Raw genomic sequence first — 55,496 nt, 5'->3', positions numbered from 1 at the left:
GTATCCAGCCGTTCCTGGGTGATGCGTCCATGGGCCCGGGCGCGGTAGCGGCGGACGATCCCGGTGGACGGCAGCTCCAGCGCCCGCGCGAGGCCGCCGTCGTTGGTGAGCAGCAGCAGCCCTTCGGAGTTCAGGTCGAGTCGTCCCACCGAGATCAGCCGGGGCAGTTCGGGCGGCAGGGCCTGGAACACCGTGGGCCGTCCCTGCGGGTCCTTGTGGGTCGTCACCAGCCCCACGGGCTTGTGATAGCGGAATACGCGCACCGGCTCCGGCTCGCCCACCACAGCGCCGTCCACCGTCACGATGTCGCCGGGCTCGACCTTCACCGCCGGGGTCGTCAGCACCTGGCCATTGATGGCCACGCGGCCTTCCTCGATCAGCCGCTCCACGTCACGGCGGGAGCCGACTCCCGAGCGGGCGAGCAGCTTGGCGATGCGTTCGCCGCCGCCGTCAGCGGCGGGGTCTTCGGAGGGCTGGGCTTGACCGGAGGAGGCGCGGTCGGTTCGTAGAGGATCGTGGACCATGACTGCCGCACCATGCGCATCGCGCTCGAAGCCGCGCAAGCCGCCGCCGAGGCTGGAGAGACCCCGGTGGGCGCCGCCGTTGTGGATTCCACCACCGGCGAGGTGATCGCCGTCGCCGGCAACGCCCCGATCGGCCGCCACGACCCCACAGCCCACGCCGAGGTGCTGGCCCTGCGCGCCGCAGCCGAGAAGCTGGGCAACTACCGCCTGACGGGCCTTACCCTGGTGGTCACCCTGGAGCCCTGCGCCATGTGCGCCGGCGCGATCAGCCACGCCCGGATCGGCCGCGTGGTATTCGGGGCCGAGGATCCCAAGGGCGGCGCCGTCCGGCACGGGCCCCGATTTTTCGAGCAGCCCACCTGCCATTGGCGCCCCGAGGTCACGGGGGGCGTGCTTGCGGAGGAAAGTTCGGCCATGCTCAAGGCCTTCTTCCGGGCCCGCCGGAAGGGCGCGTCGGGCAGGACCTGAGGCTGGGCGCCGGTCAGGTGAACGCCGCCAGCCGCTGCTCCAGCCGCTCGCGCACCGTCGGCCATTCGTCCGCCAGGATCGAGAAGATCACCGTGTCGCGGATGCGCCCGGTCCAGGTGATACGGTCCTGGCGCATCACGCCTTCCTCCACCGCCCCCAGTTTGTTCACTGCGGCCCGACTGCGGGCGTTAAGGGCGTCGACCCGATAAACCACCCGCCGGGCGCCGCTGGCGAAGGCCTCGCCCATCATCAGGAGCTTGGCGGCTGGATTGACCGGCCCGCCGCGGACCTCGGGCCGGTAGTAGGTGCCCCTGATCTCCAGCACGTGGTTCGATCGGTCGATGGCGTAGAAGCTGGTGAGCCCCACCACTTGGCCGTCCGCGACCACCGCATAGGGCGACATCGCCCCGCTGGCCTGATCGGTGCGCAACTTCGCCCAGGTCGGCTCGAAATGCTCGTTCGCCCAGGAATAGGGATAGAGCTCGGTCCAGATACGCTGGTCGGCGTTCACGGCCACGCGCAGCCCCTCTCGGTGCGCATCGGTCATCGGCTCCAGCCGAACAAAGCGGTTCTCAAGGGGCCGGGGCTCAAGGTTCATGAGCTCGGCCGAAACAGACGAGATGGCGGCCTGTGACATGACGCCGTCGTAGGCGGCGAACGGACCAGTCAGAAGGTCCAATCTGCGCCATTTCCTCAGTCCAGTTGGGGGCGGCCGCGCCTTTCCAGTCCGGCTGCCAAAAAATTTTCGGAGGACCGCTTGCACAGTCGCGGAGCCGACATACCTGAAGGCGTGCCCATCCTGGGCGTTTCCTCCCTATGAACTTCCCTTTGGCCGGGTCCGCGCGACCCGGCCTTTTTTTCAGTTCCGGAGAAGACCGGCCGCCTGGATCAGATAGACGCCGCCGATGCCGGTGACGATCCAGCGGGTCCAGCGCTTGAAGTCCACATCGTTCAGGCGGTCCAGGATACGGCCGCCGACGGCCGTACCGGCCATGGACAGCGGCACAGCCAGGACGAACATCGGCCAGGGCGGGAGACCAGACCCGTCCGCCCTGACAAGCAGCGGAGCCCCATAGACGAGGATCTTGGCCAGGTGAGCAAACACCTGGGTCGCGGCCTTGGTGGCCACGATGGCGTGCCGGGTGAGCGTCGTCCGGACGAAAAAGATGTCCAGCAGGGGGCCGGCCACCCCGGCGACGAGATTGAGGCCCGTGACCAGCAGGCCTGAAAGAAACGCCTGCGGCGGACGCGCCGCATCGAGACGGAGCCAGCGTCGCGGCAGCCAGGTGAGGGCCGGCACCAGACCCAGCAGCAGGAACAGCAGCGGCTTCGAGGGCGTGAAGGACAGGCCCGCCACGGTCAGGCCCGCAAGCAGGGAGGCCAGGGCGTACCATCCGACGATGTCCCAGCGAACGTGATGTCGATGCAGGACCGCCCGCCAGCCGTTGGCGACCAGTTGCAGCAGGCCGTGGGTGACGAAGGCCGCCTGCACGGGCAGAACGAGCGCGAGGCAGCCCATCAGCAGGAGGCCGCCCGCCATGCCGAAGACGCCCGAAAGCGCCGCCGTGAAAAAGGCCGCCGCGGCCACAAAGGCGCCGGCGAGCAAGGTCATGGCAGGGAGAGCTTGGCCGTCATATGACGCCGTTCGCTTACACCCAGGCCCGCTCTTCGCCAAAGAAAAAGGCCCCGGCGCGAACCGGGGCCTGATCCTTGAAGCCCTGAAGGCCTGCTAGTTGCGGAACACCGCCGACATCGAGCTGTCGTGCGGGCCTTCGCGGAACTGCTGCAGTTCGTTGCGGCCCACCACCATGTGGTGGACTTCGTCCGGGCCGTCGGCGATCCGCAGGGTCCGGGTATTGGCGTACATCCGGGCGAGCGGCGTGTGCTGCGACACGCCCAGGGCGCCGTGCATCTGGATCGCCTGGTCGATGATCTTGCAGACCCGCTCGGGGACCATGGCCTTCACCATGTGGATCCAGACCCGGGCCTCGCGGTTGCCGAGCACGTCCATGGCCTTGGCGGCCTTCAGCACCATCAGGCGCATGGCCTCGATCTCGATACGAGCGCGGCTGACGATCTCGAGGTTGCCGCCGAGCTGGATGATCGGCTTGCCGAAGGCCACCCGGCTCATGCCGCGGGTCACCATCAGGTCCAGGGCCTTCTCGGCCGAGCCGATGGCGCGCATGCAGTGGTGGATCCGGCCGGGGCCGAGGCGCAGCTGGCTGATCTCAAAGCCGCGCCCCTCGCCGAGCAGGATGTTGGAGGCCGGCACCCGGGCGTTGTTGAACCGGATGTGCATGTGGCCATGCGGGGCGTCATAGTCGCCGAACACCTGCTGGCCGCCGATGATCTCGACACCCTCGGTGGGGAGCGGCACCAGGATCTGCGACTGCTGCAGGTGCGGCGGGTCGTTCTCGCCGCCGGTGCGCACCATGGTGATCATCACCTTGCAGCGAGGGTCGCCCGCGCCGGAGATGTAGTGCTTCTCACCGTTGATGATGTACTCGTCGCCCACCCGGACTGCGCGGGTATCGATGTTCTTGGCGTCCGACGAGGCGGTGTTCAGCTCGGTCATGCAGTAGGCCGAGCGGATCTTCCCCTCGAGCAGGGGCTTCAGCCACTTTTCCTTCTGCTCCGGCGTGCCGACGCGTTCCAGCACTTCCATATTGCCGGTGTCGGGGGCGGCGCAGTTCATGATCTCCGAGGCCAGCCGGTTCTTGCCCAGCTCCACGGCGATGTAGGCGTAGTCGAGGTTCGACAGGCCCTCGCCGGTCTCGGCGTTGGGGAGGAAGAAGTTCCACAGGCCCTGGGCCTTGGCCTTGTCCTTGGCCGCTTCCAGCACTTCGAGCTGGCCGGGCGCGTAGTCCCAGATGTTCGGGCGGCCTTCGCCCAGGCGATGGAACTCCTCCGACGCCGGCTCCACCACCTCTTTGATGAACTGCTTCACCTGATTGTAGAGCGGCAGCGCCTTGTCCGACATCCGCAGGTCGTTGAGCTCGTCCTGCGGGTTCAGCACGAAGCCGGATTGCGGACGTTCGGCGGGCTTGTTCATCCTGGTCGCTCCCATCGACAGGCCGGCGTCAGCCGGCGATTGGGAGCCATAGGACCACGTTCAAACAACTGTTTCAACGCGCTTGTGGCCGACCGGTGGTCGCCGCGCCACTGGGGGAGCAGTGGCGCGGCGGACGGCCTCAGGCCGTGAGCGGCCGGGCCCGGCGCAGGGTCAGCGCCTGAAACGCCGCCACGCCCAGCGCACCGGCGGCCTGGACGTAGAGCACGGCGTGACCGGTCGGCGTGGGGTTGACCCAGCCCAGGCGGACGATCAGCACGCTTTCGAGAGCCCAGAGCCCGTTGAAGACGGCCAGAGCCCAGACGGCGGCCCGCGGCAGCTCAGACCGCAGGGCAAGCCATGCCAGGAGCGCCGCATAGGCCATCAGGAAGAGACCGACCGGGCCGGTGAACCCAGGCGACAGGCCCAAGGCTCCTGCGGCCGCGGGGCCGCCGACGGCGAAACCGGCGCCCAGGAGGCCGCAGACGGCCGCATCAAGGCCGATCACGGCGCGGAGGAAGGTCGAGCGGATGACGGTCATGGCTAGGCTCCTTGCATGCGGCCTTGCGGAAGCCGCGAACGCTGGGAGCCTCACCCGCCGGGGCGCCGCCCGTCGATTACGTCCCAGGTCAAGGTCTTCAGGCCACCCGGCGGTCCGGGCGGGAGAGCTTCGCCTCGGCCTCGCCCATGTAGTCGCGGGTGATTGGCAGGGTCCCCGAGCGCTTGGCGAGCTGCACCTGGAAGACGAAGTGGCCGCGATGGCGGAAGGCCATCTCCGAAATGCCCAGGTAGAACTCCCACATCCTGCAGAACCGCTCGTCCATCATCTGCGCCACCTCGGCCCGGTTCGCCGCGAAGCGTTCGCGCCAGGCCTTCAGGGTCTCCGCGTAGTGCAGGCGCAGGATCTCGATGTCGGTCACATAGAGGCCCGCCCGCTCGATGGCTGGCAGCACCTCGGACAGGGCGGGAATATAGCCGCCGGGGAAAATGTACTTGGCCACCCAGGCATTGGTGACGTTCGGTCCCTCGGGCCGGCCGATGGAGTGGATCAGCGCCACACCGTCGTCGGTCAGCAGCCGGGCGATCCCGTCGAAATAGGCCTGATAGTTCGGCCGGCCCACGTGCTCGAACATGCCCACTGAGACAATCCGGTCGTACGGTCCCGGCACGTCCCGGTAGTCGGTGAGCGAGAACCGGACCCGGTTCGACAGCCCCCGGGCCTGGGCGCGTTCCTGGGCCAGCGCCAGCTGCTCGGTGGACAGGGTGATCCCGTCCACCTCGGCCCCCGTCTCCTCGGCCAAGGTCATGGCCATGCCGCCCCAGCCGCACCCGATGTCCAGCACCTTCATGCCGGGTTCCAGCGCCAGCTTGGCGGCGATGTGCCGCTTCTTGGCGAGCTGGGCCTCCTCCAGCGTCATGTCAGGGCGGGCGAAGTAGGCGCACGAGTACTGCATGTCCTCGTCGAGGAAGCGCCGGTAGAGCTCGTTCGACAGGTCATAGTGGTGCGCGACGTTGCGGCGCGCGGCGCGTCGGTGATTGGCCTCCCGCCGCCGGTCGCGCAGCCACCGTTTCAATGGCCCGCGCTTCTTGTGCGCCTTGTATTTGGCATTGGCGCCGATGAGGTTGATGAAGTCCGCCACATCCCCCTGCTCCAGGACGAGGCCGCCGTCCATGTAGGCCTCGCCGACGCCGAGACCGGGCTTGGCGGCGATCCGCGCCGCCCACATCGGGCTGGTGATCCGCGCCACCAGCGGCGGGCCTGAGCCGTCGCCCAGCCTCAGCGTCCTGCCGCCCGGCAGGCGCAAGGTCAGGTCGCCCTCTCGCACGGCGTTCTGCAGGAAGGATTGCAAACTCATCCGCTCACCCCACATCACAGTCACCACGGACCGTCGGCCACGGCCTCCGGCCCAGTTCTTCACATGGGTTGCATCGGCGGGTCTCGCATCCCTGCGGGCGCATCATCCGCTCCCGCACCGAGGCTGTCTTGACTCCCGATAGGCGTTTCCCTACCTCCCCCAGCGGACGTTAGCACTCGATAGGGCAGACTGCTAACAGCAGGCCCTGGGGCGGCTTCCGTCACCAAATTTCAACCCACCGTCTCGAACGGAGAAAGAGCATCATGGCGTTTCGTCCCCTGGGAGATCGCGTCCTCGTCAAGCGCGTCGAGGAAGAAGAGAAGACCAAGGGCGGGATCATCATCCCCGACACCGCCAAGGAAAAGCCGCAGGAAGGCGAAGTGATCGCCGTCGGCCCGGGCGCTCGTGACGATAGCGGCAAGGTTGTTCCCCTGGACGTCAAGGTCGGCGATCGCATCCTGTTCGGCAAGTGGTCCGGCACCGAGGTGAAGCTCGATGGCCAGGACCTGCTCATCATGAAGGAAAGCGACATCCTGGGCGTCGTCGCCTAAGCGGCGCGGCAACCGGATCGCCCTTCTGAATCCCCTTTAGAGAGAAGAGAACCAACATGGCTGCGAAAGAAGTCTATTTCGCTTCCGACGCGCGCGATCGCATGCTGCGCGGCGTCAACATCCTCGCCAATGCGGTGAAGGTCACCCTCGGTCCCAAGGGCCGCAACGTCGTCATCGAAAAGTCCTTCGGCGCTCCGCGCTCGACCAAGGACGGCGTGTCGGTGGCCAAGGAAATCGAGCTGACCGACAAGTTCGAGAACCTGGGCGCTCAGCTCATCCGTGAAGTCGCCTCCAAGACCAACGACAAGGCCGGCGACGGCACCACCACCGCCACCGTCCTGGCTCAGGCGATCGTCGTCGAAGGCCTGAAGTCGGTCGCGGCCGGCATGAACCCGATGGACCTGAAGCGCGGCGTCGACAAGGCGGTCGCCAAGGTCATCGAGGAGATCAAGGCCAACGCCAAGAAGGTCTCGGCCAACTCCGAAATCGCGCAGGTCGGCACCATTTCGGCCAACGGCGACAAGGAAGTCGGCGAGATGATCGCCAAGGCGATGGAAAAGGTCGGCAACGAAGGCGTGATCACGGTCGAAGAGGCCAAGACCGCCGAGACCGAACTCGATGTCGTCGAAGGCATGCAGTTCGACCGCGGCTACCTCTCGCCGTACTTCATCACGAACGCCGAGAAGATGGAGGCCGAACTCGAAGAGCCGCTGATCCTGCTCTTCGAAAAGAAGCTCTCCTCGCTGCAGCCGCTGCTGCCGGTCCTGGAAGCCGTGGTCCAGTCGGGCCGTCCGCTCCTGATCATCGCTGAGGACGTCGAAGGCGAAGCCCTGGCGACCCTGGTAGTCAACAAGCTGCGCGGCGGCCTGCGCGTCGCGGCCGTGAAGGCGCCGGGCTTCGGCGATCGCCGCAAGGCCATGCTGGAAGACATCGCCATCCTGACCGGCGGTCAGCTGATCTCGGAAGACCTGGGCATCAAGCTCGAGTCGGTCACCCTCGACATGCTCGGCAAGGCCAAGAAGGTCCAGATCACCAAGGACGACACCACGATCGTCGACGGCGCGGGCGACAAGGCCGGCATCGAAGGCCGCATCGCCCAGATCAAGAAGCAGATCGAGGACACCACCTCGGATTACGACCGCGAAAAGCTGCAAGAGCGCCTGGCCAAGCTGGCCGGCGGCGTTGCGGTGATCCGCGTCGGCGGCGCCACCGAAGTCGAGGTGAAAGAGAAGAAGGACCGCGTCGACGACGCCCTGAACGCGACCCGCGCGGCCGTGGAAGAAGGCATCGTGCCGGGCGGCGGCGTCGCCCTGCTGAAGGCCTCCAAGGTCCTCGACGGCGTGAAGGGCGACAACGACGACCAGGACGCCGGCATCGCCATCGTCCGTCGCGCCCTGCAGGCTCCGATCCGTCAGATCTCGGAAAACGCTGGGGTCGAAGGCTCGATCGTGGTCGGCAAGGTCCTCGAGAACAGCTCGCCGACCTTCGGCTTCAACGCCCAGACGGAAGAGTACACCGATCTGGTGCAAGCCGGCGTCATCGACCCGGCGAAGGTCGTCCGTACGGCTCTGCAGGACGCCGCCTCGGTGGCCGGCCTGCTGATCACCACGGAAGCTGCGATCGTCGAAGCGCCGAAGAAGAACGCGCCGGCCGCTCCGGGCATGCCCGGCGGCATGGGCGACATGGACTTCTAATCCAGCGCTTCATCGCTAAGACGGAGGGCGGAGCCGCAAGGCTCCGCCCTTTTTCTTTGGCGTCCGCTAGGGAGGTCGGATGTCGTTCCGCTACGAGGCCGCCGGCGAGCTCTGGCTCTATGACGGCCCCGGCCGCTGGCATTTCATCACCCTGCCCCGGGAATTGGCCGAGGGCATACGCACCGTCGGCGGACGGCTGGCGCCGTTCGGCTCCCTGCGGGTCACGGCCGCTATCGGCGAGGTCCGCTGGAAGACCTCGCTGTTCTCGGCGAGCAAACTGGGATCGTTCCTGTTGCCGGTGAAGGCGGATGTGCGCCGGCGCGCGGGCGTCGCGGCGGGCGACGTGGTTGACTACGCCATCGAGATCGACGCCTGAATACGCGACCAGGCGAGGGCCCCTCAGCCGACGATGGCGTCCACGGCGGCGTCGTATTCTTCCTGAGCGTCGTCCACTGCGCGCTGAGCGGCCGCGCGCTCGGCATCGGTGGTCACCACATCGAGCATCTGCTTGGCCTCCTCGAGCCGCGCCTCCGCCGCCTTCCAGCGGGCGTAGCCGGGATGGTTCTCGATCGACACTGAAGCGGCCTCCTGAATCCTACCTGCGCGCCTTACCTAGGGGCGGGCGGCGCACCTGCTACTCTAAATCAGATCATTCAGGGAGGCTCGCGCCATGGCCGATTCCGCAGGGCTGAACGCTGAGGTGCTCTACGAGGTGAGCGAGCACATCGCCACCATTACGCTGAACCGGCCCGACCGGATGAACACCATCTCCGGGCTGATGCTGAACGAACTGGCCGAGCTTCTCCTCAAGGCCGACCGCGACCCGGATGTCCGAGCCATCATCCTCACCGGCGCGGGCAGCGCCTTCTGCGCCGGCCTCGACCTACGCGGCGCCAGCCAGGGCAGCCTCGGGCTCAGCGGCGCCTCGAACGCCACCAACCTCGACCTGCGCTCGACCCCGCCGACGGTGCTGTTCAACCTGGACACCCCGACCATCTGCGCCCTCAACGGCGCGGCGGCCGGCTATGGCCTCGACACCGCCCTCGGCTGCGACATCCGGCTGGCGGCCGAAGGGGCGAAGCTTGCGGTGGCGTTCACCAAACGCGGGGTGGTGCCGGAATCCGGCGGCACCTGGCTGCTGCCCCGGCTGATCGGCTGGTCGAAGGCCGCCGAACTGATCTTCACCGGTCGAACCCTGAGCGCGCAGGAGGCCGTCGACTGGGGCCTCGCCTCACGGACCGTTCCCGCCGACCAGTTGCAGGCCGAGGCCCGCCGGCTCGCCGCCGAGATCGCGTCCAACGCTCCGCTGGCGGTTCAGGCGGCCAAGCGGATGATGCGCATGGGGCTCTCGGAAGGCTTCGACGAGCACGTGCATCACGTGTTCCTGCAGCTCATGCCGCTCGTGCGCACCGAGGACTTCGGCGAGGCCGTGGCCGCCTTCATGGAGAAGCGGCCCGCCACGTTCAAAGGCCGCTAGCGCCGCTCGGTGTCGCGGGCGATCATGCTGCCCACCCAGCTGACGACCCCGGTGACGATCGCCGCCAGGACGCCGGGGACCAGGCCGTCCACGTGGAAGCCGCCCAACATCATGGCGACCAGGCCGATCATGGCCGCATTCACCACCAGCAGGAACAGGCCCAGGGTGATAATCGTCAGCGGCAGGGTCAGGACGAACACCACCGGCCGGACGAAGGCGTTGACGATGCCGAGCAGGATCGCGGCCACCACCAGCGTGCCGGTGTTGTCGATGCCGACGCCAGGGACGATCTCCGAGGCCAGCCACAGGCCGAGACCGGCGAACACGGCGCGGACGAGAAATCTGAGCATGCGGCCTCCTTGCGGCTCCGACTACAGCGCCGTTTCGTCGGCGATACAACCGCGGCTCGATCAGGCTCTTCCGCGACGGCGAAGCCTTGACCATCTGAAGGGCCCATGCGTCGTCTGATCATTTTCGCCATCGCCCTGCTCGCCGCCGCCGAGGCGGCCCCTGCTCAACCTCGTCCTGACGGCCCCGCGGGCGGCGGCCGCAGCCTGTACATCAGCCCGGCCGGAGAGCCGTTCCGCGGCGGCGACGGTCTGCGGGCCTGGTTCACAGGCGCTGACGCCGATGGCGACGGGCGCCTCACCCTCGCCGAGTTCCGCGCGGACGCGGTTCGCTTCTTCAAGGCGCTCGACAAGGACGGAGACGGCATCCTGCGCGGGCTCGAACTGCAGACCTATGAGCGGGAGATCGTCCCCGAGATCATCGGCCTGTACGGCGGCGCTCCTGAGTTCGGGGGCGGCCGCGGCCCTGGCCGTGTGGGCGCGGCGCGCTTTTCCCTGCTCAACATCCCGCAACCGGTCACCGGCGCGGACCTCGACGGCGACCGTCGGGTGAGCCTGGCTGAATTCGAACAGACCGCCGGCATTCGCTTCGACCTGCTCGACAGGACCAAGGCCGGAGTGCTCACGCTGGAGACGCTGGCGCCGCCGGACAGCCGCCGCCGACGCCGCTGAGGCAACCAGCGGCTCCCCTTCGCAACCTGAGCCTGCACTCCCATACCATGCGTTGGACCCGGGTTGCCCGAACCGCTATGGTTAACTGTCGGCGCGGCCAAGCTTGTTCGTCCGGCAGGGGCTTTGGGGGGACATAAGCGTGGCTACCACACGCTGGAAGCTTTTGGACGAGCGTCTGGACTACGTGGCCCGGACGCGATGGGAAGTGCTGGCCGTTCGCAGCGCTGCGGGCGTCATCGCGGCCCTGCTTTCGGCCGAACCGTTCGGGCCGACGTTCGCCGCGGTCTGGTTCGTCTGCTTCGCCCTGACTGAAGGCGGCGCCCGTCTGGCGTCGCGGCCCGCGCTCAAGGGCGGCAGCCTGACGCCCCCTCGGCGTATCGCCTATCTCGTGCTCATGGCGCTGGGGTGCCTCACCTGGTGCGCCCTGGCCGTGCGCGGCTGGGCCTCGGGCGAAGAGCCGCTGCGCGTCGCCGCCCTGGCGGTGCTCGTCACCGTGCTGTTCCACGCCCTGGGCTTCTCGTCCCGCGCGCCGGCCGCCTGGCTGGTCATGTGCGCTCCGGCGGCCGCGCTCTGGTTGGCGCTGCCGCTGTTCTTCGGCAACTACCAAGGCTCGAGCTTCTGGATCGCCAACTTCGGCATCCTGGTGGCCCTGATCTATGTGTTGGCGGCCGCCTGGGCCATGGCCCAGAACGCCAGGGACCTCGCCGAAGCCAAGCGTCGGGCCAAGGAGGCCAACGAGGCCAAGTCCGTGTTCCTGGGCATGGTCAGCCACGAGATTCGCACGCCCATGAACGGCGTGCTGGGCATGGCCCGGGCCCTTCAGGCCACCTCGCTCACGCCTCAGCAGCGGCAGTATGTGGACACCATCCTCCGCTCCGGAGACTCCCTGCTCGAGATCCTCAACGACGTCCTCGACCACAGCAAGATCGAGGCTGGGCGGATGGATCTCGAGATCGCGCCCTTCAACCTGCGCGAGGTGGGCCGGCAGTCGGTCGAACTCTGGACCGAGGCCGCAGCCGAGAAGGGTCTGGAGCTCGACTACGACGTCGACCCCCAGCTTCCCGCCCACGTGCTGGGCGATGAGACGCGGGTGCGCCAGATCATCCAGAACCTGCTGTCCAACGCCGTGAAGTTCACCGAAGACGGAAAGGTGAGCCTGGCGCTGCGCCGTGAGCATCGGGCCGATGGCGAGGGCGGCATCGAGATTGCGGTCGGGGACACCGGGCCCGGCATGGACGCCGACCAAGTGTCACGCCTGTTCCGGCCCTATACCCAGGCCGAGGCGTCCATCACCCGCAAGTACGGCGGTACGGGCCTTGGCCTGTCGATCTGCCGGACCCTGGCCACCATGATGGGCGGCGAAATCTCGGTCGACAGCACCCCAGGCAAGGGCTCGACCTTCCGCGTCCGGCTGCCGCTGCCCACCGCAGAAGCGACGCCCGCCCCGGTGGAGGCGCAGCTGGAGCCCCGGCTGAACTCCAGCGCCTCCCTGCACCCCCTGCGGATCCTCGTCACCGACGACAATCCGATCAACCTGGCCGTGGCCCGGGCCCTGTTGGGCTCGGCCGGCGCTTCGGTCGAGACCGCGGCCCACGGCGCGGAGGCGCTAGAGCGCGTCCAGACGGACCTCTTCGACCTGGTGCTGATGGACGTCTACATGCCGGGCATGGACGGCATCGAGGTAGTGGGCCGGATCCGCGCCGGCCTGGCCGGGCCGCAGGACATCCCGGTCATCGCTCTCACCGCCCACGCCGGCCCGGGCGAGGAGGAACGTCTTCAGTCGCTGGGCTTCAACGCCCTGCACACCAAGCCCATCCGCCCCGCCGATCTCGTGGCCACCATCAAACGCGTGATGGAAAGCCGCGGACGGAAGCTGGACGTCGCCTAAGCGGCGCTGGCGTACCCGAGATCAGAAAACAAGGGTCTGTTCACTAAATCGGGGCATCCTGGGTTGTAGTCGGCGCGCGGGGGTGAGGCGCGTCGCGACAGCATGGGAGGGACCGCCGGTCGTGGAGGGCAGCCGTCGGAAGCTATTGGATGAGCGACTGGACTTGGTGGCCCGGACCTCATGGGATGTGCTGGCCGCGCGCATCCTCGGCGGGCTCACCGCCATGGCGCTCTCGATCTACGTATTCTCCCCTACCTTCGGCGTCGTCTGGTTCCTGGCCTTCGCCATCACCGAGGGCGGCACCCGTTTCGTCTCCCGTCATGGAATGCGTGGGGGCGCGCTGACGCCTGCCGCACGGGTCGCCTATGTGTTCTGGATGCTCGCGGCGGGCCTGGCCTGGTGCGCCCTGGCGGTGCATTGCTGGATCTCGGGCGACGAGGCGCTGCGTCTGGCCGGGGTGGCGATCCTGGTCACACTGATGATCCACGCCGTGGGCTTCTCGTTCCGCACGCCCGTGGCCATGGCGGCGTTGGGCGGGCCGGCCCTGGTGCTCTGGATCCTGCTGCCTGTGGCTTTCGGCGGCTACGATCGAAGCGGCGCGATGGTCCTCGCCTTCAGCCTGGCGATCCCCATTGTCTACATGGCCGCGGCGGCCCGGGCCAACGGACAGACCGCCAACGCCCTGGCCGACGCCGAACGACGGGCGACCCAGGCCAACGAAGCCAAGACCTATTTCCTCAACATGGTGACCCACGAGCTGCGCACGCCGATGAACGGCGTGCTGGGCATGGCCCGCGCCCTGCTGCGCACACCGCTCTCGCCGCAGCAGCGGGACTATGTGGAGACCATCGTGCGCTCCGGCGACGGCCTCGTGTCCATCGTCAACGACGTGCTGGACCACGCCAAGATCGAGGCGGGCCGCATGGACATCGAGTCTGCGGCGTTCGATCTGGCCGCCCTGGCCCGCCAGTCCGTCGCCCTGTGGACCGAGACCGCCGAAGCCAAGGGCTTGGCCCTGGTCTGCGAGACCGATCCGGACCTGCCGGCCCAGGTCGTCGGCGATGAGACCCGGGTGCGGCAGATCGTGCTGAACCTGCTGTCCAACGCCCTGAAGTTCACCGAGAGCGGCAGCGTCACCCTCACAGTCCGCCGTGCTCCCGGCCCGCTCGACGGGCCCGGCGTGGAGATCCGCGTCGAGGACACCGGTCCCGGCATGACGCGCGACCAGGTGGCCCGGCTGTTCCGCCCGTTCAGCCAGGCCGATGCCTCCACGGCCCGGCGCTATGGCGGCACCGGCCTGGGACTGTCCATCTGCCGCAATCTGGCGGCCATGATGGGCGGCGACATCGTCGTGGACAGCGAGCCCGGTCGGGGTTCGACCTTCCGGGTCTGGCTGCCGCTGCCGGCGGCTCCGGACGTCAAACCGCGCCAGGTGGACATCACCGACCTCCGCCTGCCGCCCCTTCGGGTGCTGGTGGCGGACGACAATCCGATCAACCAGGCCGTCGCCCGCGCCCTGCTCGAAGCGGCGGGGGCGGCGGTGGAGATGGCCGCCAGCGGCGCCGAGGCCCTGGAGCGCCTGCGGATCGAGCCCTTCGACCTGGTGCTGATGGACCTGCACATGCCGGAGATGGACGGCATCGAGGCCGTCGGCCGCATCCGCGCAGGCGAAGCCGGCCCGCCCTCGACGCCGGTGATCGCGCTCACCGCCGACACCGCACCCGGCTCGGACATCCGCCTGAAGGCTGTGGGCTTCGACGCGGTTCAGGCCAAGCCGATCCAGCCGGCCCAGCTATTCGGCGCCATCACCCGCGTGCTGAGCGAGCGGCCCGCCCAAGCCGCCGCCTAGGCCTCCACCTTATCCAGCACCGGCACATGCGGCGCGAGCCGCCCGCCCACGCGGATGGGCTCGATGCGCTTGGCGAGGCCCGTGCGGTCGTCGGTCTCCACATAGACGCCGCAAACCGTCGCCGGCCCCTCGGCGGGCTTGTAGCGGCCGCCGGAAATCTTGGTGGTGAACCGCCGCAGCGGCTCCTCCTTCTGATTGCCGATGACGCTGTCGTAGTCGGCGCAGGCGCCGGCGTCGGTCTGGTAGGCCGTGCCGCCCGGCAGGATCTGGGCGTCGGCGGTCGGGACGTGGGTGTGGGTGCCGACCACGAGGCTCGCCCGGCCATCGCAGAAATGGCCCATGGCCATCTTCTCGGAGGTCACCTCGGCATGGATGTCGATGATCACCGCGTCGGCCACTGCCCCCAAAGGCGCGGCCTCCAGCTCGCGGTCCACCGCGGCGAAGGGATCGTCCAGCGGATCCATGTAGACCCGGCCCAGGAGGTTCACCACCAGCACCCGACGGCCATCGGGCGTGTCGAAGAGCTGGGCCCCGCGGCCCGGTGCCTGGGACAGCGGCGGATAGTTCAGCGGCCGGATCAGCCGCCGCTCGCGGACGATGTACGTCAGCGCCTCTTTCTGGTCCCAGGAGTGGTTGCCCAGGGTCAGGCAGTCGGCGCCGGCGTCGAACAGCTCGTTGGCCGTGGCCTCGGTGATGCCGAAGCCGGCAGCGGCGTTCTCGGCGTTGACCACCACGAAGTCGAGGCGGAGCTGGCGCTTCAGGCCGGGCAGGAAGGTGGCCAGGCCGTCGCGCCCGGCGCGTCCCACCACGTCTCCGAAAAAGGCGAGTCTCATCGGCTCTCTCTAGCCACCGGGACGAATTCCGTCTCGGTGAGAATGGCGTCCAGCCGCTGGTCGTGCGGCTCCATGGGGATTTCGTCCAGTTCCTGCCCGGCATAGGCGAGGCCGAGGACGAAAACCGGTTTTGCGGCGCGAAGGTTCGCGAGGGTCCGGTCGTAGTGGCCGGCGCCCTGGCCCAGGCGTCCGCCCCGGCGGTCAAAACCCAGCAGCGGGCAGATGACGAGGTCGGGCGTCAGGACCTTGCTCCCGGGCGGCGGGGCGGGGATGCCGAAGGCATCCGGCGCCAGGGGGCGGCGATGATCCCAGCGGCGGAACTCAAGGGCCTCGTCGCGGCTCTTCGCGACCGGCAACGCCGGCTCCGCCCCGAGATCGGCCAGGCGACGCAGGAGCGGCAGGGGATCGATCTCGGAGCCGCAGGCCACATAGCCCGCAACGCTGGCGAACGGCGGCAGGCGGTCCACCGGCAGCCGTTCGGCCGCGAGGCGCGCCGCGTCGGGGCGCTCGGCCGCCAGCCGTCGGCGCACGCTTCGGAGGCGCTTGCGCAGGGCCGTCTTGTCCAAGTCCAGGCTCACCCGGCCCTTATAGGGGAAAACGGGGTGGCGGCGCCGCGTGAACCGTGAAGGACTGTTTCATCCCCTCGACCTGGTAGACCAGGTGGGCGCCGTATACCCAAGGCCACGGCCAAGGGCAGGGACAGCTCCCTTCGAGTGAATTAAGGTCGCTGGGATATGTCGCCTTCGACGCGAGCCGCAGCAGGACCCGCCGGACGCCCAAGGTAGTGTGCGCCACGCCCGCTCTCAAGCGCGGCCAAACGCCTTCGATGACGGATCGCCCTTCAACTGGCCCCTCGGGAGTTCTAAGTCTCGACCGTGACCGCCGAAGCCCTCGCCCCCGCACCCCCGGCCGCCGCCCAGCCCGCCGCCCCCCGCGCCCCGTCCCTGGCCCGCCTGGCCAACGACCTGACGCGCGACCTGATGCGGCCGAACCCGCGCATCTACTGGGCCGACCTCGTGGCCACCGCGGCCGTGACCTACCTCAGCCTCTGGACGGCGGCGACCGCCAAGGGCGCCTGGGCCCTGGCCGCGGCCGCGCTCTGCGTCCTTGCCCTCTATCGCGGCGTGAGCTTCATCCACGAACTCACCCACCAGCGGCGTGACGAGCTGCCCGGCTTCCACCTCGGCTGGAACCTGCTGATCGGCGTGCCGTTCCTGACGCCGTCGCTGCTGTACGAAGGCGTGCACATGCTGCACCACGCCAAGGACCGCTACGGCACGATCCGCGATCCAGAATACATGCCCCTGGCCCGGCTGCCGCTGAGCCGCCTGGCTGCCTTCATCTTCATCGCCCTGCTCGCGCCGGTGGGCGTGATCCTGCGCTTCGCGGTCCTGGCCCCCGTCTCGTTCCTGATCCCGCCCCTGCGCCGGTGGGTGATCGCCAAGACCTCGGCCATGACCATCAATCCCGCCTTCGGCCGCGAGGACTTCGACCGGGCCGCCAAGGCCCCGTGGCTGGCCCAGGAGATCGGCTGCTGGCTGTGGAGCTGGACGGTGATCGGCCTGACCGTGGCGGGGATCCTCCCGCTCCGCGCCGTGCTGATCGCCGTGGCCATCTATGCGGTCTTCGCCTTCGTGAACCAGCTGCGGACGGCGGTGGCCCACTACTGGGATAACGCGGGCGAGATCATGAGCTTCGAGGGTCAGTTCCTCGACAGCGTCAATGTGCCGCCGCCGGCCCTGCTGCCGTTCCTCTGGGCGCCGGTGGGCCTGCGATACCACGGCCTGCACCACCTGCTGCCGCGGATGCCCTACCACAACCTCGGCAAGGCCCACGCCCGGCTCGTGGCCCACGTTCCCGCCGACCACGTCTATCGCCAGGTCGAGCAGCCGGAGCTGATCCCGGCCTTGGCGCGGCTGATGGCCAAGGCCCGGGGCCGCTAGCGGCGGGTCCTAGGCCGCCTCGTCGGTGACCAGCTTCTCGATCCGCTTGGCCGCGGCCTCCAGGGCCGCCACCGCCTTGCTTTCGACGCGGGCGCGCTCGGCCTGAAGCTTGCTGACCTCCATCTGCAGGGCGGCCAGACGGCTCTTGGCGTCGGCCAACTCGTCGGCCAGCAGCAGGGCGCCCATGAGGAACAGGCGGGTGTCCCCCAGCTGACCCATGTCGGCGGACACGTGGCGGACCTGACGGTCGAACATCCGGGCCAGCTCCTGGAGGTGCTGTTCCTGCCCGTCCTCGCAGCCGACCGCATAGGGGCGGCCGTTCACCTCGACGTTGATCTGGGCCATGCCTACTGCTCCGCCGGCGCCTGCCCGTGCAGGGCGGCGCGGATTTCCTGAATCGCCTTGCCGAGCGCCTCGGACGCCTGGGCGCCGGCCTCCTCGAGCTCGCGCTCGCGGGCCTTGGCCCGATCGAGCTCGGCGGCGAGCCGATCCCGGTCGAGGTCGAACAGCCCGCCGGCCTCGGCATTGGCCAGGCGCAGCTTCTCGGCCAGCCGCTGCTCAAGCTGCTGGACCGCGCGTTCAAGTCGCTTCGCCGCCAGATCGAGGGTGCTCTCGCCCGGGTTCATGCATGACTCCCCAAAGGCTTATGGACCTTTTCTAAAGCGCGTTGCATCGCTTGGGAATTGGCCGGTTTCTTGACCCTCGGCCCCCTGCGTGCGAGGGGGCGCCGCACCCCGCCGTTAACGACTCGCGAAAGATCTCGATGCCCGCGCCGACGAAGCTCATGGCCGACGCCATCCGCGTCCTCTCGATGGACGCCGTGGAACAGGCCAATTCCGGACACCCTGGCATGCCCATGGGCATGGCCGACGTGGCGACCGTGCTGTGGACGCGCTTCCTGAAGTACGACGCCTCCCGGCCCGACTGGGCCGACCGCGACCGCTTCGTGCTGTCGGCGGGCCACGGCTCGATGCTGCTGTACAGCCTGCTGCACCTGTCGGGCGTGAAGGCGGTCACCCTCGACAGCCTGAAGAACTTCCGCCAGCTCGGCTCGAACACCCCGGGCCACCCGGAGTTCGGCCACACCCCCGGCGTCGAGACCACCACCGGCCCGCTGGGCCAGGGCCTGGCCACCGCCGTCGGCATGGCCATCGCCGAGCGGCATCTCGCCGCACGCTTCGGCGAGGACCTGGTGGACCACCGCACCTGGGTCCTGGCCGGCGACGGCTGCCTGATGGAGGGCGTCAGCCACGAGGCCATCAGCCTCGCCGGCCGGCTGAAGCTCGCCAAGCTGACCGTGCTGTGGGACGACAACGACATCACCATCGACGGCCATGTGGGCATTTCGGACGCCACCGACCAGCTCGCCCGCTTCAAGGCCGCCGGCTGGGCGACCAAGCGCATCGACGGCCATGACGAGGGCCAGATCCGCCGCGCCCTGGCCTGGGCGATCAAGCAGGACCGCCCGACGCTGATCGCCTGCAAGACCATCATCGGCAAGGGTTCGCCCACCTTCCAGGGCACCCACGACGTCCACGGCAAGGCCCTGGGCAAGGACGAAGTGGTGAAGACCCGGGAGAACCTCGGCTGGCCGCACGAGCCCTTCGTGATCCCGGACGAGGCCCTGAAGCCCTGGCGCGCGGCCGGCCGCCGCGGGGCCAAGCACCGCAAGGCCTGGGAGGCGCGCCTGGCCGCCTCGTCGCTGCGCGGCGACTTCGAGCGGGCCATGGCTGGCGAACTGCCGAAGACCGCCTTTGCGGCCCTGGACCAGTTCATCGCCGACGCCGAGGCCAAGGCCCCGGCCGCCGCCACCCGCCAGCATTCGGGCGCGGTGCTGGAGAAGATCTTCGGCGAGATCCCCGAACTGGTGGGCGGCTCGGCCGACCTGACCGGTTCGAACAACACCTTCGTCAAGGGCTCCGAGATCCTCGACGGGCCGGGCTACGGCGGGCGCTATGTGAACTACGGCGTGCGCGAGTTCGGCATGGCCGCGGCCATGAACGGCATGGCGCTGCACGGCGGGGTCATCCCCTATGGCGGCACCTTCCTGGTGTTCACCGACTATTCGCGGCCGGCGATCCGCCTGGCGGCGCTGATGGGCGTGCGGGTGATCCATGTGGGCACCCATGATTCCATCGGCCTCGGCGAGGACGGCCCGACCCACCAGCCGGTGGAGCACCTGGCTTCCCTGCGGGCGATGCCGAACCTCAACGTCTTCCGTCCGGCCGACGCGGTGGAGACCGCCGAGTGCTGGAAGCTGGCCCTGGACGCGAAGTCGACGCCCTCGGTCCTGGCCCTGTCGCGGCAGAGGACCCCGGCGGTGCGCACCCAGCCCATCGGCGAGAACCTGTCGGCCCGGGGCGCCTACCAGCTGGCCGCGGCCAGCCTGCCGGCGCAGGTGACGATCTTCGCCAGCGGCACCGAGGTGGCCATCGCCCTGGAAGCCCGCAAGCTGCTGGAGGCCGAGGGCGTCGGCGCCCGGGTGGTGTCCGTGCCGAGCTTCGAGCTCTTCGAGGCCCAGCCGGCCGACTACCAGGAGACCCTGATCGGGGAGTCCGAGGTGAAGGTCGCCGTGGAAGCCGGCGTGCGCCAGGGCTGGGACCGCTTCATCGGCTCGGACGGCGTGTTCGTGGGCATGAACAGCTTCGGCGCCAGCGCCCCCGACAAGGTCCTCTACCAGCACTTCGGCATCACGCCGGAGGCGGTGGCCGCCGCCGCCAAGGCCAAGCTGGGCTAGGGTCCGATGCGCCTCGGCACGCCGCTCTCGCCCACCGCCGTGCGGGTCATGCTGCTGGGCTCGGGCGAGCTCGGCAAGGAGGTGGTGATCGAGCTGCAGCGGCTCGGCTGCGAGGTGATCGCCGTCGACCGCTACGCCGACGCCCCGGCCATGCAGGTCGCCCACCGCAGCCACGTCATCGCCATGACCGAGGCGGCGGCCCTGCGGGCCCTGGTGGAGGCCGAGCGGCCGCACCTGATCGTGCCGGAGATCGAGGCCATCGCCACCGACGAGCTGGTGCGCATCGAGGCGGAGGGGCTGGCCACGGTCATCCCCACCGCCCGGGCCGCCCAGCTGACCATGAACCGGGAAGGCATCCGCCGGCTGGCGGCCGAGGAGCTGGGCCTGCCCACCAGCGCCTACGCCTTCGCCTCGTCCGAGGCCGAGCTGGCCAGGGCCGCCGCCGAGGTGACCGGCTTCCCCTGCTTCGTGAAGCCGGTGATGAGCTCGTCGGGCAAGGGCCAGTCCTATGTGGAGAGCCCCGACCAGATCGCCGCCGCCTGGCGCTACGCCCTGGAGGGCGGCCGGGTGGAGCAGCCCCGGGTGATCGTCGAGGGCCGGGTGGAGTTCGACTTCGAGATCACCCAGCTCACCGTCCGCAGCCTGAAGGACGGCGAGGTCGAGACCAGCTTCTGCGCCCCGATCGGCCACCGGCAGGTGAAGGGCGACTATGTGGAGAGCTGGCAGCCCCAGGCCATGAGCCCCACGGCCCTGACCCGGGCCCGGGAGATCGCCGGCAAGGTCACCGAAGCCCTGGGCGGGCTCGGCATCTTCGGCGTCGAGCTGTTCGTGAAGCGCGACCAGGTCTGGTTCTCGGAAGTCTCGCCCCGGCCGCACGACACCGGCCTCGTCACCCTGGCCACCCAGGCGTTCAGCGAATTCGCCCTGCACGCCCGGGCCATCCTGGGCCTGCCCACGGACGTGACCCTGCGCGAGCCGGGCGCCAGCGCGGTGATCTATGGCGGCATGGAAGCCACGGGCATCGCCTTCGAGGGCGTGGCCGAGGCCCTGGCCGTCCCGGGCGCGGACCTGCGCCTGTTCGGCAAGCCCGAGGCCTTCGAGCGCCGGCGCATGGGCGTGGCCCTCGCCCGGGGCGCCGACGTGGACGAGGCGCGCAGCAGGGCGCAGGACGCGGCCGCCAAGGTGAGGCCGGTCCGGGGCCGAGGCCCCGCGGGCCAGCCCTGAAAGCCAAATGGATTGGGACGCCCCTCGGGGCGGGGATCGCGGCGCGCCGGCTCAGGCGCTGCTGTGGAAGCCGCGCGCCTCGCCCGGGCGGGGCGGCGGGGCCAGGGCCCGGACGTCGCCGTCGGGGGTGATCTCGTAGCCCGCGGCGCGGACCACCCGGGCCACCTGGTCGGCGAGCGGCTCGGTCAGGAAGGTGTCGGACAGGGCCTCGCCCTCGACGAGCTCGAACACGTGGCCCTCGAGCTCCTCGTCCTCCTCCTCGTCCAGGCGTTCGGCTTCGCGCCACAGCAGGCCATAGACGCCGGCGTGCAGCTGCTGCTTGCGGCGGGAAACCCGATCCTGCTGGCGGCTGGCCTGGGCGGCCGCCTCCTCGCGCGCATCGCGCCGGGCGTCCCGGCGAAGCCGCAGGCGCAGGGCGTAGGTCAGGCGCAGGGACCGGGTGGTGCGCTCCAGGGCCTTGGCCAGATCGGCGACCTCGGCGGCGTCGTCCGAGGCCTGGGCCATCTGGTGAAGCTTGTCGGCGAGCGCGAGCTGCAGCCGGGCGACATGGGCGAGCCCAGCCTCCATCTCCTGCACCACGTCATCGTCGCTCGACATGAACAAAAAGAGAACATCAGTCGACCGGAAAGTCAAGCAGAACCGCCGGGCGAGGCCTTCCCTCGCGCCTTGAGGGGACGGCGAAAGCGAGAGGACGGGGGCCAGGCGCAATCCATTGTCGCCATTCGTGTTCCCGGAGGGGTTGACTTCACCGCCCCCCGCTTCAAGAACCCCGGCACACAATTCCCCGCAGGAGGTCTCCGCACATGCCCGTTCGCGTCGCCATCAACGGTTTCGGTCGCATCGGCCGCCTGGTCCTGCGTTCGATCATCGAACATGCGCGGACGGACATCGAGGTCGTGGCCATCAACGACCTGGGCCCGGTCGAGACCAACGCCCACCTGCTGCGCTACGACAGCGTCCACGGCCGCTTCCCGGCCCCGGTGACCGTCGACGGCGACACGATCAACGTCGGCCGCGGCCCGATCAAGGTGACCGCCATCCGCAACCCGGCCGAGCTGCCGCACAAGGACCTGGGCGTGGACATCGCCCTGGAGTGCACCGGCCTGTTCACCAGCCGTGAGAAGGCCGCCGCCCACCTGGAAGCCGGCGCCAAGCGCGTGATCATCTCGGCCCCCGGCGACGGCGTCGACAAGACCATCGTCTACGGCGTCAACCACGAGACGCTGACCAAGGACGACCTGATCATCTCCAACGCCTCGTGCACCACCAACTGCCTGGCGCCGGTGGCCAAGGTCCTGCAGGAGCTGTGCGGCATCGAGCGCGGCTACATGACCACCATCCACTCGTACACGGGCGACCAGCCGACGCTGGACACCATGCACAAGGACCTCTACCGCGCCCGCGCCGCGGCCATGTCGATGATCCCGACCTCGACCGGCGCGGCCAAGGCCCTGGGCCTGGTGATCCCGGAACTGACCGGCAAGCTGGACGGCTCGTCGATCCGCGTGCCGACCCCGAACGTGTCGGTGGTCGACCTGAAGTTCGTCCCCGGCAAGAAGGTCACCAAGGAAGAGATCAACGCCGCCCTGGAAGCGGCTGCGGCCTCGGGCCCGCTGCGCGGCGTCCTGGCGGTGACCAACGACCCGCTGGTGTCGACCGACTTCAACCACGTGGCGGCCTCGTCGACCGTGGCCCTGCCGCAGACCCAGGTGATCGACGGCGGCCTCGGCCGCGTCCTGTCCTGGTACGACAACGAATGGGGCTTCTCGACCCGGATGAGCGACACCGCCGTCGCCCTGGGCAAGCTGATCTAGGCGAGCGCCTCGGCTGCGCCCGCCCTCGCCGTCATCCCGGCCGGAGCGCAGCGGAAAGCCGGGACCCAAGCCGGGGCTTAGGGAGGCCGCCCAAGCGGGGCGCCCCTTTAAGTCCCGGACCGGCCGCCGGCCGTCCGGGATGACGCAGTGTAGGACTCCGCGGGTGAGCCAGACCTTCAAGACCCTCGACGACGCCGACCTCTCGGGCAAGCGCGCCCTGGTGCGCGTGGACTTCAACGTGCCGATGGCCGACGGCCGGGTCAGTGACGACACCCGGCTGCGCGCCGCCCTGCCGACCATCGAGAAGCTGCGCGCCGGCGGCGCCAAGGTGGTGCTGCTGGCCCACTTCGACCGGCCCAAGGGCAAGCGCGTCCCCGAGATGAGCCTGAAGCCGGTGGTGGAGCCCCTGGCGGCCCTGATCGGCGCCCCCGTGGCCTTCGCCGACGACTGCATCGGCGAGGCCGCCAAGGCCGTGGTGGACGCCCTGCAGCCGGGCGGCGTCGCCCTGCTGGAGAACGTCCGCTACCACGCCGGCGAGGAAAAGAACGATCCCGAGTTCGCCGCGGCCCTGGCCGCCAACGGCGACCTCTATGTGAACGACGCCTTCTCGGCCGCCCACCGGGCGCACGCCTCGACCGAAGGCCTCGCCCGCCGTCTGCCCGCCTATGCCGGCGAGCAGATGCGCAAGGAGCTCGAGGCCGTGGACGCGGCCCTGGGCAATCCGCAGCGGCCGGTGATGGGCATCGTCGGCGGCGCCAAGGTCTCCACCAAGCTCGACCTGCTGAACAACCTAGTGGGCAAGCTGGACCACCTGGCCATCGGCGGCGGCATGGCCAACACCTTCCTCTTCGCCCAGGGCGTCGAGATCGGCGGCTCGCTGTGCGAGAAGGACATGGCCGACACCGCCCGGGAGATCCTGGCCAAGGCCGAAGCCGCGGGCTGCAAGGTGATCCTGCCGGCCGACGTGGTGGTGGCGACCGAGCTCGCCCCCGGCGTGGCCACCCGCACCATCGACCTGGCCGACGGCGCCGTGGGCGCGGACGAGAAGATCTTCGACGTCGGGCCCAAGACCCTGGCCACGGTGAAGGCCGTGCTGGCCGAGTGCCGCACCCTGATCTGGAACGGCCCGTTCGGCGTCTTCGAGGTGCAACCCTTCGATCTGGCGACCGTTCAGGCCGCGCAGGAAGCCGCCGCGCTGGCCAAGGCCGGCAAGCTGGTGGCGGTCGCCGGCGGGGGTGATACGGTTGCGGCCCTGAATACCGCGCGTGCGACCGGCGACTTCACGTTCGTCTCCACGGCCGGCGGCGCGTTTCTGGAATGGATGGAAGGCAAGGAGCTGCCCGGAGTGGCGGCCCTGCAATCTTAAGGGGAAGATCGGCGATGGCCCGGATTACGCTTCGACAGCTGCTCGATCACGCCGCCGAGTACGGCTACGGCGTGCCCGCGTTCAACATCAACAACATGGAGCAGGCGCTGGCGATCATGGAGGCCGCCGAGGCCACCAATTCGCCGGTGATCATGCAGGCCAGCCGCGGGGCCCGGTCCTACGCCAACGACATCGTGCTGAAGCACCTGATCGACGCGATGGCGGAGATGTATCCCGACATCCCGATCTGCATGCACCAGGACCACGGCAACAACGAAGCCACCTGCGCCACCGCCATCCAGTACGGCTTCACCTCGGTGATGATGGACGGCTCGCTGATGGCCGACGGCAAGACGCCGGCCGACTACGAGTACAACGTCCGCGTGACCCGCAACGTGGTGGACATGGCCCACTGGGTCGGCGCCTCGGTGGAAGGCGAGCTCGGCGTGCTGGGCAGCCTCGAGACCGGCATGGGCGAGAAGGAGGACGGCCACGGCTTCGAGGGCAAGCTGTCCCATGACCAGCTGCTCACCGACCCGGACCAGGCCGTGGAATTCGTGAAGGCCACCGAGGTGGACGCCCTGGCCATCGCCATGGGCACCAGCCACGGCGCCTACAAGTTCACGCGCAAGCCCGACGGCGAGGTGCTCGCCATGCACGTGATCGAGGAGATCCACCGCCGGCTGCCCAACACCCACCTGGTGATGCACGGCTCCTCGTCCGTGCCGCAGGAGCTGCAGGACATCATCAACCAGTATGGCGGCGAGATGCCCCAGACCTGGGGCGTGCCGATCGAGGAGATCCAGCGCGGCATCAAGCACGGCGTGCGCAAGATCAACATCGACACGGACAACCGGATGGCCATCACCGGCGCCATCCGCCAGGTGTTCGCCGAGAAGCCGGGCGAGTTCGACCCGCGCAGCTATCTGAAGCCCGCCAAGGAAGCCATGCGCAAGGTCTGCATCCAGCGCTTCGAGGAGTTCGGCACCGCCGGCCACGCCTCGAAGATCAAGCCGCTGCCGATGTCGGCCATGGCCAAGCGCTACGCCGCGGGCGAGCTGGCGCCGAAGATCGGCGTGAGCAAGGTCGCCGCCGAATAGGCTTTGATTTAGAAAATCGATCTAAATTTCCAGAAGAATCAATTTTCCTTCTGGCCCGCGGGAGCGCACTCTCTGCCGGCAACGGACGAGAGAGGCGCTCCCGATGGACAAGCCCAAGACCCTGACCACCGCCGCCGGCATCCCCGTGGCGGACAACCAGAACAGCCTGACCGCCGGCCCGCGGGGCCCGCTGCTGGTCCAGGACCTGCACCTTTTCGAAAAGCACGCCCACTTCAACCGCGAGCGGATTCCCGAGCGCGTGGTGCACGCCAAGGGCTCGGCGGCGCACGGGACCTTCACGGTCACCAAGGACATCACCCGCTACACCCGGGCGGCCCTCTTCTCGGAGGTGGGCAAGCAGACGCCGGTGTTCCTGCGCTTCTCCACCGTGGCCGGGGAGCGCGGCGCGGCCGACGCCGAGCGCGACGTGCGCGGCTGGGCGCTGAAGTTCTACACCGAGCAGGGCAACTGGGACCTGGTGGGCAACAACACCCCGGTGTTCTTCGTCCGCGACCCGCTGAAGTTCCCCGACTTCATCCATACCCAGAAGCGGGACCCGCGCACCAACCTGCGCAGCAACACGGCCATGTGGGACTTCTGGAGCCTGAGCCCGGAAAGCCTGCACCAGGTGACGATCCTGTTCTCGGACCGCGGCATTCCGAAGAGCTACCGGCACATGCACGGCTTCGGCAGCCACACCTACAGCTTCCTCAACGCCGACGGGGAGCGGTTCTGGGTGAAGTTCCACTTCAAGACCCAGCAGGGCATCCAGAACCTGACCAACGCCGAGGCCGCGGCCCTGATCGCCAACGACCGGGAGACGCACCAGCGCGACCTGTTCGAGGCCATCGAGCGCGGCGATTTCCCCAGGTGGACGCTCTATGTGCAGATCATGCCGGAGGCCGAGGCGGAGACCACGCCCTACAACCCCTTCGACCTCACCAAGGTGTGGCCGCACGCGGACTACCCGCTGATCGAGGTGGGCGAGCTGGAGCTGAACCGGAACCCGGACAACTATTACGCCGAGGTGGAGCAGGCGACGTTCTCCCCCGCCAACGTCGTGCCGGGCGTGGGCTACAGCCCCGACAAGATGCTGCAGTTCCGGCTGTTCTCCTATGCGGACGCGCACCGCTACCGGGTGGGGACCAACGCCGACATGCTGCCGGTGAACCGGCCGCGCTGCCCGGTGCACAGCTACCACCGGGACGGGGCCATGCGCTTCGACGGCAACGGCGGCGGCAGCGTGAACTACGAGCCCAACAGCTTCGGCGGGCCGAAGGAAGACCCGGCCTTCCGCGAGCCGCCGCTGAGGATCTCGGGCGATGCGGACCGCTATGACCACCGGGAAGGCGCCGACGACTACAGCCAGGCCGGCGCCCTGTTCCGGCTGATGAGCGAGGACCAGAAGCGCCAGCTGATGGACAACATCGCCGCGGCCATGACCGGCGTGCCGGAGGAGATCCTGCGTCGCCAGATCGCCCACTTCGCCAAGGCCGACCCGGCCTATGGCGAAGGCGTGGCCCAGCGCGTCGGCCTCTCCGCACGCCCGGCGGCCGAATAGCCGCCGCAGGGCTGGAGGGGAGCGTCAGGCCTCGATGGCGTTCCCCTTCATCTCCTTCACGAACAGCACGCCGACCACGAAGGTCACGGCCGCCACGGCGATCGGATACCAGAGGCCGAAGTAGATGTTGCCCGTGGCCGCCACCATGGCGAAGGCCGTGGTGGGCAGGAAGCCGCCGAGCCAGCCGTTGCCCAGGTGATAGGGCAGCGACATGGAGGTGTAGCGGATCCGCGCCGGGAACATCTCCACCAGGGCCGCGGCGATGGGGCCGTAGACCATGGTCACGTACAGCACCAGGAGCCACAGCAGGGCCACCACCGCGGGCGTGTTCACCCGGGCCGGGTCGGCCTTGGCCGGATAGCCGGCGGCCTTGAGGTGCTCGACGAGCTCGGCGGTCCAGGCCTTCTTGCGGGCCTCGAACTCGGCCTTGGGCAGGGCGCGGCCATCGAAACTCTCCAGGACGTCGCCGCCGATGTGGACGGCCGCCCGGGCGCCCGCCGGCGCCGCCTGGTTCACATAGGAGACCCCGGCGTTGGCCAGGGCCGACTTGGCCACGTCGCACGAGCTGGTGAAGGCGGTCTTGCCCACGGGGTCGAACTGGAAGGCGCAGTCGGCCGGGTCGGCCACCACGGTGACCGGGGCCGCAGCGGCGGCGGCGGCGAGCTGCGGATTGGCGGCGGCGGTGATCCCCTTGAAGATCGGGAAGTAGGTGAGCGCCGCCAGCAGGCAGCCGGCGAGGATGATCGGCTTGCGCCCCACCTTGTCCGACAGCCAGCCGAAGACGATGAAGAACGGGGTCGCCAGGGCCAGGGCGATGGCCACCAGGGTGTTGGCCTGGGCCCCGTCCACCTTCAGCGTCCGCTCCAGGAAGAACAGGGCGTAGAACTGGCCGGTGTACCAGACCACCGCCTGGCCGGCCGTGAGGCCCACCAGGGCCAGGAGGATGAGCTTGAGGTTGCTCCACTGGCCGAAGCTCTCGGCCAGGGGCTTCTTGGCCGTCTTCCCCTCGTCGACCATCTTCTGGAAGACTGGGCTCTCGTTGAGCCGCAGGCGGATCCAGAGGGAGACGCCCAGGAGCAGGATCGAGACCAGGAACGGGATGCGCCAGCCCCAGGCGCGGAAGGTCTCCTCGCCGAGCTGGGTGCGGACCAGGAGGATGACCACCAGGCTGAGGAACAGGCCCGCGGTGGCGGTGATCTGGATCCAGCTGGTGTAGAGGCCGCGCTTGCCCGGCGGGGCGTGCTCGGCGACGTAGGTGGCCGCCCCGCCGTACTCGCCGCCGAGGGCCAGGCCCTGCACGAGGCGCATGACGATCAGCAGGATCGGCGCGGCCACGCCGATGGCGTCATAGCCGGGCAGCAGGCCGACCACGAAGGTGGACAGGCCCATCAGCAGCATGGTGACGAGGAAGGTGTTCTTGCGGCCCCAGAGGTCCCCCAGGCGGCCGAACACCACCGCCCCGAACGGTCGGACGGCGAAGCCCGCGGCGAACGCCAGCAGGGCGAAGATGTAGCCCGTGACCTCGTTCACCCCGGAGAAGAAATGGGCGGTGATGAAGCCAGCGAGGGAGCCGTAGAGGTAGAAGTCGTACCACTCGAAGACGGTGCCCACGGACGCGCCCGCGATCACCATGGTGCTGCCGCCCCTCGCCGGAGCCGCCTCCGTCGACGCCATCAAAGCCCTCCCGGATTCTCGTTCTTTGCGAGGACCGTAGGGCGGGGCGGGTCAGGCTGGCAACGGGCCTGTGGCCAGGCCGCCAGCCCGGGCCGGGGTCAGTCCTTCTCGCCGAACTCGCCGGCGGCGCGCTGCAGGTAGTTCTGCTCGCCGAGGCTCTTCAGCAGGGACAGCTCGGTCTCGAGGAAGTCGATGTGCTCCTCGGTGTCGTCGAGGATCTCCTTGAGCACCTCGCGGGAGATGTAGTCGCCGGTCTCCTCGCAGAGCTTGATGCCCTCGATCTGGGCCGCGCGGCCGCGCACCTCGACGCCCAGGTCAGCGGCCAGGCACTCGCCCACGGTCTCGCCGATGGACAGCTTGTGCAGGTCCTGCAGGTTGGGCAGGCCGTCGAGGAAGAGGATGCGCTTGATGAGCTTGTCGGCGTGCTTCATCTCGCCGATGGACTCTTCGTAGGTGATCTTGCCCAGCCGGGCGAAGCCCCAGTTCTCGTACATCCGGGCATGCAGATAGTACTGGTTGATCGCCGTCAGCTCGTTGGTGAGCACCGCGTTCAAGAGCCGGATGATCGCCTTGTCGCCTTGCATCGCCGTGCCTTTCGTCCAGATCAGCGTCAGATATTGAGCACGGGGATGCCTGCGCCGGGGCGCAAGGTCAAAGGCTATTGCTGCAAGTGATTTTCGCTAGCCGGGAAATCTGCGGATTTCCCTGAGAATGACTTTCGGTTGCTGAAAAACCCCGGCCGCGCGGCCTACTCGGCGGCGTATTTCAGCGCCTCGCGTTCCTCGTCGAGCATCCGGCGCATGTCGCAGACGCAGCGGGCGCACCGGGCGGTGGAATCACAGGCCCTGAAGATCTGGGCCGGGCGACTGGCGCCCGCCGCGATGGCGGCGCGCACGTCCCGTTCGCGGATGCCGTTGCAGTTGCAGACGTACATGGGGCGTGAAGGCTCCTGGCCGATCCGGTTCCGATCTAGTCCGTTGAGAACGCCTTTGCAAGTCATTCGCAACTTCCCCTAATGCGGCTGCGCGTCGCACCGTTGCAGTGCTATACTGGCGTTCGGCGCCGCCGCCGGCCCGATGCGATCGGAGACCGCCATGGACTGGGATGCCCTCCTGCTGTCGCGGCTGCAGTTCGCCTTCACCATCGCGTTCCACATCATCTTCCCCAGCTTCACCATCGGCCTGGCGAGCTTCCTCGCCGTGCTGGAGGGGCTGTGGCTGGCGACCCGGCGCGAGGCCTTCAAGACGCTCTACCTGTTCTGGGTGAAGATCTTCGCCCTCTCGTTCGGCATGGGCGTCGTCTCCGGGGTGGTGATGAGCTACCAGCTCGGCACCAACTGGAGCGTCTTCTCCACCGTGGCCTCGCCGGTGATCGGCCCGCTGCTGGCCTTCGAGGTGCTGACCGCCTTCTTCCTCGAGGCGAGCTTCCTGGGGGTGATGCTGTTCGGCTGGCGCAAGGTGGGGCCGAGGCTGCACTTCACCGCCACGGCGATGGTGGCCGTGGGCACGCTGATCTCGGCCTTCTGGATCATCTCGGCCAATTCCTGGATGCAGCATCCCACCGGCTTCGAGCGGCTGCCGGACGGGGCCCTGCGGGCCGCCGACTGGTGGGCGGTGATCTTCTCGCCCACCTTCCCCGAGCGCTTCGCCCACATGGTGCTGGGGGCCTATCTGACCACCGCCCTGGTGGTGGGCGCGGCCTCGGCCTGGCGGCTGCTGCGGGCGTCGGACGAGCCGGAATCGCGCATCGCCCTGCGCATGGCCATCGGCATGTTCGCCCTGGTCGCGCCCCTGCAGCTGGTGGTGGGCGACCTGTCGGGCAAGGAGGTGCTGCGGGTGCAGCCGGCCAAGCTGGCGGCCATCGAGGCCTTCTGGGAGACCCGGACCGACCAGGCCTTCCACGTGGCCGCCTGGCCCGACCGGGCGGCGGAGAAGAACCTGTGGGAGCTCTCCATCCCCCGTCTGGGCAGCTGGATCACCGCCGGGGACAGCGCCGCCGAGGTCAAGGGCCTGAAGGCCTTCGCGCCCGAGGACCGGCCGCCGGTGGCCATCGTCTTCTGGGCCTTCCGGGTGATGGTGGGCCTGGGCCTGGCCATGATCGCCCTGGGCGCCTGGGGCGTCTGGCTGATCTGGCGCACCAGGGGCCCCGAGCATGTGCGGCCGTTCCTGTGGGCCAGCGTCGCCATGGGGCCGGCGGGCTTCGTGGCGGTGGTGTCAGGCTGGATCGTCGCCGAGGTCGGCCGCCAGCCCTATGTGGTCTATGGCGTGCTGCGCACCGCCGACGCCGTCTCGCCCGTGGGCGCGGGCTCGGTCTCGGCCTCGCTGCTGGCCTTCCTGGTGGTGTACGCCATCGTGTTCAGCGTGGGGGCGCTCTACATCCTGCGGCTGATGGCCCTGGGGCCGCGACCGCCCGAGGCGCTGGACACCGAACCGCCGCTGAAGCCCCGCCCGCCGGGGTACGCCCTGGGGGCGGCCCCTGATCCGGAGTCGCGCGCATGACCCTCGACCTGCCGCTGATCTGGGCCGGGATCATCGCCCTGGGCGTCCTGATGTACGTCCTGCTGGACGGCTTCGACCTGGGGGTCGGCATCCTCTTCCCCTTCGCGGGCTCCCCCGCCGAGCGCGACGTGATGATGGACAGCGTCGCCCCTGTCTGGGACGGCAACGAGACCTGGCTGGTGCTGGGCGGCGGGGGCCTGTTCGCCGCCTTCCCGGCCGCCTACGGCGCCCTGATGCCGGCGCTCTACATCCCCATCCTGCTGATGCTGATGGCCCTGATCCTGCGGGGCGTGGCCTTCGAGTTCCGGCTGCGCGGCCGGCGCCGGGGCAAGCGCTTCTGGACCGCCGCCTTCGCCTTCGGCTCGATCACCGCCACCCTGGCGCAGGGGCTGGTGCTGGGGGGCTTCATCCAGGGGGTGACCACCCGGGACGGGCAGTTCGCGGGCGGCGCCTTCGACTGGCTGACGCCCTACAGCCTCCTGGTGGCCGTGGGGCTGGTGGCCGGCTACGCCCTGCTGGGGGCGACTTGGCTGATCTGGAAGACCGACGACGAGCTGCACGGCCGGGCCCGCCGCTGGGCCTGGCGGGCGGCGGGGGCGACGGCGGGGCTGCTGGCGGCGGTGAGCCTCGCCACCCTCTTCGTCCACCCGCGCATCGCCCGCCGCTGGGGCTTCGAGGCGGGCGCCGTCGACTTCGGAGAGCTGCTGATGCTGGCGCCGATCCCGCTGCTGGGGCTGGCGGGCCTGGCGGCCATCGTCATCGGCCTGCGCCGCCGCTCGCACGGCTGGCCGTTCCTGGGCGCCTTCGGGGTGTTCCTGTCGGGCTACCTGGGCCTGGCGGTGAGCTTCTTCCCCAACATCGTGCCCTACGACATGACCTATCGGCAGGCGGCCTCGGCGGAGAACGCCCTGGGCCTGATGCTGGCGGGGGTGGTGATCCTGCTGCCGGCGATCCTCGGCTACACGGCCTGGGTCTACTGGGTGTTCCGGGGCAAGGTCAGCGCCGATGCCGGCTATCATTGAGCCGCCGCCTGAGCCGGGCGCGCCGCCGGGACCCCTATGGCGACGATTGGCGTGGTTCGCCGGCCTCGCCGCGGGCGGGACCCTGGCCACCGCCGCCCTGGCCTACGCCTTGAAAGCGCTGCTCAGATGAGGTCTAGGGCGGCATGACCCTTCCGCTCTGCCGTCTCTATCTGATCACCCCGCCCCGCCTGGACGACCTGGCCGGCTTCGGGCGGAGCCTCGCCCACGCCCTGGACGCCGGGGACGTCGCCGCCCTGCAGATCCGGCTGAAGGACCAGCCCGACGAGGTGATCGCCGCCGCGGTGGGCGCCCTGCTGCCCGTCGCCGCCGCCCGGGACGTGGCGGTGATCCTGAACGACCGGCCGGACCTCGCCGCCCGGCTGGGCTGCGACGGGGTGCATGTCGGCCAGGACGACGCCCCCTACGCCGAGGCCCGCCGGCTGATGGGCCGCGACCGGATCGTCGGCGTCACCTGTCACGACAGCCGGCACCTGGCCATGGAGGCCGCCGAGGCCGGGGCCGACTATGTGGCCTTCGGGGCCTTCTTCCCCACCGCCACCAAGGAGGCCAAGACCCGGGCCGACCCCGAGATCCTGACCATCTGGCAGGAGACCATGGAGACGCCCTGCGTGGCGATCGGCGGGATCACGGTGGACACCGCGCGGGAGCTCGCCCGGGCCGGGGCCGACTTCCTGGCCGTCTCGGCCGGGGTGTGGAGCCATGCTGACGGCCCGGCCGCCGCCGTCACCGCCTTCAACCGCGAAATCGAGGCGGGGGTCGCCGAGCGCGGCTAGTTCGGCCCCTTTGGATATTCCCGGACGCCCTCGGCCACGCGCACCGAGGGGTGGCGATGCTCGGTCCAGATGATCCGCTCGGGGCCGGGCAGTTCGGGATCGGCGATGCAGCCGCCCGCCACCGCCACCACGCCCGGCCGGGCGTCGGCCCGCCACCAGACGGTGGAGCCGCAGGTGGGGCAGAAGCTGTAGTCCAGGCCGTTGCCGCTCTCGGCGGTGCGCCGCCAGACCCGCGCCTCGCCCCGGCGCTCGATCACCTGGTCCTCGTCGAAGAAGACCGTCACGCCCACGAAGGCGCCCGTCCGCTTCTGGCAGGCCTCGCAGCAGCAACTCGACACCTTTCTGGGCGCCCGGGCCAGCCGGATCGAGAGCTGGCCGCACGCGCAGCCGGCGTTCCAAACCTTGTCCATAGAGCTCTCCAGCCTCGTTCTCGGGATCGCCACGTTGGCGCGCGGCGCTTCACCTCTATAAGGCATGCTTTGCCGCAGGATGAGGGTCCGCCTTGCCTTGCCGCACCCCGGCCACTAGGTTCCGCCGCCCATGATCGCCCAATCGGCCCTTCTGAAAGTAATGAGCGACGCCGCGCGCAAAGCCGCGCGCGGGCTCAATCGCGACTTCGGCGAAATCGCGGAGCTGCAGGTCGCCAAGAAGGCGCCGGCCGACTTCGTCTCCGCCGCCGACCTTCGGGCCGAACAGGTGCTGTTCGAGGCCCTGACCAAGGCCCGCCCCGGCTACTCCTTCTGGGGCGAGGAGCGCGGCATGGTCGAGGGCACGGACAAGACCCACACCTGGATCGTCGACCCGCTGGACGGCACGACGAACTTCCTGCACGCCATCCCGCACTTCGCCATCAACATCGCCCTGGAGCGCGAGGGCGCGGGCATCGTGGCGGCGGTGACCTACAACCCCGCCACCAACGAGCTGTTCTGGGCCGAGAAGGGCAAGGGCTGCTACGTCAACGACAAGCGCCTGCGCGTGGCCGCCCGGCAGCGGCTGGACGAGTCGGTGCTGGCCACCGGCATCCCGTTCCTGGGCCACGGCCAGCACGCCCGGTTCCTGAAGGAACTGCACCAGATCACCCAGCGGGTGGCCGGCGTGCGCCGCTTCGGCTCGGCGGCCCTGGATCTCGCCTGGGTCGCGGCCGGCCGCTACGACGGCTACTGGGAACGGGACCTGAAGCCCTGGGACCTGGCGGCCGGGATCCTGATGGTCGCCGAGGCGGGCGGGAAGGTGACCGACGCCGAGGGCGGCCAGGACATGCTGAAGGCCGGCTCCATCGTCGCCGGCAACCTGGACATCCATCCGCTGCTGCTGGAGCGGCTGCAGGCCGCCGCGAAGTAGCGGCGGTCCGCGAAACGGCTAAGCTGGCGGAATGATCACCCGCCGCACGCTCGCCGCCCTGCCCTTGATCGCCGCCGGCGTCCCTGCCCTCGCCCGCGCCCCCGAGCCGCCGAAGGGGCGGCCCATCGTCATCGCCCATCGCGGGGCCAGCGGCGAGCGGCCCGAGCACACCCTGATGGCCTATGAACTGGCCATCGCCCAGGGCGCCGACTTCATCGAGCCCGACCTTGTGCCAACCCGGGACGGCCATCTGGTGGCCCGGCACGAGAACGAGATCAGCGGCACGACCGACGTGGCCGCCCGTCCCGAGTTCGCCGACCGCAGGACGACCAAGGTCATCGACGGCCAGCAGGTGACGGGCTGGTTCACCGAGGACTTCACCCTCGCCGAGCTGAAGACCCTGCGCGCCCGGGAGCGGCTGCCGCAGCTGCGGCCCGGCAATGCGCAGTTCGACGACCGGGCGATGATTCCCACCTTCGAGGAGGTGATCGCCCTCGCCCAGGTCCGGGGCGTGGGCATCTATCCCGAAATGAAACACCCCACCTATTTCGCCGGCCTGGGGCTGGCGCTGGAGGGACGGGTGGCGGCGGCGCTGAAGGCGGCGGACCTCGACAGCCCCACGGCCGAGGTCTTCGTCCAGTGCTTCGAGCCGGAGCCGCTGAAGACCTTCGGCGAGTTGTCCAGGGTCCGGCGGGTGATGCTGGTGGCCCAGGGGCCGGCGCCGGTGGACGTGACCAGCGAGGCGGGCGTGCGGACCGTGGCCGCCTTCGCCGAGGGCCTGGGGCCGGAGTGGCCGCTGGTGGCGCCGACCACCGACGGGCGGCTGAACCCGCCGACGCCGCTGGTGGGCTGGGCCCACGCGGCGGGGCTTGCGGTGCATCCCTGGACGGTGCGGGCCGAGAACATCTTCCTGCCCAAGGCCCTGCAGGGGCCGGGCGGCCCGGCGGACCACGGCGACGCCACGGCCCTGCTGAAGGCGCTCTATGCGGCGGGGGTGGACGGGGTGTTCAGCGACTTCCCCGCCCTGGCCGTACAGGCCCGCGACTAGGCGGCCTGGCCGAACTGAAGGGCCGCGAGGCGGGCGTAGAGGCCCTTGCGCGCCACCAGCTCCGCATGGGTCCCGTCCTCGACCACCCGGCCCTCGTCCATGACCACGATGCGGTCGGCCTTGAGGACGGTGGCCAGGCGGTGGGCGATCACCAGGGTGGTGTGGCCCTTCATGGCCTCGTCCAGGGCGTTCTGGACCAGCTGCTCGTTCTCGGCGTCGAGGGCGCTGGTGGCCTCGTCGAGGAGCAGGATCGGCGCCTCGCGCACCAGCGCCCGGGCGATGGCCAGGCGCTGGCGCTGGCCGCCCGACAGGCTGCGGGCGCGCTCGCCCACGGGGGTGTCGTAGCCCTCAGGCAGGGCGGCGAGGAAGGCGTCGGCGTGGGCGGCGGCGATGGCGGCGCGGACCTGCTCGTCCGAGGCCTCGGGACGGCCGAAGCGGACATTCTCCATGGCCGAGCCTGAGAACAGCGGGGCCTCCTGGGCCACCAGGGCCATGCGGCTGCGGACCGCGGCCGGATCGGCGTCGCGCAGGTCCACCCCGTCGAGGCGCACCCGCCCCTGGTCGGGATCGTAGAAGCGCAGCAGCAGGCGGAAGACGGTGCTCTTGCCCGCCCCCGAGGGGCCGACCAGGGCCACCCGCTCGCCGCGGCGGACATGCAGGGTGAAACCGCGCAGGGCCGGCAGGTCGTCACGGCCGGGATAGGCGAAGGTGACGTCCTCGAAGGCGACCTCGCCCCGGGGCGGCTCGGGCAGGGCCCGGGGCTGCGGCGGGGCGGCGACGCCGGGCCGGGCGTCCAGCAGCTCGCCCACCCGCTCCATGGCGCCGGCGGCCTTCTGGACATCGCCCCAGGTCTCGCCGAGGGCGCCGACGGAGCCCGCGGCCATCACCGAGAGGAAGGCGAACTGGAAGAGGGCGCCCCAGCTCATCTCCCCGCGCAGGCCCGCATGGACGCCCAGCCAGAACACCCCGACGATGCCGCCGAACACCAGGGCGATGACCATGGCCGTCATGATCGCCCGGGCGGTCATCCGGCGCACGGAAAGGCGGAAGGCCTGCTCCACCGCCGCGCCGAAGGTCTCGGCCGCCGCCCGCTCGCGCCCGAAGGCCTGCACCGTCTCCAGGGCGTCGAGGCTTTCGCCCGCATGGCCGACGGCGCCGGCGAAGCGGTCCTGGGTGGTGGCGGTGAGCCGGCGCACCCGGCGGCCGAACAGGAACAGGGGCGCCAGCACCACGGGGAAGGACAGCAGCACCAGGCCGGTCAGCTTGGGGCTGACGATCAGCAGCAGGATGAGGGCGCCGATCAGGGTGAGCAGGTTGCGCAGGGCCACCGAGATCGAGGTGGCCAGCAGGCTCTCGACGATGGCGATGTCGGTGGTCAGGCGGGACAGCACCTCGCCCGTGCGGGTCTTCAGGAAGAAGGCCGGGTCGAGGGTGAGGATGTGGGCGTAGGCCGCCTTGCGCAGGTCGGCCACCACCCGCTCGCCGAGCTTGGTGACGAAGAAGTAGCGGAGGGCCGAGGCCAGGGCCAAGGCCAGGGCCACGGCGCCGATCAGCAGGAACCAGCGGTCCACCGGCGCGCCGGTGGTCTGGGCCGTGGGCAGATGGTCGACCAGCAGCCGGATGGCCCCCGACATGCCGAGGGTGGCGCTGGTGGAGGCCAGGAGGAAGACGCCCGACAGGCTGGCGTCGCCCCAGTGGCGGGCGATGAAGGGGGCAAGGCGGCGCAGGGCGGCCACGTTGCGGCTGCGCCCGCGGCGATCGGCCGCCTCGGCCAGGCCCTGCGCAAGCGTCTGGCCCGCGCTCGGACGCCCCGGCGCGGAGGGTTCGGATCTGGCCTCACTCACCGGCGATACTCGTCACGATCGGCGCCCTTGAGCCACACACCTTGCAATCCGTCCGGGGTTTCTCTATACGCCCGGCTTCCTTTTGGCCGCCCTCGCCGGCGGCCGCTCCAATTTGGCCGCTCCTTTACGTCAGGCGCCGACGCGATGAAACAAGACATCCACCCCGACTACCACTTCATCACCGTGGTGATGACGGACGGCACGACCTACAAGACCCGCTCGACCCTCGGCAAGGAGGACGACACCCTGAACCTGGACATCGACCCGAAGACCCATCCGGCGTGGACGGGCGGCGGTCACCAGCTTCTCGACCGCGGCGGTCGCGTGTCGCGGTTCAACGCCAAGTTCGGCGCCTTCACGCGCAAGTAGGCCGCGCCGTCAGGCACGAGTTTCCGGCGCCGCAGGGAGACCTGCGGCGCTTTTCGTTTGGCCGAAATGGTCCCGCGGACGGGCAAAGACCGCTGTTCGCCGATGCACTTTCGCGCAAGGATGCCGTCCAGAGGACGGAGCCATGCCGAAGATGCAGATCCGGGAACTGACCCCCACCATCGGCGCCGTGGTCGAGGGCGTCGACCTCGCCCAGGCGGCGGGCGACGACGAGCTGATCGCGCAGATCCGCGCGGCGCTGCTGAAGCACCAGGTGCTGTTCTTCGAGGACCAGCACCTGACCCCGGTGCAGCACCGGGATTTCGCCGCCCGGTTCGGGCCGCTGCACACCCATCCGCTCTATCCCGGCGTGCCCGAGGCGCCCGAGCTGTTCGTGCTCGACAACCACAAGGACAATCCCACCGACAACGACAGCTGGCACACCGACGTCACCTTCATCGAGACGCCGCCCATGGCCTCGATCCTCTACGCCAGGCTGCTGCCGCCCTCGGGGGGCGATACGATCTGGTCGAACATGAAGGCGGCCTATGAGGCCCTGTCGCCGGCCTTCCGCGAGTTTCTCTGCGGGCTGGACGCCGTCCACGACTTCGCGCGGGGCTTCCCGGCCCGGGGGATCGTGGCCCGCAGCGCCGGGGAGGACCGCCACGCCAGGGCCGCCCAGGAGCACCCGCCGGTGCTGCATCCGGTGGTGCGCACCCACCCCGAGACCGGCGAGGACGGGCTGTTCGTGAACTTCGGCTTCACCGAGCGGATCAAGGGGCTGCGGCGCAAGGAGAGCGACGCGATCCTGGGCATGCTGTTCGAACACATCCAGAAGCCCGAGTTCCTGGTTCGCTGGCGCTGGACGCCCAACTCGGTGGCCTTCTGGGACAACCGGGTGACCCAGCACTATGCGGTGAACGACTACCTGCCGCACCGGCGGATCATGAACCGGGCCACGGTGCTGGGCGACCGGCCCTACCACCGCTCGCGGCCGCCGGCCGAGCTGAAGACGGCGGCGCAGTAGCGGCCATGGCGGACGGGCCGAAGCTGCTCGCGGGCGGCAATCCGCAGATCCCCAAGGGCTACGGCGAGGCGCCCGTCCAGGCCTATATCGCCGCCATGCCCGGCTGGACCCAGGCGGTGGGCGCGGCCATCGACGCCGTGGTCAGCGAGACTGTCCCCGGCGTACGCAAGGCGGTGAAGTGGAACTCGCCCCTCTATGGCGCGCCGGGGCGGGAGGACTGGTTCCTCAGCCTCCATGTCTTCGCGAGGTATGTGAAGGTGGCCTTCTTCAACGGCGCCGGGCTCGCCCCGCCGCCGCCGGTGGGCTCCAAGCATCCCCGGACCCGCTACCTGCATGTGGACGCCGCCGGCCTGGACGCGGACCAGTTCGCGGCCTGGGTGCGGCAGGCGGCGGCCCTGCCCGGCGAGAGGATGTAGGGGCCGGGGCCGCCGTCAGGCGCCGAAGGCGCTCTTCAGGCGGTCGAGGTGGCTGAGGACGGCGTTGGCCGGGGCCGGGGCGTCGGCGGCCTCCACATACATGCGCCGGTCGAGGTGGCGGACCCGCTCGTAGAGCCGCTCGGCCCGCTCGAGCAGGGACAGGAGCGGGGCGGGCAGCTCCTCGGCGCCCTCGCTGGGCTCACGGCCCTGCTCCTCGGCCAGACGGTAGCGGTCCTCGCAGGCGGCGCTGGGGGACATGTCGCCCTCGCGGACGGCCCGCTGGACCAGCAGCCAGGAGGCCACCTGCATCAGGCAGGTGGTGAGGCGCATGCTCTCCGAGGCGTAGGCCAGGGCGGCGTTGCGCGAGAGGAGCTTGGCCTCCTGGCGGCCCGCGCCGTCCAGATAGGCGGCGGTCTCCTCGACCAGCTCCATGCCTTCCTGGAAGGTGCGTTCGAACAGCTCCGAGCGGGCGAAGTCCCGGATCACGGCGGCGCGCCAGGGCATCGGCTCCTGCGGGGCGGCGGACGATCCATCCAGGGCGGTCGGTTCGGGCATCGTCTCTGTTCAGCTCTTCCGCGCGCCGGTTTCCGGATCTGGCACGCTATTGATCTGTTTACCCTGTTTCCTGCAACCGCCGTGCCACGGGGCCGGTCGCGGCCTGTGGGCGCAGGGTCAGGCCTTGGGCGCGAACAGGGCGTCGGCTGCGGCCCGGCCGGCGCGCTTGCGGTCGAGCTGGCCCTGGACGCGGGCGATCTCGGCCCGCAGCACCTCGATCCGCTCCTCCAGTTCGCCGACGCTGTAGAGCTCGAGGTCCTCGCGGACCGCCTCGGCGAGCCGCTGGCCCCGGCCGATCCGAACGTCTGCAGGCTCGTCCACGGCCTGTAACCTCCTTCCGGTCCCCCGCTACGGGCGCTATCAGACCGCGCAAAGGGCCGGCGCGCAAGTTTGGGAGCACAGGATGGACTCCGCCGAGATGACCGTCATCGCGATCGAGGGCGGCAAGGGCCCGGCCTCGGCGCTCAAGGCCGTGCGGGCGCCGATTCCGACCCCCAGGGACGGCGAGGTGCTGATCCGGGTGCGGGCGGCGGGGGTGAACCGGCCCGACGTCGTCCAGCGCAACGGCTTCTATCCGCCGCCGCCGGGCGCCCCCGACACCCTGGGCCTGGAAGTGGCGGGCGAGGTGGTCACGGGCGCGGGACGCTGGCGCCCGGGCGACAAGGTATGCGCCCTGCTGGGCGGCGGCGGCTATGCGGAATACGCCGTGTGCGACGCGCGCCACGCCCTGCCGATCCCCGGGGACCTGTCGTTCGAACAGGCGGCCGGCCTGCCCGAGACGGTGTTCACGGTCTACGCCAATGTGTTCGAGCATGGGGGCCTGCAGGCCGGGGAGACCCTGCTGCTGCACGGGGCGACGTCGGGCATCGGGACGACGGCCATCCAGATGGCCAAGGCCGCGGGCGCCAAGGTGATCGCCACGGCACGCGGGGCCGACAAGGCCAGGGCGGCCCTCGCCCTGGGCGCCGACGTGGCCGTGGACGCCACGACCGAGGACTTCGCCGAGGCCGCCAAGGCCGCCGGCGGCGCCGACGTGGTGCTGGACATGGTGGGCGGCGACTATTTCGCGAAGAACCTGGACGCCCTGAAGACCGGCGGGCGCATCGTCTACATCGCCGCCCAGGCGGGCGGGGAGATCACCGCGCCGGTGTTCCGGATCATGCAGAAGCGGGCCGTGATCACCGGCTCGACCCTGCGCCCCCGGGACGCCGACGAGAAGGCGCGGCTGGCGGCCGAGGTGGAGCGGGTGGTCTGGCCCTGGATCGCCGCCGGCAAGGTGACGCCGCAGCTCGACCGCACCTTCCCCCTGGCCGAGGCGGCCGCGGCCCACGCCCACCTGGAGGGCGGGGCGCATGTGGGCAAGGTGATCCTGACGGCGTAGGGGCGGGCCGGCGAGCCCCCTCGGTCGCTGCGCGGGGACTACTGGCGGAAGACGCCCATCATCATGGGCTTGGCGAAGACGGCGGGGGCCGCCTTGGGGCGCACGTCGGGCACCAGATAGCCGAGGTCGGCGCAGGCGTTCAGGGTGGCGTTGAGCATCTGGGCGGCGATCACCGGGTCCACCGGCCGGATCGAGCCCTCGGCGATGCCGTCCGAGATCATGGAGGCGAAGCGGTCCGAGACCCGGTTGGCGTGCTCGACCATCACCCGGCGCATCTCCTCGGGCAGGGCGGTGAGCGCCGAGGTGCGCAGCAGGGGGCCGTGGTCGGAGAGCTGGAACTCGCACAGGGCCGCGGCGCAGGCGCAGAGCCGGTCCCACTCGTTCCCCGGCAGCTCCATGGCCAGCCGCTGGCCCCGGCGCATGACCTCGAAGGTGCGCTCGAAACAGGCCACCACCAGATCGTCCTTGGCGTCGTTGTGGTGGTAGAAGCTGCCCTTGGTGACGTTGAGCTCGGCCGAGATCTTGTCCACCGAGGCGCCGCGGTAGCCGCGCCGGTTGATGAGCTTGGTGGCGGCCAGGAGGAAGGTCTCCCGGGCCAGTTCGGGCCCCTCGCGGGAGGCCAGCTCGGTCATGCGGATCGGCTGCGGCGTCCAGCCCCCTCCGGCGGTGGCGACGCCGTTCACCAGGATGTCGTGCATCCGGTCGCGGACGCGGCCGTAGTCCTCGGAATCGTACTTGGGCAGCCAGTTGGGCAGCCAGAACAGCTGCTCCAGCAGCATGCGCGTGCGGGCGGTGCGCCGGCCGCGGCTCATCCAGGCGAGCTCGGGAGAGTCGAACAGCTGGCGCACCTTGCGGAACAGCCGGCCGTAGGCCTGGGCCGCCTCGTCCCGGCGCGGCTCGTTGAGGGCGCGCATGTCCGAGATCACCGGCAGCGGCGGCGCGCCCTCCACCGCCGTCTGGCGCAGGCGCTCGAAATAGAGGGTCAGCAGGGCGTGGAGACGGGCCTCGGGCGTCGGCTCGCCCACCGCCGCCTCGGCCATGTCGTAGAGGGCCTGGACCCCGCGACCGATGCAGGCGGCCGCCAGGTCGTCCTTGCGCTTGAAGTAGTAGGTGACGCTGGTGGTGGAGAGATCGACCGCCGCCGCCGCGTCGGAGAGCGTCAGTCCTTTCACGCCCTTGCGGTTCAGGATGCGGGTCGCGGCGTCCAGGATCGCCTCACGCTTGCGTGCGAACCGGTCCGTTGATCGCGCCGTCGCGCCGCGTTGGGCCATGGACAAAGATACTCCCCTCACACGCCTTTCTGCCCCGGAAACCACCCCGGCGCAAAGGGGTGACCCCACGTCAGGCCGAGGCGAAGGGATAGGGTGAGATGGACTTGGTGAAGTCGTCCACGGTGAGGGTGCGGCTGATGGGCTCGGCGGCGCGCTGCGGACAGGCCGGCCGCTCGCAGAGCCGGCAGGCCGGCCCGATGGCGGTGGCCACCGGCTCCTTGAGGTCCAGGCCCCGGGAATAGACCAGGCGCTCGGCGTACTTCAGCTCGCAGCCCATGCCGATGGCGAGCTCGGAGTCCTCGCCCGCATGGGGCGAGGCGATGCGCGAGACCGTGCGCGAGAGGGTGAAGTAGCGCTGGCCGTCGGGGGTCTCGATCACCTGGGTGACGATCCGGCCCGGGGTGCGGAAGCTGGAATGGATATTCCAGCGCGGGCAGGCGCCGCCGAAGCGCGAGAACGGGAAAGCGCCCCCGGCGAAGCGCTTGGAGATGTTCCCGGCGCTGTCCACCCGCACCATGAAGAACGGCACGCCCCGGGCGCCCGGCCGGGCCAGGGTGGTGAGCCGGTGGCAGGCCTGTTCGTAGCTGACGCCGAAGCGGGCGCGGATCAGCTCGATGTCGTAACCGGTTCGCTCGGCCGCCTCATGGAAAGCCTGGTAGGGCATCAGCTGGGCGGCGGCGAGGTAGTTGGCGAGGCTGACCTTCACCAGGGCCCGGGTGGGACGGTCGGGGGCGCCGGCGCGGTCGGCCAGGGCGTTCAGGAGTTCGCCCTTCTCCAGCACGGCCAGCTGGTAGGCCAGGGCGAAGGCGCGGCCCGCGCCGGTGAGCACCTCGGAAAGGAACAGCCGCTTGCGGTGGTAGTCGAACCTCCGGACGCTTTCCGGCAGCACGTCCACCGGCACCACGCGCACCTGGACGTTGAACCTGGCCAGAAGCCGGGCCCGGGCGGCGGCGGCGAATTCCTGCGGCTCGGGCTGCAGCTCGGCCACCAGCCGGTCGGCGGCGTCCTCCAGCTCGCTGAAATGGTTCTTCTGGGCCTGGATGTAATCGCGCACCCAGTCGGACGGCGTGACCACCGGACTCTCGAAGGCGCCCTCCTCGGGCCGGGCCACATGGCCGAGCTCGCCCAGGCGCCGCTGGTCGAGATAGGCGCGATAGAGGCGCACGATGGCCTCGGACACCCCCGGGGCGCTGTCGGCCACCTCCATCAGCTCGTGCCGGGCGATGCCGAGATCGCGGAACAGCTGGTCGGAGAAGACCTCGGTGAGGCCCGTGGCGCTGGCGCTCTCGGGATCGGCCGAGAGGGTCTTGAGGTCGAGGTCATAGGCCTCGGCCAGACGCAGCAGCACCTGGGCGGTCACCGGCCGCTGGTTGCGCTCCAGGAGGTTCAGATAGCTGGGCGAGACGCCCAGGTCCTCGGCCATCCGGGTCTGGGTCAGACCCAGTTCACGCCGCAGCCGCTTGAGCCGCGCGCCGAGGAACAGCTTCCGATCTGTGGGGGCCAGGGCCATGGCTGTAGGATTGTCACAAATTTACAAGTATTACAAGGTGAGGCTGTGACAACCCGGCCTTTTGCCTCCGATCTCCCTCTCGACCCTCAGTAAATTTCAGCGTTAGACGCCGGGGACGGCTTGTCAAAGAGCCCTGGTTTTAGAGCGGAAGAGGCACATGGCGTATCAGGACCACATCATCGAGATGGGCCAGCTCATCAAGAGCAAGGGCGGTACGTGGGACGGGATCGACCCGGAAGCCGTGGCCCGCATGCGCCTGCAGAACCGGTTCAAGACCGGCCTCGAAATCGCCAAGTACACCGCCGACATCATGCGGGCGGACATGGCGGCCTATGACGCCGACCCGACCCAATACACCCAGAGCCTGGGCTGCTGGCACGGCTTCGTCGCCCAGCAGAAGATGATCGCGGTGAAGCGTCACTTCGGCTCGACCAAGCGCCGCTACATCTATCTGTCGGGCTGGATGGTCGCCGCCCTGCGCTCGGAGTTCGGCCCGCTGCCGGACCAGTCGATGCACGAGAAGACCAGCGTCCCGGCGCTGATCGAGGAAATCTACACCTTCCTGAAGCAGGCCGACGCCCGTGAGCTGGGCCTCCTGTTCCGCGACCTCGACGCCGCCCGCAAGGCCGGCGACAAGGCCAAGGAGCAGCAGATCCAGGACAAGATCGACAACTTCGAGACCCACGTGGTCCCGATCATCGCCGACATCGACGCCGGCTTCGGCAACGCCGAGGCGACCTATCTGCTGGCCAAGAAGATGATCGAGGCCGGCGCCTGCGCCATCCAGATCGAGAACCAGGTCTCGGACGAGAAGCAGTGCGGCCACCAGGACGGCAAGGTCACCGTCCCGCATGAAGACTTCATCCAGAAGCTGCGCGCGGTGCGCTACGCCTTCCTCGAGCTGGGCGTGGACAACGGCATCATCGTCGCCCGCACCGACAGCCTGGGCGCGGGTCTGACCAAGCAGATCGCCTACTCCAAGGAGCCGGGCGACCTGGGCGACAAGTACAACAGCTTCCTGGACTGCGAGGAGATCGATCCCACCCAGGTCGGCAACGGCGACGTGGTGATCACCCGCAACGGCAAGCTGCTGCGGCCCAAGCGCCTGCCCTCGAACCTGTTCCAGTTCCGGGAAGGCACCGGCGAGGACCGCGTCGTCCTCGACTGCATCACCGCCCTGCAGAACGGCGCGGACCTGCTGTGGATTGAGACCGAGAAGCCGCACGTGGGCCAGATCGCCGGCATGGTGGACCGCGTCCGCGAGGTCTTCCCGAACGCCAAGCTGGCCTACAACAACAGCCCGTCCTTCAACTGGACCCTGAAGTTCCGCGAGCAGGTGTTCGAGGAGTGGGTCGCCGCCGGCAAGGACGTCTCGGCCTATGACAAGGCCAAGCTGATGAGCGCCGAGTACGACGAGACCCCGCTGGGCGTCGAGGCGGACCAGAAGATCCGCAGCTTCCAGGCGGACGCCGCCAAGCGCGCGGGCATCTTCCACCACCTGATCACCCTGCCGACCTACCACACGGCCGCGCTGTCCACCGACAACCTGGCCAAGGAGTACTTCGGCGAGGCCGGCATGCTGGGCTACGTCCTGGGCGTCCAGCGGCAGGAAATCCGCAAGGGCCTGCCCTGCGTGAAGCACCAGAACATGTCCGGCTCGGACATCGGCGACGACCACAAGGAATACTTCGCGGGCGAAGCGGCCCTGAAGGCCGGCGGCGTCCACAACACGATGAACCAGTTCGCCTGACAGCGAGGAGGGGGCGCCGGCCCGGGGAGCCTCCCGCGGGGCCGGCCGCCCGGAGTGACCATGATGACCAAGGAACGGTTCTGGGTCGTCGGCGGCGAGTACAGCTGCACGGCCTTCAAGTCCCTCAAGAACGGGACCCCGGAGGTGCTGGGCCCGTACGAGAGCCGAGAGGAGGCCGCTGCGGTCTGGCGGCGCAAGGCTGACGAGACCCGGAGCCTGGCGACCGCCAAGTACGCGATCGCCACCGAACACCTCGTCCTGCCCAGCTGAGGCGAGGACAGTATCTGTCGCCTAGGCTCCCCGCCCCTCTCCAAGGGCCCGGGCGGGGAGCCGCTCTCTTCCCTCAAAGGGCCCGTCCAGCCGACCTACCCGGAGCGTCCCCCATGTCCCTCGACCTCGACGCACGTCCCGCCGTGACGCTGACCCAACCGACCGAGGGCCGCGACGCCGAGGTGCTGACGCCTGAAGCCCTGGCCTTCCTGGCCGAGCTGCACCGCCGCTTCAACGACCGCCGCCTCGAGCTCCTGGCCCTGCGCGAAGAGCGGCAGACCCGCTACGACGCCGGCGCCAAGCCCGACTTCCTCCCCGAGACCCAGGCCATCCGCGACGGCGACTGGAAGGTGGCGCCGATCCCCGCCGACCTGCAGGACCGTCGGGTCGAGATCACCGGTCCGGTGGACCGCAAGATGATCATCAACGCCCTGAACTCCGGGGCGCGGGTGTTCATGGCCGACTTCGAGGACGCCTCGTCCCCGACCTGGCGCAACATGATCGACGGCCAGATCAACCTGAAGGACCGCTGGGCGGGCAAGCTCGACTTCACCGACCCCAAGACCGGCAAGGGCTACGCCCTGAAGGACAAGGTCGCGACCCTGATCGTCCGCCCGCGGGGCTGGCACCTGCCCGAGGCCCACGCCCTGGTGAACAATGAGGAGATGAGCGGGGCCCTGTTCGACTTCGGCCTCTACTTCTTCCACTGCGCCAAGGCCTCGCTGGCCGCGGGCTCGGGCCCCTACTTCTACCTGCCGAAGATGGAGAGCCACCTCGAGGCCCGGCTGTGGAACGAGGTGTTCGTCTTCGCCCAGGACGCGCTGGGCGTTCCCCAGGGCACGATCAAGGCCACGGTGCTGATCGAGACCCTGCCGGCCGCCTTCGAGATGGACGAGATCATCTACGAGCTGCGCGAGCACATGGCGGGCCTGAACTGCGGCCGCTGGGACTACATCTTCTCGTTCATCAAGCGCCTGAAGGCGCAGCCCGACGCCCTGACCCCGGACCGGGCGGTGATGACCATGGGCCAGGCGTTCCTGCAGGCCTACTCCTACAAGCTGATCCAGACCTGCCACCGCCGCGGCGCCTTCGCCATGGGCGGCATGGCGGCGCAGATCCCGGTGAAGGGCGACCCGGCGGCCAACGAGGCGGCCTTCGCCAAGGTGCGGGCCGACAAGGAGCGCGAGGCCGCCAACGGCCACGACGGCACCTGGGTGGCGCACCCGGACCTGGTGCCCGTGGCCATGGAGGTGTTCGACCGGCTGATGCCGGGGCCGAACCAGCTCGACAAGCTGCGGGAGGACATCACCGTCACCCGCGAGGACATGCTGCGGGTGCATGAGGGCGAGCGCACCGAGGCGGGTCTGCGCGAGAACATCCGCGTCGGCATCCAGTACATCGAGGCCTGGCTGCGCGGCCGGGGCGCGGTGCCGCTCTACAACCTGATGGAAGACGCGGCGACGGCCGAGATCAGCCGCACCCAGGTCTGGCAATGGCTGCGGCACGCCGCCACCCTGGCCGACGGCCGGGCGGTGACGCCGGAGCTGGTGCGCGAACTGACCGACCAGGAGATGGCGGCCCTGCGCAACACCCTGCCGCCGGAAGCCTTCAGCGGGGGCCGCTTCGCCGAGGCGCAGCGGATCTTCCTCGACATGTGTCTGGCCGAGACCCTGGAGGAGTTCCTGACCCTCCCGGCTTACCGGGTGCTGGACTAAGTTCGGGTGAGGGCCTTCGTGGGGGAGCCGGCCGGGCAGGGGGACACCCCGGTCGGGTTTTGGAGCGCCCTCACCCGTTCCCGCTGACCGGGGGGTCGGCGGGCCAGTCCCCGGCCGGGGCGGCCGTGACGGGGGGCTGGCCGCCTCGGCGACAGGATCATGCCGGCGGCGAGCGGAAGGCCGGATGAGCACGACGACGGACAGGGGCAGGACGCCTGCGCCCTGGCCGTCAGCCCCCTCAAAGGGGATTTTCTTCTCTCAGACGCCCGCGAGACGGGCGGGCGCCCGCCTCCGCCGGATCACTTGCGGACCCAGTCGCCGCCGGCCGGCTTGTAGTATTCGCCCGGCTTCAGCCGCGACTGGACGACGGTGTTGAAGGCCGAGGCGCCGGCGGCCTCGACGCTGACGCCGTTCTTGGCGGCGGCCTCGCGGTAGAGCTGGGCGCGGCCGGCGTTGATCTCATTGACCGCCGCCTGCAGGGCCGGGTCCGACGAGGGCTTCACGAAGCCGAGGAAGCCGTCGGCCTGCTCGCCGACGATGCCCTGGGCCTTGGCGGCGTCGACGGCGGCCTTGGCGTTCATCGCCTGGGCGGCGACCGGGGTGGCGGCGACGAGGGCGGAGAGCACCGCGGCGCCGAGGGGGGCGGCAAGGCCCATGAGGTGACGTCCGTTCATAGCCATTCTTCCTAGAACAGGTCGGGGTTCTTCTGGATGAGGGCCTTCACGTCCTCGTCCAGGCGCAGCCGGACGTCGGCGTCCAGCTTGGCGTAGATATTGATCGGGGCGACCTCCACGCGGACGGTCGGCGTACAGGCGGCAAGCCCGGCGCCCAGGAGCGAAAACGCCCCGGCGGCGGCGAAGGCCTGGCGGCGAAGGTTCATCGCGGCGGTCTCCCATTCATCAAGCGGGTCATGCGAGGTCAGGGCTGAACCGGGCCTGAACTGCGCAGCCTCTGGTACTCGGCGTAGTCGGCCAAGAGATCGTCCAGGTTCAGCGTCGTGTCGAGGGTGAGGTTGACGGCGGTGTCCGACGGCAGGGGCAGCGGCTTGTCCAGGAACCGGCGCCTCAGGATGTCCATGACGCCCAGCCGAATCTCCTGGGTCTTGGGCGGATCGTGGCGGCCGACGATGTTGAACAGGGCGGCGAGGCGCCCGTCCGGCCGGCTGTCGAGGCGGAGCGCCAGCTGGTCGAAGGCCAGGTTCTCCATGGCCTGGTAGGCGAAGTCGGTGACCACCGCATTGGCCTGGTCCTGGTCCACCAGGGCGGCGGCGGGCCCCTGCTCCACAGCCACGGGATCGGTCTGCACCCCCACCAGGGCTTCGCGCTGGATGGACAGGCGGCCCGGCTGGACGGCGTGCAGCTCGCCACCGGCGACACGCACCTTCTGGCCCACCGATTCGAACGGGATGCGGCCCGAGACCACGGCGTCGAACTCCACCTTGTCCCCGAAGGGCGAGGCCTCGACGACGTCGTGCAGCTGGACCGCCTCCAGGGCGAGGACGCCCTTGCGGGGGGCGGCGGGATCGAAGGGCAGCTCCAGGGTCTCGATGAGCACGCGGCCGCCGCCTACCCCCGCCTCGCCGCCGGTGATGAGGACGGCCTCGTCCTTCAGGCCGACGCGGACCGACAGGTCGGTGACCGGCACGATGGCGTCCAGGCGCGCCACCCCGACCTCCTGGCCGGACGCGGCGGCCAGGGGCGCGAGGCTGGAGAGCTCCAGGGTTCCAGAGAGGCCCGAGACCGCGCCGGCGGGGCTGAGGAAGTCGAGGCGGCGGATGGCGAGGACGCCCGAGCTGTCGGCGCCGCCGGCGCTCCAGGCGAACCGGCCGGCGAAGCGCCCCTCGCCGGTGGCCGGGGAGCCCACGGCGGCGGCCAGGGGCGAAATCTCGGACGGCTGGAGCCCCCCGGGGGCGAAGACGAGGTCGCCGGTGTCGATGTCCACCCGGCCCTGGCCGGAGACGCCGTCGTGGACGAGGTCGGCGCGGGCGAGGGGCCGGCCGCCGGCGGCGATGTCGAGCCCCCCGGTCCAGACGTCGCGCCGGGCCTGGACGGCGCCGGCGAGGGCGAGCGGGTAGAAGCGGGCCTCGGGGGCGAGGTCGACGACCCGGGCGGCCTCGATGCGGGCGTCGGCGTCGAGGCGGCCGCCCTTCAGCCCCAGGGCCACGGGGCCGCGGGCCTCGCGCAGACCCGCCTGCAGGAAGGCCGCGTCGGCCGAGGCGGCCTCGGCCCGGCCGGCGATGCGCCAGTCGCCCCCGGCCATGCGGAACAGGGGCTCAGCCCCCGGGCACAGGCGGGCCTTGAGGGCTTCCACGTCGTTCTCGCCGAAGGCCAGGCGATCGGCCTCCACGGCGGCGCAGCGCCCGGCCATGAGGGTGAGGCCGCCGCCCGCCAGCCGCAGGCGGCCAGCCGCGTCGATGCGGCCGCGCTCCATGGGCCCGAGGGAAAGGGTGGCCTTGACGGTCAGGTCGCCGGCGGCCTCGCCGTCCAGGACCCGCAGGTTCTGCAGCCGGGCGTCCACCTGCGGCAGGCCGCCGCCAGCGGCGGTCAGGCGCCAGTCGCCGCGGCCGAGACTGATGAGGCGCGCCTCCCCGCCCCGGTCGGGCCGCAGGGTCAGGGGCTGGGGCAAGGCGAGGATCGGCGCCTCGCCCGGGGCCACGGTGACCCGGACGGCGGGGGCGGCGAGGCCGAAACCCTGGGCGGCGCGCTTGATCGCCGCCATGTCGCCCTGGTCCTCGGCGGTGACGGCCCCCAGGCCCGCATAGCGTCCGTGGCCCGCCAGGGCCCCGGAGAGGGCCGCCCGCAGGCCGTCCCTGCCCGCCGAGACCGGCCCGCGGGCGGTGAGCGTGGTGCGGGTCAGGGTGAGCCCCGAGGCCTCGGCGCGGTCGGCCAGCAGGGTCGCCTGGACGGTGGCCGCCACCCGGTCGCCGCCGGCCCGGGTCCAGCGCAGGTCGTCGCTGGCGAGCGCCAGCCGCACCTCGCCCAGCCGGCCGGGGCCAAGGTCGCCGGAGGCGGCGCTGAGGCTGGCGACGGCGCGTCCGGCCACGGCGAGGTCGGGGATCCAGCCGCGGCTGTCGCCGACGAAGCCCAGGTCGGCCTCCACCGCCTCCAGCCGCTCGGCCCCGGCGTCGAGGCGATCGGCCTGAAGGCGGAGATTGACGCTCACCGCCCCGTCGCCGCGCCGGCGCTCGAGGTCCGGATAGGGCGCGTCGGCGGTGAGGAGCAGCCGGCCGCCCCGGGCCTCCACCTCCCCGGCCCCGGCGGCGGTGAACGGGGCCTCGAGGCGGGCCGAGACCCGGGGGCCGCGGCTGCTGACCGAGAGGGTCGCCCGGCCGGTCTGGGCGGCGAAGGCCCGCCCCCGCAGCCGGGCCGGGTCGGCCACGGCGGCCAGGGCGACGAGGCGGTTGTCCTCGACCCGGGCGTCGGCGGTCACATGCACCGGGCCGTAGTCGGTGGCGAGCCACAGGCCGCCGTCCTCGATGGCGATGGTCGGGCGGGCGGCGTCAGGCCGCGGCGGACGGCGGCCGAACTCGGCGATCAGCGGATCGAGCTCGCCGAGGCTGAAACGCCCGCCGCGCAGGGACGCGCGCAGGACCGGACGGCGCAGGGTGACCGACTGCAGCTCCACGCCCAGGCCGGTGAACCGGTAGCGGGCCTCGACCCGCTCGGCCTGGAAGTCGGGCCGGGCCGGATCGCCGATCCGCAGGCGGGCCGAGAAGCTGGACGGGCCGATGGCGTAGACCTCGGCCTCGGCGGCCACGCCCTTGGACCGGAGCCAGCCGGTGAGAGCCTCGCGCGCCAGGGTCCGGCGGTTCAGCCAGGCCAGGGAGCCCGCGAGCACCAGGGCCACGCCCGCCAGCGCCAGGATCAGGCGCAGGGATCGGGCGGGACGGGCGGCGGGTTCGGTCAAGGACGAGCTCGGCTATGACGCTGGCGGGACCTGCATAACGCATTTCCCGCCGCGTCCGTCCAATGGGCGGCGGATCAGCCGGAGATCGCCTCGCGCGGGAGCGTGGCCAGGGCCACCCCGCCGTCCACAGGAATGGTGGCGCCCACCACATAGTCGCCGGCCCGCGAGGCCAGGTAGATGGCGGCGGCGGCCATGTCCTCGTCGCGGCCAATGCGGCCGAGGGGCACCCGCCGGGCCACCTCGTCGCCGTGGTCGCGGGCGGCGCGGTTCATCTCGGAGGCGAAGGGGCCAGGGGCGATGGCGGTGACCACGATGCGGTCCTTGATCAGCTTCGCGGCCATGCGGCGGGTCAGGTAGATCAGGGCCGACTTGGACGCGTGGTAGGAATAGGTCTCCAGCGGATTGAGCGCGATGCCGTCGATGGAGGCGATGTTGATCACCTTGGCCGGGCGCTCGTCGCTGGCCGCGGCCTTGAGCGCCCCATGCAGGGCCTGGGTGAGGAAGAAGGGCGACTTCAGGTTCAGGTTCATCACCTTGTCCCAGCCGCTCTCGGGGAACTCGTCGAAGTCGGCGGCCCAGGCGGCGCCGGCGTTGTTCACCAGGATGTCGAGTTTCGGCTCCCGCTCCGCGATCAGGGCGGCCAGGCGCTTCACCCCCTCCACCGTGGAGATGTCCTGGGGCAGGGAGATGCAGTTGGGGCCGAGCTCCTCGGCGGTGGCGTCGCAGGCGTCGGGCTTGCGCGAGGAGATGTAGACCTTCGCCCCCTGTTCGACGAAACCGCGGGCGATCATCTTGCCGATGCCCCGCGAACCGCCGGTCACCAGGGCCACGCGGCCCTCCAGCGAGAACAGATCCGACGCCATCGCTCAACCTCCCTGACAGATGGGACCGCCCGTGCACTTTGCACTTGGCCCCCTTGGGAGAGGTCTATAACAAGCGTTTGAATTCAAGCCCGCCAGAAATTTCAGACGGCTCCATTTCCAGCACACGAGGAAGCGGCCATGAGCGAGATCAACTCCGTCACGACCCTCACCCACGACGGCGACATCGCCATCGTCACCCTGAATTCGCCGCCGGTGAACGCCCTGTCGGCCAATGTCCGCGACGGCCTGTTCGAAGGCTTCAAGCAGGCCATCGCCAGCGACGCCAAGGCGATCGTCCTGATCTGCGACGGCCGGACCTTCATCGCCGGCGCCGACATCACCGAGTTCGGCGGCGCCATGAAGGGCGCCAGCCTGCCCGAAGTGCAGGCCCAGATGGAGAACTCGCCCAAGCCGGTGATCGCCGCGATCCACGGCACCGCCCTGGGCGGCGGCCTGGAAGTGGCCCTGTGCGCCCACTACCGGGTGGCGGTCCCCTCGGCGAAGCTCGGCCTGCCGGAAGTGGCCCTCGGCCTGCTGCCGGGCGCCGGCGGCACCCAGCGCCTGCCCCGCATCGCCGGCGTCGAAAAGGCCCTGGAGATGGTCACCTCGGGCCGCCACGCCCCGGCCAAGGAAGCCCTGGCCATGGGCCTGGTCGACGAGCTGGTCGAGGAAGGCAAGCTGAAGGAAGGCGCCATCGCCTTCGCCCGCAAGGTGGTCGCCGAGAACAAGCCCCTGGTGAAGGTGCGCGACAACAACGCCAAGCTGGAAGAGGCCAAGGGCAAGCCCGAGATCTTCGAGAACTTCCGCAAGGCCAACGCCCGCAAGTTCCGCGGCTTCCTGGCGCCGGAATACAACATCCGCTGCATCGAGGCGGCGGTGAACTCGGCCACCTTCGAGGAAGGCCTGGCCGTGGAGCGCAAGCTGTTCCTCGAGCTGATGAGCGGCCCGCAGTCGGCCGCCCAGCGCTACTACTTCTTCGCCGAACGCACCGCCCAGAAGATCCCGGACGTGCCGGACGACACCCCGGTGCGCGAGATCAAGAAGGTCGGCGTCCTGGGCGCCGGCACCATGGGCGGCGGCATCTCGATGAACTTCGCCAACGTGGGCATCCCGGTGAAGATCTTCGAGGTGAACCCGCAGGCCCTGGAACGCGGCCTGGGCGTCATCCGCAAGAACTATGAGCGCTCGCGCGGCTCCACGCCCGAGCAGATCGAGCAGCGCATGGCCCTGCTGAGCGGCACGCTCGACATGAACGACCTGGCCGACTGCGACCTCGTCATCGAGGCCGTGTTCGAGCGCATGGACATCAAGAAGGACGTGTTCACGAAGCTGGACGGCATCGTGAAGCAGGGCGCGATCCTGGCCACCAACACCAGCTACCTGAACGTCGACGAGATCGCCTCGGTCACCAAGCGGCCGCAGGACGTGATCGGCCTGCACTTCTTCTCGCCGGCCAACGTCATGAAGCTGCTGGAGGTGGTGCGCGGCGAAAAGACCGCCAAGGACGTCATCGCCACCTCGATGAAGCTGGCCAAGAAGATCGGCAAGGTCGCGGTCCTGGCCGGCGTCTGTCACGGCTTCATCGGCAACCGGATGCTGGCCCAGCGCCAGCGCGAGGCGAACAAGCTGGTGCTGGAAGGCGCCATGCCCTGGGACATCGACCGGGTGCTGTACGACTTCGGCTTCCCCATGGGCCCGTTCGCCATGAGCGACCTGGCCGGCCTCGACATCGGCTGGGTGAAAGAGAACTCGAAGGGCGAAACCCTGCGCGACGTGCTCTGCGAGATGGACCGCCGCGGCCAGAAGACCGGCGCGGGCTTCTACGACTACGACGAGAACCGCACGGCCAAGCCGAGCCCGGTCACCGAGAAGATCATCCAGGACTTCCGCGCCAAGAAGGGCATCAACGCCCGCACCATCTCGGACGAGGAGATCCTGGAGCGCTGCGTCTATCCGATGATCAACGAGGGCGCGAAGATCCTCGAGGAAGGCAAGGCCATCCGGCCGTCGGACATCGACGTGGTGTGGGTCAACGGCTACGGCTGGCCGGTCTATCGCGGCGGCCCGATGCACTACGCCGATCAGGTCGGGGTCGATAAGGTCCTGGCCAAGATGAAGGAGTTCCAGGGCGCCCTGGGCGACGACTTCAAGCCGTCAGCGCTGCTGGAAAAGCTGGTGGCCGAGGGCAAGAAGTTCTCGGACCTGAAGGCGTAATTCCCTGATCCCAAGACGGCGGGCGGTCGCGGACCGACCCGCCGTTTCTTCACCCGTAAACCTCCCCTAACGTGAGGATCTAACGATGCGCGAAGCCGTCATCGTCGCCGCCAAGCGGACCCCCATCGGCAAGGCCTACCGCGGCGCTTTCAACAACACCTACGGCGCCACCTTGGGCGCGGAATCGATCCGCGCCGCCATCGCCCAAGCCGGGATCGACCCGGGCGAAGTGGACGACGTGGCCATGGGCTGCGCCCTGCAGCAGGGCACCACGGGCAACAACATCGCCCGCCAGGCGGCGCTGCGGGCCGGCCTGCCCAACACCGTCTCGGGCATGACGATCGATCGTCAGTGCAGCTCGGGCCTGATGGCCGTTGCCACGGCGGCCAAGTACATCATCAACGACGGCGCCCCGATCGCCGTGGGCGCCGGCATCGAGTCCATCAGCCTGGTGCAGAACGACAAGGTGAACCGCTTCATGGCGGTAGACCCGTGGCTGAAGGAGCATGTGCCGGAGCTGGCCACCTCGATGATCGAGACGGCCGAGATCGTGGCCGAGCGCTACGGCATCTCCCGCGAGGCCCAGGACGAATACGCCCTGCAGTCCCAGCAGCGCACCGCCCAGGCCCAGGCCGAAGGCCGGTTCGACCAGGAGATCGTCCCGGTCACCACCGTGATGAAGGTGCTGGTCAACAAGGAGACCGGCGAGACCGCGGACAAGGAGATCACCCTCAGCCGCGACGAGGGCAACCGTCCGCAGACCACCCTGGAAGACCTGCAGAAGCTGCAGCCGGTGTTCAAGGGCGGCCGCTACGTGCCGCAGGGCAAGTTCATCACCGCCGGCAACGCCAGCCAGCTGTCGGACGGCTCGGCCGCCGTGGTGCTGATGGAGCGCAAGGAAGCCGAGAAGCGCGGCCTGGAGGCCCTGGGCGCTTACCGCGGCATGGCGGTGGCCGGCTGCGGCCCCGAGGAGATGGGCATCGGCCCGGTCTTCGCGATCCCGAAGCTGCTGGAGCGCAACGGCCTGACCATCGACGACATCGACATCTGGGAACTGAACGAAGCCTTCGCCTCGCAG

At 70.0% G+C, this 55,496-nt stretch carries 55 protein-coding genes and 1 other RNA gene (2 of these 56 running past the window's edge); 29 read left to right on the top strand and 27 right to left on the bottom strand.

The window, feature by feature from the left end; all coding sequences use genetic code 11:
* A protein-coding gene (locus BO64_RS05125; RefSeq protein ID WP_496402197.1) for a pseudouridine synthase crosses the window boundary here: on the bottom strand, window positions 1–524 show its 5' end (the start). Its footprint begins 715 nt before the window's first position; 524 of the gene's 1,239 nt are visible here — the first part of the coding sequence; the start codon lies at window positions 522–524; its stop codon lies off the left edge, out of view.
* A 12-nt stretch (window positions 525–536) separates the two neighbouring features.
* On the opposite strand from BO64_RS05125, the gene tadA reads away from it, so the two are divergent.
* Window positions 537–992 (top strand): tRNA adenosine(34) deaminase TadA, encoded by a 456-nt coding sequence (tadA, locus tag BO64_RS05120; RefSeq protein ID WP_496402196.1) that lies wholly within the window; start codon window positions 537–539, stop codon window positions 990–992.
* A 13-nt stretch (window positions 993–1,005) separates the two neighbouring features.
* On the opposite strand, the gene BO64_RS05115 is transcribed toward tadA, so the two are convergent.
* The 5 genes from BO64_RS05115 to BO64_RS05095 form a co-directional block, all read right to left on the bottom strand.
* Window positions 1,006–1,671 (bottom strand): GNAT family N-acetyltransferase, encoded by a 666-nt coding sequence (locus BO64_RS05115; RefSeq protein WP_496402195.1) that lies wholly within the window; start codon window positions 1,669–1,671, stop codon window positions 1,006–1,008.
* A 180-nt stretch (window positions 1,672–1,851) separates the two neighbouring features.
* Window positions 1,852–2,604 carry a TSUP family transporter gene (locus BO64_RS05110; protein ID WP_496402194.1) on the bottom strand — a complete coding sequence of 251 codons (753 nt, stop codon included), beginning with the start codon at window positions 2,602–2,604 and terminating at the stop codon, window positions 1,852–1,854.
* A gap of 117 nt (window positions 2,605–2,721) precedes the next feature.
* Window positions 2,722–4,044 (bottom strand): acyl-CoA dehydrogenase family protein, encoded by a 1,323-nt coding sequence (locus BO64_RS05105; RefSeq protein ID WP_496402193.1) that lies wholly within the window; start codon window positions 4,042–4,044, stop codon window positions 2,722–2,724.
* 139 nt (window positions 4,045–4,183) lie between these two features.
* Entirely contained in the window at window positions 4,184–4,582 is a 399-nt protein-coding gene (locus BO64_RS05100) for a hypothetical protein (protein WP_496402192.1), read from the bottom strand.
* A 97-nt stretch (window positions 4,583–4,679) separates the two neighbouring features.
* Window positions 4,680–5,897: a class I SAM-dependent methyltransferase gene (locus BO64_RS05095; protein WP_496402191.1), complete on the bottom strand. Its 1,218-nt coding sequence runs from the start codon at window positions 5,895–5,897 to the stop codon at window positions 4,680–4,682.
* A 263-nt stretch (window positions 5,898–6,160) separates the two neighbouring features.
* Between BO64_RS05095 and groES the strand changes: the two genes are divergently transcribed.
* The 3 genes from groES (at window position 6,161) to BO64_RS05080 (ending at window position 8,518) form a co-directional block, all read left to right on the top strand.
* Window positions 6,161–6,448 carry a co-chaperone GroES gene (groES, locus tag BO64_RS05090; RefSeq protein ID WP_496402190.1) on the top strand — a complete coding sequence of 96 codons (288 nt, stop codon included), beginning with the start codon at window positions 6,161–6,163 and terminating at the stop codon, window positions 6,446–6,448.
* Window positions 6,449–6,504: 56 nt separating this feature from the next.
* On the top strand, window positions 6,505–8,142 hold the full coding sequence (gene groL, locus BO64_RS05085; protein ID WP_496402189.1) for a chaperonin GroEL: 1,638 nt from the start codon (window positions 6,505–6,507) through the stop codon (window positions 8,140–8,142).
* Window positions 8,143–8,221: 79 nt separating this feature from the next.
* A complete protein-coding gene (locus tag BO64_RS05080) occupies window positions 8,222–8,518 on the top strand; it encodes a DUF1905 domain-containing protein (RefSeq protein ID WP_496402188.1) in 297 nt (98 codons plus the stop codon).
* Window positions 8,519–8,541: 23 nt separating this feature from the next.
* Here the strand turns inward: BO64_RS05080 and BO64_RS05075 are convergent, their stop codons facing one another.
* The gene (locus BO64_RS05075) at window positions 8,542–8,718 is read right to left on the bottom strand and encodes a hypothetical protein (RefSeq protein WP_496402187.1); all 177 of its coding nucleotides are present in this window, start codon (window positions 8,716–8,718) and stop codon (window positions 8,542–8,544) included.
* Between the two features lie 94 nt (window positions 8,719–8,812).
* Here BO64_RS05075 and BO64_RS05070 point away from each other — a divergent pair, with 94 nt between their 5' ends.
* A complete protein-coding gene (locus tag BO64_RS05070; protein WP_496402186.1) occupies window positions 8,813–9,619 on the top strand; it encodes an enoyl-CoA hydratase/isomerase family protein in 807 nt (268 codons plus the stop codon).
* On the opposite strand, the gene BO64_RS05065 is transcribed toward BO64_RS05070, so the two are convergent.
* Window positions 9,616–9,969 (bottom strand): phage holin family protein, encoded by a 354-nt coding sequence (locus BO64_RS05065; RefSeq protein ID WP_496402185.1) that lies wholly within the window; start codon window positions 9,967–9,969, stop codon window positions 9,616–9,618. The genes BO64_RS05070 and BO64_RS05065 overlap by 4 nt on opposite strands.
* Window positions 9,970–10,074: 105 nt before the next feature.
* Between BO64_RS05065 and BO64_RS05060 the strand changes: the two genes are divergently transcribed.
* The 3 genes from BO64_RS05060 to BO64_RS05050 all read left to right on the top strand — a co-directional run bounded on the left by BO64_RS05060 (window position 10,075) and on the right by BO64_RS05050 (window position 14,375).
* Window positions 10,075–10,638: an EF-hand domain-containing protein gene (locus BO64_RS05060; RefSeq protein WP_496402184.1), complete on the top strand. Its 564-nt coding sequence runs from the start codon at window positions 10,075–10,077 to the stop codon at window positions 10,636–10,638.
* A gap of 139 nt (window positions 10,639–10,777) precedes the next feature.
* Window positions 10,778–12,526: an ATP-binding protein gene (locus BO64_RS05055; protein WP_496402183.1), complete on the top strand. Its 1,749-nt coding sequence runs from the start codon at window positions 10,778–10,780 to the stop codon at window positions 12,524–12,526.
* Between the two features lie 166 nt (window positions 12,527–12,692).
* Window positions 12,693–14,375 carry an ATP-binding protein gene (locus tag BO64_RS05050; protein WP_496402456.1) on the top strand — a complete coding sequence of 561 codons (1,683 nt, stop codon included), beginning with the start codon at window positions 12,693–12,695 and terminating at the stop codon, window positions 14,373–14,375.
* On the opposite strand, the gene BO64_RS05045 is transcribed toward BO64_RS05050, so the two are convergent.
* The 3 genes from BO64_RS05045 to ssrS form a co-directional block, all read right to left on the bottom strand.
* A complete protein-coding gene (locus BO64_RS05045; protein WP_496402182.1) occupies window positions 14,372–15,208 on the bottom strand; it encodes a TIGR00282 family metallophosphoesterase in 837 nt (278 codons plus the stop codon). The two genes, BO64_RS05050 and BO64_RS05045, sit on opposite strands and share 4 nt — an antisense overlap.
* Window positions 15,205–15,786, bottom strand: coding sequence for a 5-formyltetrahydrofolate cyclo-ligase (locus BO64_RS05040; protein WP_496402181.1), 582 nt, complete (start codon window positions 15,784–15,786; stop codon window positions 15,205–15,207). The genes BO64_RS05045 and BO64_RS05040 overlap by 4 nt, the downstream gene beginning before the upstream one ends.
* Window positions 15,787–15,812: 26 nt before the next feature.
* Window positions 15,813–15,973, bottom strand: a non-coding RNA gene (gene ssrS, locus BO64_RS05035) — 6S RNA.
* A gap of 110 nt (window positions 15,974–16,083) precedes the next feature.
* Here ssrS and BO64_RS05030 point away from each other — a divergent pair.
* Entirely contained in the window at window positions 16,084–17,151 is a 1,068-nt protein-coding gene (locus BO64_RS05030) for a fatty acid desaturase family protein (RefSeq protein ID WP_496402180.1), read from the top strand.
* Between the two features lie 9 nt (window positions 17,152–17,160).
* Here BO64_RS05030 and BO64_RS05025 read toward each other — a convergent pair whose 3' ends face one another.
* Window positions 17,161–17,496: a cell division protein ZapA gene (locus BO64_RS05025; RefSeq protein WP_496402179.1), complete on the bottom strand. Its 336-nt coding sequence runs from the start codon at window positions 17,494–17,496 to the stop codon at window positions 17,161–17,163.
* Window positions 17,497–17,498: 2 nt separating this feature from the next.
* Window positions 17,499–17,777 (bottom strand): DUF4164 family protein, encoded by a 279-nt coding sequence (locus tag BO64_RS05020; RefSeq protein WP_496402178.1) that lies wholly within the window; start codon window positions 17,775–17,777, stop codon window positions 17,499–17,501.
* Between the two features lie 137 nt (window positions 17,778–17,914).
* Between BO64_RS05020 and tkt the strand changes: the two genes are divergently transcribed.
* Complete coding sequence (gene tkt / locus BO64_RS05015; protein ID WP_496402177.1) at window positions 17,915–19,888, top strand: transketolase; 1,974 nt, start codon at window positions 17,915–17,917, stop codon at window positions 19,886–19,888.
* A 6-nt stretch (window positions 19,889–19,894) separates the two neighbouring features.
* Window positions 19,895–21,112: a formate-dependent phosphoribosylglycinamide formyltransferase gene (gene purT / locus BO64_RS05010; RefSeq protein ID WP_496402176.1), complete on the top strand. Its 1,218-nt coding sequence runs from the start codon at window positions 19,895–19,897 to the stop codon at window positions 21,110–21,112.
* 51 nt (window positions 21,113–21,163) lie between these two features.
* On the opposite strand, the gene BO64_RS05005 is transcribed toward purT, so the two are convergent.
* Window positions 21,164–21,709 (bottom strand): hypothetical protein, encoded by a 546-nt coding sequence (locus tag BO64_RS05005; protein WP_496402175.1) that lies wholly within the window; start codon window positions 21,707–21,709, stop codon window positions 21,164–21,166.
* A 206-nt stretch (window positions 21,710–21,915) separates the two neighbouring features.
* Between BO64_RS05005 and gap the strand changes: the two genes are divergently transcribed.
* From gap to BO64_RS04985, 4 genes are all read left to right on the top strand, one after another.
* Window positions 21,916–22,926, top strand: coding sequence for a type I glyceraldehyde-3-phosphate dehydrogenase (gene gap / locus BO64_RS05000; RefSeq protein ID WP_496402174.1), 1,011 nt, complete (start codon window positions 21,916–21,918; stop codon window positions 22,924–22,926).
* A gap of 163 nt (window positions 22,927–23,089) precedes the next feature.
* On the top strand, window positions 23,090–24,292 hold the full coding sequence (locus BO64_RS04995) for a phosphoglycerate kinase (RefSeq protein WP_496402173.1): 1,203 nt from the start codon (window positions 23,090–23,092) through the stop codon (window positions 24,290–24,292).
* Between the two features lie 14 nt (window positions 24,293–24,306).
* Window positions 24,307–25,392: a class II fructose-bisphosphate aldolase gene (gene fba, locus BO64_RS04990; protein ID WP_496402172.1), complete on the top strand. Its 1,086-nt coding sequence runs from the start codon at window positions 24,307–24,309 to the stop codon at window positions 25,390–25,392.
* A gap of 103 nt (window positions 25,393–25,495) precedes the next feature.
* Complete coding sequence (locus tag BO64_RS04985) at window positions 25,496–26,953, top strand: catalase (protein ID WP_496402171.1); 1,458 nt, start codon at window positions 25,496–25,498, stop codon at window positions 26,951–26,953.
* Between the two features lie 24 nt (window positions 26,954–26,977).
* On the opposite strand, the gene BO64_RS04980 is transcribed toward BO64_RS04985, so the two are convergent.
* The 3 genes from BO64_RS04980 to BO64_RS04970 all read right to left on the bottom strand — a co-directional run bounded on the left by BO64_RS04980 (window position 26,978) and on the right by BO64_RS04970 (window position 29,561).
* Window positions 26,978–28,627 carry an MFS transporter gene (locus BO64_RS04980; RefSeq protein WP_496402170.1) on the bottom strand — a complete coding sequence of 550 codons (1,650 nt, stop codon included), beginning with the start codon at window positions 28,625–28,627 and terminating at the stop codon, window positions 26,978–26,980.
* Between the two features lie 98 nt (window positions 28,628–28,725).
* Window positions 28,726–29,211: a bacterioferritin gene (gene bfr, locus BO64_RS04975; protein WP_496402169.1), complete on the bottom strand. Its 486-nt coding sequence runs from the start codon at window positions 29,209–29,211 to the stop codon at window positions 28,726–28,728.
* A 164-nt stretch (window positions 29,212–29,375) separates the two neighbouring features.
* On the bottom strand, window positions 29,376–29,561 hold the full coding sequence (locus tag BO64_RS04970; RefSeq protein WP_496402168.1) for a (2Fe-2S)-binding protein: 186 nt from the start codon (window positions 29,559–29,561) through the stop codon (window positions 29,376–29,378).
* Between the two features lie 160 nt (window positions 29,562–29,721).
* On the opposite strand from BO64_RS04970, the gene BO64_RS04965 reads away from it, so the two are divergent.
* From BO64_RS04965 to thiE, 3 genes are all read left to right on the top strand, one after another.
* Entirely contained in the window at window positions 29,722–31,125 is a 1,404-nt protein-coding gene (locus BO64_RS04965) for a cytochrome ubiquinol oxidase subunit I (RefSeq protein WP_496402167.1), read from the top strand.
* Complete coding sequence (cydB, locus tag BO64_RS04960) at window positions 31,122–32,147, top strand: cytochrome d ubiquinol oxidase subunit II (RefSeq protein WP_496402166.1); 1,026 nt, start codon at window positions 31,122–31,124, stop codon at window positions 32,145–32,147. The genes BO64_RS04965 and cydB overlap by 4 nt, the downstream gene beginning before the upstream one ends.
* A 143-nt stretch (window positions 32,148–32,290) precedes the next feature.
* Window positions 32,291–32,941 (top strand): thiamine phosphate synthase, encoded by a 651-nt coding sequence (gene thiE / locus BO64_RS04955; RefSeq protein ID WP_496402165.1) that lies wholly within the window; start codon window positions 32,291–32,293, stop codon window positions 32,939–32,941.
* Here the strand turns inward: thiE and BO64_RS04950 are convergent.
* The gene (locus BO64_RS04950) at window positions 32,938–33,351 is read right to left on the bottom strand and encodes a GFA family protein (protein ID WP_496402164.1); all 414 of its coding nucleotides are present in this window, start codon (window positions 33,349–33,351) and stop codon (window positions 32,938–32,940) included. The two genes, thiE and BO64_RS04950, sit on opposite strands and share 4 nt — an antisense overlap.
* A 130-nt stretch (window positions 33,352–33,481) precedes the next feature.
* Here BO64_RS04950 and BO64_RS04945 point away from each other — a divergent pair, with 130 nt between their 5' ends.
* Complete coding sequence (locus BO64_RS04945) at window positions 33,482–34,282, top strand: inositol monophosphatase family protein (protein WP_496402163.1); 801 nt, start codon at window positions 33,482–33,484, stop codon at window positions 34,280–34,282.
* A 31-nt stretch (window positions 34,283–34,313) separates the two neighbouring features.
* Window positions 34,314–35,330 carry a glycerophosphodiester phosphodiesterase family protein gene (locus BO64_RS04940; protein ID WP_496402162.1) on the top strand — a complete coding sequence of 339 codons (1,017 nt, stop codon included), beginning with the start codon at window positions 34,314–34,316 and terminating at the stop codon, window positions 35,328–35,330.
* Here BO64_RS04940 and BO64_RS04935 read toward each other — a convergent pair.
* Window positions 35,327–37,174, bottom strand: a complete 1,848-nt coding sequence (locus tag BO64_RS04935; RefSeq protein ID WP_496402161.1) for an ABC transporter transmembrane domain-containing protein — start codon at window positions 37,172–37,174, stop codon at window positions 35,327–35,329. The genes BO64_RS04940 and BO64_RS04935 overlap by 4 nt on opposite strands.
* A gap of 144 nt (window positions 37,175–37,318) precedes the next feature.
* Between BO64_RS04935 and rpmE the strand changes: the two genes are divergently transcribed.
* From rpmE to BO64_RS04920, 3 genes are all read left to right on the top strand, one after another.
* On the top strand, window positions 37,319–37,543 hold the full coding sequence (gene rpmE / locus BO64_RS04930; RefSeq protein ID WP_496402160.1) for a 50S ribosomal protein L31: 225 nt from the start codon (window positions 37,319–37,321) through the stop codon (window positions 37,541–37,543).
* Between the two features lie 142 nt (window positions 37,544–37,685).
* Window positions 37,686–38,567, top strand: a complete 882-nt coding sequence (tauD, locus tag BO64_RS04925) for a taurine dioxygenase (RefSeq protein WP_496402159.1) — start codon at window positions 37,686–37,688, stop codon at window positions 38,565–38,567.
* A gap of 5 nt (window positions 38,568–38,572) precedes the next feature.
* A complete protein-coding gene (locus BO64_RS04920) occupies window positions 38,573–38,983 on the top strand; it encodes a DUF1801 domain-containing protein (protein WP_496402158.1) in 411 nt (136 codons plus the stop codon).
* 15 nt (window positions 38,984–38,998) lie between these two features.
* Here the strand turns inward: BO64_RS04920 and rcdA are convergent, their stop codons facing one another.
* Together rcdA and BO64_RS04910 are read right to left on the bottom strand one after the other, a co-directional pair.
* Window positions 38,999–39,538: a protease adaptor protein RcdA gene (gene rcdA / locus BO64_RS04915; RefSeq protein ID WP_496402157.1), complete on the bottom strand. Its 540-nt coding sequence runs from the start codon at window positions 39,536–39,538 to the stop codon at window positions 38,999–39,001.
* Window positions 39,539–39,655: 117 nt separating this feature from the next.
* Entirely contained in the window at window positions 39,656–39,859 is a 204-nt protein-coding gene (locus BO64_RS04910; protein WP_496402156.1) for a DUF1192 domain-containing protein, read from the bottom strand.
* A 97-nt stretch (window positions 39,860–39,956) separates the two neighbouring features.
* Between BO64_RS04910 and BO64_RS04905 the strand changes: the two genes are divergently transcribed.
* On the top strand, window positions 39,957–40,919 hold the full coding sequence (locus BO64_RS04905) for an NAD(P)H-quinone oxidoreductase (RefSeq protein ID WP_496402455.1): 963 nt from the start codon (window positions 39,957–39,959) through the stop codon (window positions 40,917–40,919).
* Between the two features lie 38 nt (window positions 40,920–40,957).
* On the opposite strand, the gene BO64_RS04900 is transcribed toward BO64_RS04905, so the two are convergent.
* Together BO64_RS04900 and BO64_RS04895 are read right to left on the bottom strand one after the other, a co-directional pair.
* On the bottom strand, window positions 40,958–42,190 hold the full coding sequence (locus BO64_RS04900; RefSeq protein ID WP_496402155.1) for a TetR/AcrR family transcriptional regulator: 1,233 nt from the start codon (window positions 42,188–42,190) through the stop codon (window positions 40,958–40,960).
* A gap of 70 nt (window positions 42,191–42,260) precedes the next feature.
* Window positions 42,261–43,700, bottom strand: a complete 1,440-nt coding sequence (locus tag BO64_RS04895) for a helix-turn-helix domain-containing protein (protein WP_496402154.1) — start codon at window positions 43,698–43,700, stop codon at window positions 42,261–42,263.
* Window positions 43,701–43,857: 157 nt separating this feature from the next.
* Here BO64_RS04895 and BO64_RS04890 point away from each other — a divergent pair, with 157 nt between their 5' ends.
* The 3 genes from BO64_RS04890 to aceB all read left to right on the top strand — a co-directional run bounded on the left by BO64_RS04890 (window position 43,858) and on the right by aceB (window position 47,435).
* Entirely contained in the window at window positions 43,858–45,450 is a 1,593-nt protein-coding gene (locus BO64_RS04890) for an isocitrate lyase (protein WP_496402153.1), read from the top strand.
* Between the two features lie 60 nt (window positions 45,451–45,510).
* Window positions 45,511–45,720, top strand: a complete 210-nt coding sequence (locus BO64_RS04885; RefSeq protein WP_496402152.1) for a DUF4170 domain-containing protein — start codon at window positions 45,511–45,513, stop codon at window positions 45,718–45,720.
* Between the two features lie 113 nt (window positions 45,721–45,833).
* Window positions 45,834–47,435: a malate synthase A gene (aceB, locus tag BO64_RS04880; protein WP_496402151.1), complete on the top strand. Its 1,602-nt coding sequence runs from the start codon at window positions 45,834–45,836 to the stop codon at window positions 47,433–47,435.
* 299 nt (window positions 47,436–47,734) lie between these two features.
* Here aceB and BO64_RS04875 read toward each other — a convergent pair whose 3' ends face one another.
* The 4 genes from BO64_RS04875 to BO64_RS04860 form a co-directional block, all read right to left on the bottom strand.
* Entirely contained in the window at window positions 47,735–48,109 is a 375-nt protein-coding gene (locus BO64_RS04875) for a YdbL family probable chaperone protein (protein ID WP_496402150.1), read from the bottom strand.
* A gap of 11 nt (window positions 48,110–48,120) precedes the next feature.
* On the bottom strand, window positions 48,121–48,315 hold the full coding sequence (locus tag BO64_RS04870; protein ID WP_496402149.1) for a YnbE family lipoprotein: 195 nt from the start codon (window positions 48,313–48,315) through the stop codon (window positions 48,121–48,123).
* 38 nt (window positions 48,316–48,353) lie between these two features.
* Window positions 48,354–51,341 carry an intermembrane phospholipid transport protein YdbH family protein gene (locus BO64_RS04865; protein ID WP_496402148.1) on the bottom strand — a complete coding sequence of 996 codons (2,988 nt, stop codon included), beginning with the start codon at window positions 51,339–51,341 and terminating at the stop codon, window positions 48,354–48,356.
* 74 nt (window positions 51,342–51,415) lie between these two features.
* Complete coding sequence (locus BO64_RS04860; protein ID WP_496402147.1) at window positions 51,416–52,204, bottom strand: SDR family oxidoreductase; 789 nt, start codon at window positions 52,202–52,204, stop codon at window positions 51,416–51,418.
* A gap of 138 nt (window positions 52,205–52,342) precedes the next feature.
* Between BO64_RS04860 and BO64_RS04855 the strand changes: the two genes are divergently transcribed.
* The gene (locus tag BO64_RS04855) at window positions 52,343–54,418 is read left to right on the top strand and encodes a 3-hydroxyacyl-CoA dehydrogenase NAD-binding domain-containing protein (RefSeq protein ID WP_496402146.1); all 2,076 of its coding nucleotides are present in this window, start codon (window positions 52,343–52,345) and stop codon (window positions 54,416–54,418) included.
* 85 nt (window positions 54,419–54,503) lie between these two features.
* A protein-coding gene (locus tag BO64_RS04850) for an acetyl-CoA C-acyltransferase (protein ID WP_496402145.1) crosses the window boundary here: on the top strand, window positions 54,504–55,496 show its 5' portion. It continues 213 nt past the right edge of the window; only the first 993 of its 1,206 coding nucleotides appear in the window; the start codon lies at window positions 54,504–54,506; the stop codon falls past the right edge of the window.

This window comes from Phenylobacterium composti DSM 19425, from assembly GCF_059568645.1.
This window is presented reverse-complemented; position numbering and strand designations above follow the sequence as displayed.

Coding starts and splice junctions, on each gene's coding strand:
- BO64_RS05020 (WP_496402178.1), bottom strand. CDS start 17,777: ATGAACCCGGGCGAGAGCACCCTCGATCTGGCGGCGAAGCGACTTGAA.
- BO64_RS04945 (WP_496402163.1), top strand. CDS start 33,482: ATGATCGCCCAATCGGCCCTTCTGAAAGTAATGAGCGACGCCGCGCGC.
- BO64_RS04980 (WP_496402170.1), bottom strand. CDS start 28,627: ATGGCGTCGACGGAGGCGGCTCCGGCGAGGGGCGGCAGCACCATGGTG.
- BO64_RS04885 (WP_496402152.1), top strand. CDS start 45,511: ATGATGACCAAGGAACGGTTCTGGGTCGTCGGCGGCGAGTACAGCTGC.
- BO64_RS04860 (WP_496402147.1), bottom strand. CDS start 52,204: ATGGCGTCGGATCTGTTCTCGCTGGAGGGCCGCGTGGCCCTGGTGACC.
- tkt (WP_496402177.1), top strand. CDS start 17,915: ATGCCCGCGCCGACGAAGCTCATGGCCGACGCCATCCGCGTCCTCTCG.
- BO64_RS05070 (WP_496402186.1), top strand. CDS start 8,813: ATGGCCGATTCCGCAGGGCTGAACGCTGAGGTGCTCTACGAGGTGAGC.
- purT (WP_496402176.1), top strand. CDS start 19,895: ATGCGCCTCGGCACGCCGCTCTCGCCCACCGCCGTGCGGGTCATGCTG.
- BO64_RS04940 (WP_496402162.1), top strand. CDS start 34,314: ATGATCACCCGCCGCACGCTCGCCGCCCTGCCCTTGATCGCCGCCGGC.
- tadA (WP_496402196.1), top strand. CDS start 537: ATGCGCATCGCGCTCGAAGCCGCGCAAGCCGCCGCCGAGGCTGGAGAG.
- thiE (WP_496402165.1), top strand. CDS start 32,291: ATGACCCTTCCGCTCTGCCGTCTCTATCTGATCACCCCGCCCCGCCTG.
- BO64_RS05005 (WP_496402175.1), bottom strand. CDS start 21,709: ATGTCGAGCGACGATGACGTGGTGCAGGAGATGGAGGCTGGGCTCGCC.
- BO64_RS05100 (WP_496402192.1), bottom strand. CDS start 4,582: ATGACCGTCATCCGCTCGACCTTCCTCCGCGCCGTGATCGGCCTTGAT.
- BO64_RS04875 (WP_496402150.1), bottom strand. CDS start 48,109: ATGAACGGACGTCACCTCATGGGCCTTGCCGCCCCCCTCGGCGCCGCG.
- BO64_RS04905 (WP_496402455.1), top strand. CDS start 39,957: ATGACCGTCATCGCGATCGAGGGCGGCAAGGGCCCGGCCTCGGCGCTC.
- BO64_RS05095 (WP_496402191.1), bottom strand. CDS start 5,897: ATGAGTTTGCAATCCTTCCTGCAGAACGCCGTGCGAGAGGGCGACCTG.
- BO64_RS04855 (WP_496402146.1), top strand. CDS start 52,343: ATGAGCGAGATCAACTCCGTCACGACCCTCACCCACGACGGCGACATC.
- BO64_RS04950 (WP_496402164.1), bottom strand. CDS start 33,351: ATGGACAAGGTTTGGAACGCCGGCTGCGCGTGCGGCCAGCTCTCGATC.
- BO64_RS04965 (WP_496402167.1), top strand. CDS start 29,722: ATGGACTGGGATGCCCTCCTGCTGTCGCGGCTGCAGTTCGCCTTCACC.
- BO64_RS05025 (WP_496402179.1), bottom strand. CDS start 17,496: ATGGCCCAGATCAACGTCGAGGTGAACGGCCGCCCCTATGCGGTCGGC.
- BO64_RS05065 (WP_496402185.1), bottom strand. CDS start 9,969: ATGCTCAGATTTCTCGTCCGCGCCGTGTTCGCCGGTCTCGGCCTGTGG.
- fba (WP_496402172.1), top strand. CDS start 24,307: ATGGCCCGGATTACGCTTCGACAGCTGCTCGATCACGCCGCCGAGTAC.
- BO64_RS04920 (WP_496402158.1), top strand. CDS start 38,573: ATGGCGGACGGGCCGAAGCTGCTCGCGGGCGGCAATCCGCAGATCCCC.
- BO64_RS04985 (WP_496402171.1), top strand. CDS start 25,496: ATGGACAAGCCCAAGACCCTGACCACCGCCGCCGGCATCCCCGTGGCG.
- BO64_RS05060 (WP_496402184.1), top strand. CDS start 10,075: ATGCGTCGTCTGATCATTTTCGCCATCGCCCTGCTCGCCGCCGCCGAG.
- BO64_RS05110 (WP_496402194.1), bottom strand. CDS start 2,604: ATGACCTTGCTCGCCGGCGCCTTTGTGGCCGCGGCGGCCTTTTTCACG.
- BO64_RS05045 (WP_496402182.1), bottom strand. CDS start 15,208: ATGAGACTCGCCTTTTTCGGAGACGTGGTGGGACGCGCCGGGCGCGAC.
- groL (WP_496402189.1), top strand. CDS start 6,505: ATGGCTGCGAAAGAAGTCTATTTCGCTTCCGACGCGCGCGATCGCATG.
- BO64_RS04895 (WP_496402154.1), bottom strand. CDS start 43,700: ATGGCCCTGGCCCCCACAGATCGGAAGCTGTTCCTCGGCGCGCGGCTC.
- BO64_RS04900 (WP_496402155.1), bottom strand. CDS start 42,190: ATGGCCCAACGCGGCGCGACGGCGCGATCAACGGACCGGTTCGCACGC.
- tauD (WP_496402159.1), top strand. CDS start 37,686: ATGCCGAAGATGCAGATCCGGGAACTGACCCCCACCATCGGCGCCGTG.
- aceB (WP_496402151.1), top strand. CDS start 45,834: ATGTCCCTCGACCTCGACGCACGTCCCGCCGTGACGCTGACCCAACCG.
- rpmE (WP_496402160.1), top strand. CDS start 37,319: ATGAAACAAGACATCCACCCCGACTACCACTTCATCACCGTGGTGATG.
- BO64_RS04870 (WP_496402149.1), bottom strand. CDS start 48,315: ATGAACCTTCGCCGCCAGGCCTTCGCCGCCGCCGGGGCGTTTTCGCTC.
- BO64_RS05080 (WP_496402188.1), top strand. CDS start 8,222: ATGTCGTTCCGCTACGAGGCCGCCGGCGAGCTCTGGCTCTATGACGGC.
- BO64_RS05105 (WP_496402193.1), bottom strand. CDS start 4,044: ATGAACAAGCCCGCCGAACGTCCGCAATCCGGCTTCGTGCTGAACCCG.
- BO64_RS04970 (WP_496402168.1), bottom strand. CDS start 29,561: ATGTACGTCTGCAACTGCAACGGCATCCGCGAACGGGACGTGCGCGCC.
- rcdA (WP_496402157.1), bottom strand. CDS start 39,538: ATGCCCGAACCGACCGCCCTGGATGGATCGTCCGCCGCCCCGCAGGAG.
- cydB (WP_496402166.1), top strand. CDS start 31,122: ATGACCCTCGACCTGCCGCTGATCTGGGCCGGGATCATCGCCCTGGGC.
- bfr (WP_496402169.1), bottom strand. CDS start 29,211: ATGCAAGGCGACAAGGCGATCATCCGGCTCTTGAACGCGGTGCTCACC.
- groES (WP_496402190.1), top strand. CDS start 6,161: ATGGCGTTTCGTCCCCTGGGAGATCGCGTCCTCGTCAAGCGCGTCGAG.
- gap (WP_496402174.1), top strand. CDS start 21,916: ATGCCCGTTCGCGTCGCCATCAACGGTTTCGGTCGCATCGGCCGCCTG.
- BO64_RS04890 (WP_496402153.1), top strand. CDS start 43,858: ATGGCGTATCAGGACCACATCATCGAGATGGGCCAGCTCATCAAGAGC.